Source organism: Pseudomonas sp. H1_G08, assembly GCF_054681355.1.
The window spans coordinates 4,169,382-4,227,052 of sequence record NZ_CP162822.1; the positions used below are offsets into that span (position 1 = coordinate 4,169,382).

The window sequence follows — 57,671 nt, forward strand, 5'->3', positions numbered from 1 at the left end:
GGCGATTCAACTTCGACCAAGTCCCACGACACGCTCTTGGTGTCGACCATGGCTTTGACCTTGGCCATTTCACCGTTGTATTCGCCGGCGACGATCTTGCCGTTACCCGCCGCTTCCCACGGTGCATAGAAGGCTTTGACTTGCGCCGCCTTGTTCGCCCCGCCAAACGACACCACGGTCAAGTCCGGGCCGGCGGCCATTGCGCCGGTCGCACCCATCAGGCCCAGAGTCAGGGCGGTGAACTTCAGGGATCTCAACATTTATTGTTCTCTCCACGTGCAGGGTTGGTGTTGGTATTGCCGGGGCGCTTAGTGCGCCTCTAAAAGCGGATCGAGCGCACGAACGTGCTCGATCTGCCAGCCAAGCGGTACCACGTCGCCGACGCTGAGCGCAGGATCGAGCTCGGCAATCGGTTGTTTCACGAAGAAGTCGGTCTTGCCGCAGACTTCCAGGCGCACCCGGACGTGGTCGCCCAGATAGATGAATTCCGCCACCCTCCCTGAGAAGCGGTTGACGCATTGATCGCTCGAACCGTTGAGGCTGACGCGCTCCGGACGGATCGACAGGGTCACCGGCTCGCCGGTCTGGCCAACGTTGACTGCCAGTGCCTCGACCTTTTCGCCACGCCCCAACTCGACCACGCAGCGCTCGCCACTCTGGCTGAGCAGGCGGCCGTTGAGGCGGTTGTTCTCGCCAATGAAGTTGGCGACGAAGGTGTTTTTCGGTTCTTCGTAAAGCGTGCGCGGTGGCGCGATCTGCTGGATCTCGCCTTGATGGAACACCGCGACGCGGTCGGACATGGTCAGTGCTTCGCCCTGGTCGTGGGTCACGTAGACCACGGTCACGCCGAGGCGCTGGTGCAGGTGCTTGATCTCCATCTGCATGTGTTCACGCAGTTGTTTGTCGAGGGCGCCCAGCGGTTCGTCCATCAACACCAGTTGCGGCTCGAACACCAACGCGCGGGCCAGTGCCACACGCTGCTGCTGACCGCCGGACAACTGCGCCGGATAGCGCGAAGCGAACGCATCGAGCTGAACCATGCTGAGGACTTTCTTCACCCGCTCGCTGACATCGCTTTTGTTCAAGCCGCGCACGGTCAACGGGAAAGCAAGGTTTTCCGCGACAGTCATGTGCGGGAACAACGCGTAGTTCTGGAATACCATGCCGATATCGCGCTTGTGCGGCGGTACGTTGTTGATCGAACGCCCGGACAGAAGGATTTCACCGGCGGTCGGCGTTTCGAAACCGGCGAGCATCATCAGGCTGGTGGTCTTGCCGGAACCGGACGGCCCGAGCAGGGTAAGAAATTCGCCCTTGCGAATGTCCAGGTTGAGGTCTTTGACGATCAGGTTCTCGCCGTCGTAGCTCTTCTGCACACCACGAAAGCTGACCAGCACATCACTGGTCCCTGCGCTTGTATCGACCTGGCTCATACCCACACCTTTGTTGTTGATGACTGCTTGTTCATCAAGCCTAGTGGCTGGCGGCGGCCACGCAAATCGGGGCGCAGGAGAGAATCGCTTAAGCGCAATGGAAGGTTGGGGGTAGGGATTGCCCTACAAGGATGGCGCGTTTGGGCAAACGCAGCGGCAAGGGGCAAGCTGCAAGCCGCTAGTAAAGGCAAAAGCGTCTGTCGCTAATGGATATGCCAACTCCGAACCTGTGGGAGCGAGCCTGCTCGCGAATGCGGTGGGTCATCAAACTGAATGGCTGACTGTTACGCCGCCTTCGCGAGCAGGCTCGCTCCCACATGAGGGCGGTGACGGTCAGAGGAGTTTGTGCTCCATCGCATATTTCACCAGCTCCGCCAGCGAGGTGATGTTGAGCTTCTGCATCAGCCGCGCCTTGTGCGTGCTGATGGTCTTGCTGCTCAGGGCCAGTTGCTGGGCGATGTCGTTGACGTTCGCACCTTGGGCCAGGCGTTCGAACACCGAGAATTCGCGTTCTGACAACAGCGAATGCAGCGGGCGGGTATCGGTCAGGCCGACTTCGAAGACCATGCGGTCGGCCAGTTCCGGGTCAATGTAACGCCCGCCCGCTGCGACTTTGCGGATCGCCGTGAGCAGCAGCGCCGGATCGCTGTCCTTGGTCGCATACCCGGCCGCGCCGACCTTCAACGCGCGCGCGGCCATTTGCGCTTCGTCGTGCATCGACAGCACCAGAATTGCTGGCGGATTGTTCAGCGCCCGAATGCGCGGGATCGCTTCCAGGCCATTGACCCCGGGCATGGAGATGTCCAGCAGCACCACCTCGCAAGGTACGCTGCGCAGGGTTTCGAGCAGTTGCTCGCCATTGCTCGCCTCTCCGACCACTTGCAGATCCTTGGCCAGGCCGATCAATTGCTTGATGCCCTCGCGGACGATGGTGTGGTCTTCGGCTACCAATACACGGATCACGTTTTTCTCCAGATTTCAGGTACACACCAGTCCCTGTGGGAGCGAGCCTGCTCGCGAAGGCGTCAGCACTCACAATACAAAACCTCAGACCTCACTTACCGGCACCCACACTTGAAGACTGGTGCCCTCCCCCGGCTCACTCACAAGCTCCAGCCGCCCGCCCATGATCAGCACCCGCTCACGCATACCGACCAGACCAAACGACGTCGGCCTACCCTCGGCCGCGACAAATCCTACGCCATCATCGCTGACCGTCAGGCACAATTCATCGCCATCCAGCGCCAGCGTCAACTCCACCGTATGTGCCTGAGCATGGCGCATCACGTTGGTCAGCGCTTCCTGCAGAATCCGGAACAGCCCCACCGCTTTGGCATCGCTGAGCGCCGGCAGATTGTCCGGCACCTGCACCAGACACGGAATCTGCGTGCGCGCCTCGAAACGCCGCGCCTGCCACTCGATGGCCGAGGCAATCCCGGCATCCAGAATCGGCGGACGCAACGCGGTCGCCACATCGCGCACCAGCTGAAATAACTGTGCGATCAGGCGCTTCATGCTGTTGAGCCGCTCGTTGAGTCCCGGATCGAGTTGCGCGTAGGCCAATTCGCACATCGATGTCTCCAGTTTCAGCACGGTGAGCATCTGTCCCAACTCATCATGGACTTCCCGGGCGATGCGCGCCTTCTCTTCTTCACGCACGCTTTCCAGGTGCGCCGACAGTTCGCGCAGTTGCTCGCGCGAGGCCGCCAGTTCCAGCTCGATGCGTTTGCTTTCGCTGATGTCCCAGACAATGCCGTCCCACACGTAGGCGCCATCCTCCAGCTGGCGGGTGATCGCCTTGATCTCGGCCCAGCGCTGCTCGCCCCGGCGCGTGACGATGCGGCCCTGCCACGACCAATCGCTGTCAGTGTCCAGCGCCTGATCCTGGGTACGGTGATAACTGGCCCTGTCATCGGGGTGCACCAGGCTGCGCAAGCCCATGTCGCGATGAGCGATGGCTGCCGGCGCATAACCGACCAGACTTTCGCTGCCTTCGCTGATGTAGGCAAAGTCGATCTGCCCGGTGACCGGTGCCCGCTCCAGCCTGAACACCAGACCCGGAACGTTGGCGGCGATGCCTTGCAGGCGCGCCTCGCTTTCCTGCAAAGCGGCGAGCGCGCGGCGGCGGTCGGTGACGTCGGTGAGGTAGACCACCAGATATTCACTGTCGCGAAAACGCAGAAAACTCAAAGACACGTCGGCCGGCAGCACGCTGCCATCGGCGCGCAGGCAGCTGGTTTCGAAGCTCAGCGGCCCTTCTTCACTGGCCCGCGCACGCTTCCACAGATTGAGCCAGCGATCCATGTGCAGGCCGGGCTCGAAATCGATCAGTGGCCGTTCGATCAGCCCGCCCGAGGGATAGCCGAGCATGTTTTCCGCTGCGCGGTTGGCGTAGCGCACATGGCTGTCCCAATTGACCCAGAGGATGCCGACGGTGCTTTGATCGATGGAAAACTGCGTCAGCCGCAGCGCCTCTTCACTGGCCGCGCGCAACGCAATGTCTTCGCGGGCGCTGAGCAGGCGTTGTTCGAGGCTGTGCTGTTGGCGCCGCTGCCAGACCACGATTGCCGCGCAACTGAGCAGCATCACCGCGAACAACAGGCTGAGGTTCTGCCAGAACCCCGGCGACTCGGTCAGCCGTGGGTATTTCGGCTGCAGCCATTGGTTGTGCAGTTGTTCCAGGTCCTTGGCCGGTATTGCGCGCAAGGCGCTCTGGACAATGCCGGCCAGTTCCGGCCAATCGCGGCGCGAGGCCACACGCAGCAGCTGCGGCAGGCCGATATCGCCAACCACCACCAGTTCGGCAAACTCCGGTTCCACCGACAGACGCCCCAACTGCGCTTCGTCGACCACCGCGTAGGAGGCTTGCTGACTCAACAGCAGCTGCAAGGCCTGACGCTCCAACGGCACACCTTGCAAATTCAAGTGCGGATAATTGCTGCGCAGGTAATCGGCGGTGCTGCTCGGCATACGCACGGCGACGCGGGTCTGGCTGTCGAGCTTTTCCAGATCGACCGCGCCGCTGCTTTTCTGATCGCTGACCACCAGTTGCGGCACGCGCATGTACGGGTCGGAAAACTGCCAGAGACGCAGCGCGCTCGGGGTCTGGCTGAGGCCCGGAGCGATGTCGATCTCGCCCTCGCGCAAAGCGCTTTCCAACTGCCCGAGATCCTGAAAGTTGCGCCAACTCAGTTCCACGCCGAGGGTTTTGGCCAGCAGCTTCATCAACTCGACATTGGCCCCGGACAATCGCTGCAGGCGCCGATCGTAGGTCGCGTAAGGCGCCTGCAAGACCAGGCCGACGCGCAATTCGTTGTGCTGCGCCAGCCATTGCTGCTGCTCTGGCGACAATTGCGCGGCATGGCCCGGCGGCGCAGGCGCCGCCCAGCCCATCAAGGGAAACCACAAACAGCCGATAACCCACAGGCAGCAAAATCGCTTCATTGAAGTCTCATACACTGACAAATTCTGACCAACCCATTAGGCTGCCGGGATACTTTTCTGGCCTGGAATAACCGATGCCCTCTGTCTACCGCCTGGCACTGCCAGCATTGTGCCTGTCGCTGATCCTGCCTTGTGCGTTTTCCGTCGAAGCCGCCGACCCGGCGCCCGCCGCCACGGATAAACCCGCCGAGGAAAAACCGGCCGAGCGCCAGCCACTGCTTGAGCGTAGTCAGGAAGAGGCCGCCGCACTGCAACGTAAACTGCCGGCGCAAGAGCAGCAACAACTGCAGGCTGGCAGCGACACTTTCCTCGCCCTGTGGAAACCGGCCAACAGCGCCGAGCCCAAAGGCGCGGTGATCATCGTTCCCGGTGCCGGCGAAACCGCTGACTGGCCGCAGGCAGTTGGCCCGTTGCGAGGCAAATTGCCGGATGCCGAGTGGAGCAGCCTGAGTATCACCCTGCCGGATCTGCAAAGCGACGCCATTGCTCCGCGCGTAATCGAACCGGCCGCCGCGCCGAAAGCCCCGGAAACCACGAGCAAAGACGCCACCACCGCACAACCGATCGAACAGGCCGCTGGCGGTGAAGCGGAAGTTGCCGAACAGGTAGTGGCCGAGACCAGCGAAGAACAAACCAAAGCCGACGCCGAGCGCATTTTCGGACGCATCGACGCAGCGATTGCCTACGCCGAACAGCAGAGCGCGCGCAGCATTGTCGTGCTCGGTCACGGCACCGGCGCCTACTGGGCGGCGCGTTTTCTCAGTGAGAGACAAACGCCTCAGGTGGAGAAACTGGTGATGGTCGATGCGCAAGTCCCGACCAAAGCCCTGCCGCCACTCGCCGAACTGACGCCGACGCTGAAGCTGCCGACGGTGGATATTTTCTATATGGACAGAGCGCTGGATCGCAACGCGGCGCTGGAGCGCATGCAGGCGAGCAAGCGCCTGAAGACCTCGGCGTTCAGCCAGGTGGCGCTGAAGGTGTTGCCGGACAAGAAGGCTGAGCAGGAACAGTTGTTTCGGCGGGTGCGGGGCTGGTTGAATCCACAAAATACGGACTGATAAAAGCAAAAGATCGCAGCCTTCGGCAGCTCCTACCGGAAAAATGCATTCCAAAGGTAGGAGCTGCCGAAGGCTGCGATCTTTTGATCTTCAAGGGTCAGCGAAAATCCCGTCGCTCGCGAATCAGCGTATAGGCGCTATGCAGTTCCCGCGTACGCTCGGTCGCGTCACGCACCTGCGCCGGGGTCGCGCCGCTGCCGGCGATTTTGTCCGGGTGATGGCGACTGAGCAATCGCCGGTAAGCGCGCTTGATCTGTGCCGGCTCACTGCTCGCCGACACCCCAAGCAGCTTCATCGCCTCCTGATAGCTCACTGCCGCACTGACGATCGGCCGCTTGCCCGGCTCGTAATCGCTGGCCAGCGCTTGCACCTGCTGCGACGTCCAGCCGAGCCACTTGCCCCACTGCGCCAGCAACTCGCGTTCGCTGACCCCGGCGCGACCATCAGCCCAAACCATTCGCCAACAGGCGCGCAACACACCTTCGGCCGCGTGCGGTTGAGAACTCAGACGACGCAGATAGCCGCGCAGATTGTCGCTGCCGGACTTGCCGCGATTGAACGCGGCAATCGCCCGTCGAGTCGCCGGTTCGCTCATTTCCAATGCGCGCATTTCATTGCGCGCCTGCTGGATATGCCCGTCAGTGACGCGCCCGTCGCTCTTGGCCAGACGCCCGAGCAACACGAACAGCAATTCATCGTTGCGCAGCATCGGCCGGCCACCGAGCTTTTCGCGTAAGTGCCCCCAGCTCTGCAAGTGCAGGCGCCGATCCAGCGCCTGCCCCAACAACGCCCCAAGCATGGCCCCCGGAATGCTGGCAATCGCGTACCCCACTCCGGCTCCAATCAGAGTCCCTGGCCACAGCATCTCAGCGACTCGCTTCTATCAAGGCTTCGGCTTCGGCCAGACGCTCGTGGGTACCGACATCCACCCAATGCCCCTTCAGCCGCTCGCCCGTCACTTCACCTTTGGCCATGGCGTTGCGTAGCAGCGGCGCGAGCTTGAACGCGCCATCGCTGCAACCATCGAACAACTGCGGATGCAGCACGGCGATACCGCTGTAGGTCAGCGTCTGCGCATCAGGCTCGCCGTCCTGCACTTTGCCGTCGATGAGAGTGAAGTCGCCTTTCGGGTGATGCGCCGGATTGTCCGCCAGCACCAGATGCGCCAGGCCATTGATCGGCTGGTGCAGCACGCTGAAGTCGTAATCGGTCCAGATGTCGCCGTTGACCACCAGAAACGCATCGTCACCAAGTAACGGCAGCGCACGGAAAATCCCGCCACCGGTTTCCAGCGGCTCGCCTTCCGGCGAGTACTGGATACTCAGGCCGAAACGCGAACCGTCACCCAGATGATCCTCTATCTGCTGACCGAGCCAGGCGTGGTTAATGACGATTTCGTTGAAGCCTGCAGCCGCGAGGGCGTGCAGGTGATACTCGATCAGCGGCACGCCAGCGGCCTGCACCAGCGGTTTCGGCGTGGTCAGGGTCAGCGGGCGCATACGCTCGCCTTTGCCCGCCGCCAGAATCATTGCCTTCATGCCGTCGCTCCAGCACGCAAGCTGCTGAACAGCGCTTGCAGCTCCGCCAGTTCAGGACGGCGGGCGATCACTGCTTCTATATAAGAGAAGAAGCGCGGCACATCGGCCAGATAACGCGGCTTGCCATCGCGATGGCAGATACGCGCGAAGATGCCGATGACTTTCAGGTGACGTTGCACGCCCATCAAGTCGCTGGCGCGCAGGAAGTCTTCGAAATCAGCTTGCACCGGAATGTCCAGTGCCGAGGCTTGCTGCCAATAACTTTCCAGCCAGCCGCGTACACGTTCTTCCGGCCAGCTGAGGAAAGCGTCCTTGAACAGGCAAGTCACGTCGTAGGTCACCGGGCCGTACACCGCGTCCTGGAAGTCCAGCACGCCAGGGTTCGGCTCGCTGAGCATCAGGTTGCGCGGCATGTAGTCGCGGTGCACCAGCACTTTCGGCTGCGCCAGCGCGCTGTCGATCAAGAGCTCGCTGATGTGCTGCCACTGTTGCTGCTGGGCCGCATCGAACTCGACGCCCAGCTCATGCTTGACGTACCACTCGGGGAACAACTCAAGCTCACGACGCAACAAGGCGACGTCGTAACTGGGCAACGGCGCAACCATCGGCAACTGTTGAAAAGCCAACAGCGCTTGCAGGGCATCGTGGAATAACGCGTCGGCATTTTCGCCATCGATGACGTCGAGATAGGTCTTGTTGCCCAGGTCATTGAGCAAAAGAAAACCGCGTTCGAGGTCTTCGGCGTAAATTTTCGGCACATTAATTCCGGATTTCGCCAGCAAAAAAGCGATATCCACGAACGGTTTGCAGTTTTCCTGGGGTGGCGGCGCGTCCATCACGACGAAGCTGCGACCATCGCCCTCCCAGCGGAAGTAGCGGCGGAAACTCGCGTCGCTGCTGGCCGCGGTCAACGTGGCCGGGGGCACGGTGCCCCAGCCCTGCTCGGCAAACAACTTTGCCAACTGCTCATCGAGCCAAACTTTCAGGTGTTGCAAGCGTACATCTTGGTCAGGCATTGCAAGGGTCTCCGACGGCGCTAGCCGTCAAGCGGGTCATGCTTTATTATCCAGCATCTTTTTCAGACCATCGAGAGGCGTGCGGCCCACACCGCGGGCAGATGGCACGCAGGAAGCCCGGACTAATAAGATGGCATTGAAATCCCCCGCGTTTCGTAAAAAATTTCCATTGTTGGTAACCGGCAGTCTGCTGGCTATGCAACCTCTGGCCAGTCAATTCGTTGTTGCCGCCGAGCAGTATGACTGCTCCGTCTCGGCTACGGGTGGCTGGGACTGTGCGCCCAAGTCGCCCGCCGCGGCATTGCCGCCGCGTCCGGTGCATGACGGCAGTGCCGTCAGCGCTGCCGGCGAGCCTGCGGCCGACAAGGGTTCCGACGCCGACACTGGCGCGAAAACCGCACTGGTCACCGAGTCCAAGGGCCGCGGCCTGAAATCCCGTAGCGAAGACTACAGTCACCTCGACTGGGTTCCGCGCGAGAAGCTCACCGCTGCGCAATTGGCCGAGACCGGTCCTTACTGCTCTGGTTCCTATATCGAACCGATTCGTCCTGGCATGAATGACAAGACGAATAAAAGTGACGCGCCGACCTTCATCGGTGCCAAAGCGTCGCGTTACGAGCAGGACACACAAGTCGCCAGCCTCGCCGGTGACGTGATCATGCGTCAGGGCAGCATGCAGGTCGAAGCCGACGAGGCCAATCTGTATCAGGCCGAGAGCCGTGGCGAACTGGCCGGCAACGTGCGCATCCGTGACAACGGCGCGCTGATCGTCGGCGACCACGCCGATGTGCAGCTCGACACCGGTGAAGCCAAGGTCGACAACGCCGAATACGTGATGCACAAATCGCGCATCCGCGGTAACGCGCTGTATGCCAAGCGTGCCGAAAACGCGATCATCCGCTTGAAGGACGGCACGTACACCACGTGCGAACCGAACAGCAACGCCTGGCAGCTCAAGGGCAACAACATCACCCTGAACCCGGCCACCGGTTTCGGTACCGCGACCAACGTGACGTTGCGCGTCAAAGACATCCCGATTCTGTACACCCCGTACATCTACTTCCCGATCGACGACCGTCGCCAGTCAGGTTTCCTCCCGCCGACCATCGGCTCGGGCAGCGACACCGGCTTCATGCTGGTCACGCCGTACTACTTCAACTTGGCGCCGAACTATGACGCCACGTTGTACCCGCGTTACATGAGCAAGCGCGGCATGCTGGTGGAGGGTGAGTTCCGCTACCTGACCAAGTCGAGTGAAGGGCAGTTCGGTGCGGCGTATCTCAACGATGAGAACGACGATCGCAAGCTTCAGTCCGACTACAAGGACACTCGCTATATGTACAACTGGCAGCACAAGGGCGGTCTCGATTCCCGTGTGCTCACAGAAGTTGACTACACCAAGATCAGCGATCCGTATTACTTCCAGGATCTGCAGACCGATCAGATTGGTGTGAAGAGCGATGATTTCGTCAATCAGCAGGGTGCGGTCAGCTACCGTGGCGACAACTACACCGCACGCCTGAATGCTCAGCAATATCAGCTGGCTACCGTTTCCAACATCACACCGTATGGTCGTCTGCCGCAGATCACCTTCAATGGTCAGCTGCCGTACCATCCGGAAGGTCTGAATTTCGATTACGAGACCGAGCTGGTTCGTTTCGATCGCGATCTACGTGATGGTGACTTCATCAATGAAGATGGCATTGCCGAGCGTCGTCTCGACACAAACATCAGCGGTCTGGCCCGCGCTAACGGCGATCGCCTGAATCTGAAGCCGGGCGTCAGCCTGCCGATGAATTGGACGTATGGTTTCCTCAAACCATCGTTGAAGTATCAGTACACGCAGTATCAGCTTGATCTCGACCAGCAAGGCAAAAGCACGCTACTGGCTGGTGAAGACTACAGTCGCAACCAGAACCGCGGCGTCCCTATAGCCAGCGTAGATAGTGGACTGTACTTCGACCGCAATACCTCCTATTTCGGCAAGAATTATCGCCAGACCCTAGAACCACGTCTCTTCTATCTCTATGTACCTGAGAAAGATCAGGAAGACATTCCGGTATTCGACACCAGCGAAACGACGTTCAACTACTCGTCGCTTTTCCGTGACAACCGCTTTACCGGCTCCGACCGTGTCGGTGACGAGAACAAGCTGTCTCTGGGCGTGACCAGTCGCTGGATCGAAGACAACGGTTTCGAGCGTCAGCGCATCAGCGTTGGCCAGGCTCTGTACTTCAAGGATCGCAAGGTCCAACTGCCGGGTATCGCTTTCAACGATCGTGACGACGCGAAATCCGACGTTTCGCCATACGCGCTGGAATACGAATACCGCTGGAACCGCGATTGGCGCACCACTGCCGACTACAACTGGGACCCGGACAGCCGCAGCCCGCGCTCTGGCAGCGCGATGTTCCACTACCAGCCGGAAGACAACCCGAACAAGGTGGTCAACGTCGGTTACCGCTATCGTAACGACCAGGTTCGTTACGACCAGAACACCGGTCGCTGGACTGTGGGCGGCGGTGACTACGGCACCCCGGGTCAACCTGGCTACGTGAAGGACTACTACAAGATCCAGCAGCATGACTTCTCGGTCATCTGGCCGATCGTTCCGCAGTGGAACGCCATCAGCCGCTGGCAGTACGACTACAACCGCAATCGCACGCTGGAAGCCTTCGGTGGTTTCGAATACGACAACTGCTGCTGGAAACTGCGCCTGATCAACCGTTACTGGGTCGCCTATGACGAAAACAGTCAGAACGCCCCGGAAAACGAAAAAGGCGACCATGGCATCTTCCTCCAAATTGTTCTGAAGGGACTCGGCGGCCTGACTGGCGCCAAGGTAGAGAGCTTCCTCGACAAAGGCATTCAAGGTTATCGTGAACGTGAAGACCAAGCTTTCTGATTGTCTGCGCCCGGTGCTGCTGGGCGCGCTGTTCCTGGGTACGGCGGCCAACGCCGCCGTACAGTCCATCGATAAAGTGGTGGCGATCGTCGATAACGACGTGGTCATGCAGAGCCAACTGGACCAACGCGTTCACGAAGTTCAGCAGACCATCGCCAAGCGCGGTGGCGGTCTGCCGCCTCCGGGTGTGCTCGATCAGCAAGTGCTCGAGCGTCTGATCGTCGAAAACCTGCAACTGCAGATCGGCGAACGCTCGGGCATCCGCATCACTGACGAAGAGTTGAACCAGGCTGTCGGCACCATTGCTCAGCGCAACAACATGAGTGTCGATCAGTTTCGTGCTGCACTGGCTCGTGACGGCCTGAACTATGACGACGCCCGTGATCAGATCAAGCGCGAAATGATCATCAGCCGTGTGCGTCAGCGTCGTGTGGCGGAGCGTATCCAGGTGTCCGAGCAGGAAGTGAAGAACTTCCTCGCCTCCGACCTCGGTAAGATGCAGCTGTCCGAAGAACTGCACTTGGCCAACATCCTGATTCCGACCCCGGAAAGCGCCAACTCTGAAGCCATTCAGAGCGCTTATCGTCAGGCGATGGATGTATACCAGCAGCTCAAGCAAGGCGCCGACTTCGGTCAGATGGCCGTGGCCAAATCCGGTAGCGACAACGCGCTGGAAGGCGGCGAGATGGGCTGGCGTAAAGCCGCACAACTGCCACCTCCGTTCGATCGTGAGCTGAGCAGCATGGCGGTTGGCGACATCACTCAGCCTGCGCGCACGCCGGGCGGCTTCATCATTCTGAAGCTGCTGGGCAAACGTGGCGGCGAAGCGCAGATGCGCGACGAAGTGCATGTCCGCCACATCCTGGTCAAGCCGAGCCCGATCCGCGACGAAGCCAAGACCAAGGCACTGGTGCAATCGTTGTATGACCGCATCACCGCCGGCGAAGACTTTGCCGAGCTGGCGAAAAACTACTCGGAAGATCCGGGTTCCGCCCTCAACGGCGGCGACCTGAACTGGATCGACCCGAACGTGCTGGTACCGGAATTCCGCGAAGTGATGGCTTCGACCCCACAAGGTCAGCTGTCCAAGCCATTCCAGACCCAATACGGCTGGCACGTGCTGGAAGTCCTTGGCCGTCGCGCCACTGACGGCACCGAACAGGCCCGTGAGCAGCAAGCAATGACTGTACTGCGTAACCGCAAATACGATGAAGAGCTGCAAACCTGGCTGCGTCAGATCCGTGACGAAGCATACGTAGAGATCAAACTCCCTGGTGCAGACCAGGCAGCGCAGTGAAACCCAAGCGTTTCGCGCTGACACCCGGCGAACCGGCCGGCATCGGTCCCGACCTGTGCCTGCTGCTCGCCTCGCAAGCCCAGCCACATCCCCTGATTGCCATCACCAGCCGCGACCTGCTCCTTGAGCGGGCCGCGCAGCTGGGGCTGGCCGTCAGTCTGCTGGATGTCGCGCCGGGGCAGTGGCCAGATGTTCCAGCACCGGCCAACAGCCTGTACGTCTGGGACACGCCGCTCAGCGCACCGGTAATCGCCGGGCAACTGGACAAGGCCAACGCTGCATTCGTCCTCGAAACCCTGACCCGCGCCGGCAACGGCTGCCTGAACGGCGATTTCGCAGGGATGATCACCGCGCCGGTGCACAAAGGTGTGATCAACGAGTCGGGCATCGCGTTCTCTGGACACACTGAATTTCTCGCCGACCTGACGCACACCGCGCAAGTAGTGATGATGCTGGCCACTCGCGGTTTGCGCGTGGCGCTGGTCACCACGCATCTGCCTCTGCGCGAGATTGCCGACGCGATCACCCCGGAACGGCTGGAAAGAGTCACGCGAATCCTGCACGCCGACCTGCAAGACAAATTCGGCATCGCCCGGCCACGCATCCTGGTCTGCGGTCTCAACCCGCATGCCGGTGAAGGCGGCCACCTGGGCCATGAAGAAATCGACATCATCGAACCGACATTAGAGCGCCTGCGCGGCGAGGGCATGGACCTTCGTGGCCCGCTGCCTGCCGACACTCTGTTTACCCCCAAATATCTGGAGCACTGCGACGCAGTGCTGGCGATGTACCACGACCAGGGCTTGCCCGTGCTCAAGTACAAAGGCTTCGGCGCTGCCGTCAACGTGACGCTGGGCCTGCCGATCATCCGCACCTCGGTCGACCATGGCACCGCCCTGGATCTGGCCGGCAGCGGCAGGATCGACACCGGCAGCCTGCAAGTCGCCCTGGAAACCGCCTACCAGATGGCCGAGACCCGTTTATGAACGAGCAATACCAACACAAGGCGCGCAAACGCTTTGGTCAGAACTTCCTCCACGATGCCGGCGTTATCGACCGCATTCTGCGCTCCATCCACGCCAAGGCTGACGATCGCCTGCTGGAAATCGGCCCCGGTCAGGGCGCCCTGACCCAGGGCCTGCTCGGCTCCGGCGCGCAACTCGACGTAGTGGAGCTGGACAAGGATCTGATCCCGATCCTCAACCAGCAGTTTGCCGGCATGAGTAATTTCAACCTGCATCAGGGCGATGCGCTGAAGTTCGACTTCAATACGCTGAACGCCGCGCCGAACAGCCTGCGGGTGGTTGGCAACCTGCCGTACAACATCTCCACGCCGCTGATTTTTCACCTGCTGAACAACGCCGGCATCATTCGCGACATGCACTTCATGTTGCAGAAAGAAGTGGTCGAGCGCCTGGCCGCAGGCCCGGGTGGCGGTGATTGGGGTCGTCTGTCGATCATGGTTCAGTATCACTGCCGTGTAGAACATCTGTTCAACGTCGGCCCGGGCGCATTCAATCCACCGCCGAAAGTCGACTCGGCAATCGTTCGTCTGGTGCCCCACGCGGTTCTGCCGCACCCGGCCAAGGATCACAAGCTGCTGGAGCGCGTGGTGCGCGAAGCCTTCAATCAGCGCCGCAAAACCTTGCGCAATACCCTCAAGCAATTACTCAGCAATGCCGAGATCGAAGCCGCCGGCGTCGATGGCAGCCTGCGTCCCGAGCAACTGGATCTGGCTGCATTCGTGCGCCTGGCCGACCAGCTCGCGATACAGGTCCCGGCCACTCCTGCCGCCGACTGACTCGCGATGAACGCTATCGGGCAGCACACCACTCTGGTTTACTGCCCGATACTTGCCTAGACTGATTCCCCATCAGCTACGCCCCGCGTTCCGCTTCGTTAAGGCCTTCTTGCATGTCCGATTCCCGTTATCAGGTCGATGTCAGCGTCGTCACCCGCTATCTGCCAGACCAATCGCAACCCGAACACGACCGTTTCGCCTTCGCCTACACCATCACCGTACAGAACAACGGCAAGGTTGCGGCCAAGCTTCTGTCCCGGCACTGGGTGATCACCGATGGTGACGGCCATGTCGAACACGTGCGCGGTGAAGGCGTCGTCGGCCAGCAACCGTTGATCGATGCAGGCAAGAGCCACACGTATACCAGCGGCACGGTGATGACCACCAAGGTCGGCACCATGCAGGGCACTTATCAAATGCTCGCCGACGACGGCAAACATTTCGATGCCGTCATCAAACCGTTTCGCCTCGCCGTGCCCGGAGCCCTGCACTGATGACGACGTATGCCGTCGGTGACCTGCAAGGCTGCCTCGAACCGCTCAAGTGCCTGCTCAAACAAGCTGCCTTCGACCCGGCGCTTGACCGGCTGTGGCTGGTCGGCGATCTGGTCAACCGTGGCCCGCAGTCGTTGGAAACCCTGCGTTTTCTCTTTGGCATGCGTGAGTCGCTGGTCTGCGTGCTCGGCAATCACGACCTGCACCTGCTGGCCGCCGCGAAGAAGATCGAGCGCCTGAAGAAAAGCGACACACTGCGCGAAATCATCGAGGCCCCCGATGGGCCGCAACTGATGGAATGGCTGCGCCAGCAAAAGCTGATGCATTACGACGAAACACGCGATGTTGCGATGGTCCATGCAGGCATCCCGCCGCAATGGTCGCTGCGCCGTGCGTTGAAGTGCGCCGCCGAAGTCGAGACCGCCTTGCGTGACGACAACGTGTTCCCCGCCTACCTTGACGGTATGTACGGCAATGAACCGGCAAAATGGGACAACGATCTCAAAGGCATTGATCGTCTGCGGGTAATCACCAATTACTTCACACGCATGCGCTTTTGCACCGCTGAGGGCAAGCTCGACCTCAAAAGCAAGGAAGGCCTCGACAGCGCACCGCCCGGCTACAAGCCGTGGTTTCAGCACAAGGAGCGCAAGACCAAAGGCCTGCGCATCATCTTCGGTCACTGGGCCGCGCTCGAGGGCAATATCCACGAGCCGGGCATTTCCGCGCTGGACACCGGATGCGTATGGGGCGGCAGCCTGACGCTTATGAACGTCGACAGCGGCGAACGCCTGTCATGCAAATGCGACGAGCACGGCGGGCTTGCGCCATCAGTCGCCCCACTCACCCCCAACGATTCGCCCGTCAACGCCTCGCGTTAGACTGCGCCTTCAGTAGAGCAACAGGTACTTTGTCATGACCGAATTCAAACGAATCCCCCCGGAACAGGCGCAGGCCCTGCGTGAACAGGGCGCAGTCGTAGTCGACGTACGCGATCCGGCGACCTTTGCCGCGCTGCACATCAGCGGCTCCAAACATCTCGACAATCATTCCCTGCACGCTTTCATTCAAGGCGCCGACCTCGATGCACCGACCGTCGTGGTCTGCTACCACGGCAATTCCAGCCAAGGCGCAGCTGCCTATCTGGTCGGCCAGGGCTTCTCCGATGTCTACAGCATGGATGGCGGTTTCGAGCTGTGGCGTACGACCTATCCTTCGGAAACCGCGCAAGGCACCGACGAATAATTTTTTTGCGCGGCGCAGGCCCCGGCTGCCGTGGGCCTGCGCGCGGCAGACGAACGGTCTGCCACAACTAATTACGTATCTCGCCTTTACCTCTCGAATTCCCAACTATCCTTAAGCGCAGGCCATCCAAAACAGGGGAGAGCCGGTACACCGGCGCGCGGGTCATCGGGAGTAGCTTTCGCGGTTTGTCGACCGTGGGAGAATTCTGGGGGGTAAACAGCAGCTGCCATAGCGACTGCTGCCAGCATCGACTGAGTGATCCGGCGTCGGCTCCACGTATCGAGCGAGGTGACGTCATGAGTATCTTTAGCCACTTCCAACAACGCTTCGAATCCACACGCCAGGAAGAACTCTCTCTGCAGGAGTACCTGGAGCTGTGCAAAAACGATCGCAGCGCCTACGTTTCCGCCGCCGAACGTCTGTTGATGGCGATCGGCGAACCGGAACTGCTCGACACTTCGACCAATTCGAGGCTGTCGCGCATCTTCTCCAACAAGGTGATCCGCCGCTATCCGGCCTTTGAAGACTTCCACGGGATGGAAGAATGCATCGACCAGATCGTCTCGTATTTCCGCCACGCCGCCCAAGGCCTGGAAGAGAAGAAACAGATTCTTTATCTGCTCGGCCCCGTCGGTGGCGGTAAATCGTCCCTGGCCGAGAAGCTGAAACAGCTGATGGAGAAAGTGCCCTTTTATGCCATCAAGGGCTCGCCGGTCTTCGAGTCGCCTCTGGGTCTGTTCAACGCCACCGAAGATGGCGCGATCCTCGAGGAAGATTTCGGCATTCCACGGCGCTACCTGAACACCATCATGTCGCCCTGGGCGACCAAGCGCCTGGCCGAATTCGGCGGCGACATCAGCCAGTTCCGCGTGGTCAAGCTGTACCCGTCGATCCTCAATCAGATTGCCGTGGCCAAGACCGAACCCGGTGACGAGAACAACCAGGACATCTCGGCGCTGGTCGGCAAGGTCGATATCCGCAAACTCGAAGAATTCCCGCAGAACGACGCCGATGCCTACAGCTACTCCGGTGCGTTGTGCCGGGCCAACCAGGGCTTGATGGAATTCGTCGAAATGTTCAAGGCGCCGATCAAGGTGCTGCACCCATTGCTGACTGCTACCCAGGAGGGCAACTACAACAGTACCGAAGGCCTCGGCGCGATTCCGTTTACCGGCATCCTGCTGGCTCACTCCAACGAATCGGAGTGGCACACCTTCCGCAACAACAAGAACAACGAGGCGTTCATCGACCGGATCTACATCGTCAAAGTGCCGTACTGCCTGCGCGTCAGCGACGAAGTGAAGATCTACGACAAACTGCTTTTCAACAGCTCCCTGTCCAAGGCGCACTGCGCACCGGACACCCTGAAAATGCTCGCGCAGTTCACCGTGTTGTCGCGCCTCAAGGAGCCGGAAAACTCCAACATCTATTCGAAGATGCGCGTCTACGACGGCGAAAACCTCAAGGACACCGATCCGAAGGCCAAGTCGATTCAGGAGTACCGCGATTCGGCCGGTGTCGACGAAGGCATGAACGGCCTGTCGACCCGCTTCGCCTTCAAGATCCTCTCCAAGGTGTTCAACTTCGACCCGCATGAAATCGCCGCCAACCCGGTGCACCTGCTCTATGTGCTTGAACAACAGATCGAACAGGAACAGTTCCAGGCCGAAACCCGCGAACGCTACCTGCGCTATCTGAAGGAATACCTGGCGCCGCGCTACATCGAGTTCATCGGCAAGGAAATCCAGACTGCTTATCTGGAGTCCTACAGCGAATACGGTCAGAACATCTTCGACCGCTACGTGCTGTACGCGGATTTCTGGATCCAGGACCAGGAGTATCGCGACCCGGAAACCGGCGAGATCCTCAACCGCGTGGCCCTGAACGAAGAGCTGGAAAAAATCGAAAAACCGGCCGGAATCAGCAATCCGAAGGATTTCCGCAACGAGATCGTCAACTTTGTCCTGCGCGCCCGGGCCAACAACAACGGCAAGAACCCGACCTGGCTCAGCTACGAAAAACTGCGGGTGGTCATCGAGAAGAAAATGTTCTCCAACACCGAAGACCTGCTGCCCGTCATCAGCTTCAACGCCAAGGCCAGCAAGGAGGATCAGCAAAAACACAACGACTTCGTTACGCGAATGGTTGAACGTGGCTACACCGATAAACAGGTACGCCTGCTGTCCGAATGGTACCTGCGGGTCCGCAAGTCGCAGTGAGGCAGCTGCAAGCTATAAGCCACAAGCTGCAAGGAGAACGCGCGTGAATCCCCATCCGGGTGAATCGGCCTCTACTTGCAGCTTGCAGCTCAAAACTTGAAGCTCCCCGGAGGGGCCTTATGAGCTATGTGATCGACCGACGCCTCAATGGCAAAAACAAGAGCACGGTGAACCGCCAGCGTTTTCTGCGGCGTTACCGTGACCACATCAAAAAGGCTGTCGAAGAGGCAGTCAGTCGCCGTTCCATCACCGATATGGAGCACGGTGAACAGATCAGCATTCCCGGTCGCGACATCGACGAACCGGTGCTCCATCACGGACGCGGCGGCAAACAGACCGTGGTGCATCCCGGTAACAAAGAGTTCACGGCCGGTGAACATATCGCTCGCCCACCAGGAGGCGGCGGTGGACGCGGTCCGGGCAAGGCGGGCAATTCCGGCGAAGGCATGGACGAGTTCGTCTTCCAGATCACTCAGGAAGAGTTCCTCGAATTCATGTTCGAAGACCTTGAATTGCCGAATCTGGTCAAACGCAACCTGACCGGCACCGACACGTTCAAAACCGTCCGCGCCGGGATCAGCAACGAAGGTAACCCTTCACGCATCAATATCATCCGCACGTTGCGCTCGGCTCATGCGCGTCGTATCGCCCTGTCCGGCAGCAGTCGCGCGAAACTGCGCGAAGCCAAGGAAGAGCTGGCGCGGCTCAAGCGCGAAGAACCGGACAACTTCGGCGATATTCAGGAACTCGAAGCTGAAATCGAGAAACTCAGCGCGCGCATTCACCGCGTGCCGTTCCTCGACACCTTCGACTTGAAATACAACCTGTTGGTCAAGCAACCCAATCCCAGTTCCAAAGCAGTGATGTTCTGCCTGATGGACGTGTCCGGTTCTATGACGCAGGCCACCAAGGACATCGCCAAGCGCTTTTTCATCCTGCTGTACCTGTTTCTCAAGCGTAACTACGACAAGATCGACGTGGTGTTCATCCGTCACCACACCAGCGCCCGAGAGGTGGACGAGGAGGAGTTTTTCTATTCTCGTGAGACCGGCGGCACCATTGTTTCCAGCGCCCTGAAGCTGATGCAGGAAATCATGGCCGAGCGCTATCCGAGCAACGAGTGGAACATCTACGCCGCTCAGGCCTCCGACGGCGACAACTGGAACGACGATTCGCCGATCTGCCGCGACATCCTGATCAATCAGATCATGCCGTTTGTGCAGTACTACACTTACGTGGAGATCACCCCGCGCGAACATCAGGCCCTGTGGTACGAGTACGAACGCATCGCCGAAGCCTTCTCTGACACGTTTGCCCAGCAGCAACTGGTCTCGGCCGGAGATATCTATCCGGTCTTCCGTGAACTCTTCCAGCGCAGGTTAGTGACATGACCGCCAAAGAGCAGAAACGCCAACCCATTTCCACCGGTTCCGAATGGACATTCGAGCTGATCCAGACTTACGACCGCGAAATCGCCCGGATCGCGGCCCGTTATGCTCTGGACACCTACCCCAACCAGATCGAAGTGATCACCGCCGAGCAGATGATGGACGCCTATGCCTCAGTGGGCATGCCGCTGGGCTATCACCACTGGTCCTATGGCAAGCACTTCCTCAGTACCGAGAAATCATACAGTCGCGGACAGATGGGCCTGGCCTACGAGATCGTAATCAACTCCGACCCGTGCATCGCCTATCTGATGGAAGAGAACACCATCTGCATGCAGGCGCTGGTGGTGGCCCATGCCTGCTACGGCCACAACAGCTTCTTCAAGGGCAACTACCTGTTCCGTACCTGGACCGATGCCAGTTCGATCATCGATTACCTGGTGTTCGCCAAGCAGTACATCATGCAGTGCGAAGAGCGCCACGGCATCGATGCCGTGGAAGATCTGCTCGACTCCTGCCATGCCCTGATGAATTACGGTGTCGACCGCTACAAGCGCCCGTATCCGATTTCCGCCGAGGAAGAGCGCCGGCGGCAAAAGGATCGCGAAGAGCACATGCAGAAGCAGATCAATGATCTGTGGCGCACCATTCCCAAAGGCGCGGACAAATACAGCGACAAGGACAACGCCCGCTTCCCGGCCGAACCGCAGGAAAACATCCTCTATTTCATCGAGAAACACGCGCCGCTGCTGGAACCCTGGCAGCGCGAAATCGTGCGCATCGTGCGCAAGATCGCCCAGTACTTCTATCCGCAGCGCCAGACCCAAGTCATGAACGAAGGCTGGGCAACGTTCTGGCATTACACGCTGATGAATGACCTGTATGACGAAGGCCTGGTCACCGACGGCTTCATGATGGAATTCCTCACCTCGCACACCAGCGTGGTATTCCAGCCGGGTTTCGACAGTCCGTACTACAGCGGCATCAACCCCTATGCATTGGGTTTCGCCATGTACCGCGACATTCGGCGCATGTGCGAAGAGCCTACCGAAGAGGATCGCCGCTGGTTCCCGGACATCGCCGGTTCCGACTGGCTGTCGACCATCAAGTTCGCCATGAGCAGTTTCAAGGATGAGAGCTTCATCCTGCAGTACCTGTCGCCCAAGGTGATCCGTGATCTGAAGCTGTTCAGCATTCTCGATGACGACCAGAAAGACGACTTGCTGGTGCCGGCCATTCATGATGAGGGCGGCTACCGCATCATCCGTGAAACCCTGGCAGCGCAATACAACCTCGGCAATCGTGAGCCGAACGTGCAGATTTACAGCATCGATCGGCGCGGTGATCGCTCGCTGACCCTGCGCCATCAGCAGCACGACCGCAAACCCTTGGGCGACTCCACCGAAGAAGTCCTCAAGCATCTGCACCGGCTCTGGGGCTTCGACATTCATCTGGAAACCCTGCAAGGCGACCAGATCATGAAAACCCATCACGTGCCGCCACGCAGTGAACACAGCGAAGGCGATTACGGCCGGCTCGATCTGGCCGTGATTCATCTTTGATCCGGTTCCGGCCTCCGAAAGTCTGACGCAAGGGTTATCCTGTCGGACTGACGGAGGTTTTTTATGCAGGTTTACAAGGTTGGCGGCGCAGTACGTGATCGCCTGTTGGGGTTGCCGGTCACTGACATCGACAGGGTCGTGGTGGGCGCCACCACGGAGGAAATGCTCGCCAAGGGATACCGCCCGGTTGGCGCCGATTTTCCGGTGTTTCTGCACCCCAAAACCGGTGAGGAATATGCCCTCGCCCGTACGGAACGCAAGAGTGGCCGGGGTTACGGCGGCTTCACCTTCTACGCAAGTCCCGAAGTGACGCTTGAAGAAGACCTGATTCGCCGCGACCTGACGATCAATGCCATGGCCGAGGACGATCAGCTCAACCTTACCGATCCGTACCATGGCCAGCGCGATCTTGAAGCGCGAATCCTGCGCCATGTATCCCCGGCATTCGCCGAAGATCCGCTCCGTGTCCTGCGTGTTGCCCGTTTTGCTGCGCGCTACGCAGGATTGGGCTTTACGGTCGCCGATGAAACCATGGACTTGATGCGCCAGCTCAGTGAGTCCGGCGAATTGCAGGCGCTGACTGCCGAACGTAGCTGGAAGGAGATTTCCCGGGCACTGATGGAAGATCATCCACAGGTGTTCATCCAGGTCTTGCGCGACTGTGGCGCACTCAAAGAGCTATTGCCGGAAGTCGACGCCTTGTTCGGCGTGCCGCAGCCAGAGACCCATCACCCGGAAATTGACACAGGCCTGCACACCCTGAGCGTGCTGGAGCAATCAGCCCAGCACAAACAACCACTGACAGTGCGCTGGGCCTGCCTGCTGCATGACTTGGGCAAAGGCCTGACGCCGGAAGATGAGTGGCCCAGGCATATCGCCCATGAGCACACCGGGCTGAAGCTGATCAAAGCGGTCAACGAGCGCTTCAAGGTCCCCAAGGACTGTCAGGAACTGGCGCTGCTGGTGGGGCAGTACCACACCCATGGGCACCGGGCGCTCGAGTTGAAAGCCTCGACGCTGTTGGAGTTGCTGCAAAGTTTCGATATCTATCGCCGGCCACAGCGCTTCGAGGAATTTATCGCCGCGTGCGAGATGGACGCCCGTGGCCGCAAGGGCCTGGAGCAGCGCAGTTATCCACAGGCCGATTATTTGCGCGGAGCGGCGAAGGCTGCGCGAGCGGTGGCGGTGCAGCCGTTGCTGGAGCAGGGATTCAAGGGGCCGGAACTGGGCGAAGCGCTGAAGCGGGAACGACTGAAGGCGTTGAAAGCCTACAAAGAGGCGGCGACAGCCTGATAAAAAACTTCGCGAGCAGGCTCGCTCCCACATGAGACCTCGATCCAATGTGGGAGCGAGCCTGCTCGCGAAAGCGCATTTGATATCACCGCAAATCCGAAGGCGTGAGCTGCTCCCCCCGCCATTCGAACGCAACCGGCGCCAACACCTGATCAATCTGCGCTTCAGCCCACAACATCGCAAAGCTCTTGCCCACTCCCGGATGCACCCGATCCGGCGCAATCAACGACAGCGGCCACAGCACAAAGGCATTTTTCAGGATTTCAGCACGCGGCAGCATCAATCCATCGAAATTACCCACCAGATCGCCATACAGCAGCACGTCGATATCCAGCGGCAGACCTTTGCGATCCGGGGCATAACGACCGTTGTCCGCCTCGATGAATTTCAAACGGCGATCAAGCTCTATCAATGGCAGGTCCGTGTAGGCCGAGACCACAAAATTGAAGAACGGCCCGCTCTTGATGCCCACCGGTTGGCTCTCGAACACCGCCGAACAACGGATATCCACCAGGAACGTGGCCAGCGCATCGAGACCGGCGCGCAAATGGGTTTCACGCTCGATATTGCTACCGAGCCCGAGGTAGACCTGAGTCAGCGACATCCGCGCTCGATCTCCACACCCACACCACCCTTGGCCGCTGGAACGGCGCCCGGCTTGGTCAGTTTCAGTCGCACCCAAGTGATCTTGAATTCGGCCATGAGCACTTCAACCAGACGCTCGGCGAAGGTTTCGACCAGCTGGAACTGCGCCTGCTCGGCGAAGGCCTGAATGCGCGTGGAAACACTGGCGTAATCGAGCGCCAGGGTCAGGTCGTCACCGGCGGCGGCCGGGCGATTGTCCCAGGCGAAGCTCAGATCAAGACGCAGGCACTGACGGATGCCGCGCTCCCAGTCGTAGGCACCGATCACGGTGTCGACTTCCAGGCCCTCGATAAACACTCTGTCCAAGCACTTCTCTCCGCTGCACGACAAGGGCGCGATGCGCCGTTAGAATCAGGGCGTCCTCGCCCGGAATAGTTAGCATGTTTTGGTTACTGGCGATTCTCGCCTACCTGCTCGGCTCGCTGTCCTTTGCCATTTTGCTCAGCCGCCTGACCGGAAATCCGGATCCGCGAATGAGTGGCTCGGGTAATGCCGGCGCCACCAACATGCTGCGCCTGGCCGGTCGCAAACTGGCGATCCTGACCCTGCTCGGTGATCTGTGCAAAGGCCTGCTGCCGGTGCTGATCGCCTCGGGCGCGGGCCTTTCAGTGCAGGATCAGGCCTGGATCGGCGTGTGCGCCGTGATCGGTCACCTGTTCCCTTTGTACTTTCGCTTTCGCGGCGGCAAAGGCGTTGCCACTGCCGCAGGCATGCTGCTCGGCCTGTATCCACCCGCCGCGCTGCTGGCAGTATGTGCCTGGCTACTGACGTTTTACCTGACCCGCACCAGCTCGCTGGCGGCGCTGATTGCCACGCCACTGACCCTGCCATTGCTGGCCTGGCAGGAGCCGGAAGCCTTGCTGCCAATGAGCGCGCTGACCTTGCTGATTGTCTGGCGCCATCGCGGCAATCTACGCGACCTGTTTGCCGGGCGCGAACGGCATTTCTGACTGCCGTCCATGAGCGTCGCTCATTACAGCGCCGACAACTGCTCCATTGGCCAGCGTGCCTGCACGGTGATTGCCAGACTTTCCTGCTGGCCGGCCTTCAGGCGCTGGCAACCGGCAAATGCGATCATCGCGCCATTGTCGGTGCAGAACTCCGGGCGCGCATAGAACACATCACCCTTCATATCGCCGAGCATTTTTTCCAGCGAAACCCGCAACGCCTTGTTGGCGCTGACGCCGCCGGCAATCACCAGTCGCTTCATGCCCGCCTGTTTCAGGGCGCGCTTGCACTTGATGGTCAAAGTCTCCACCACGGCCTGCTGGAACGCCAGCGCGATGTCGCAACGGGCTTGCTCGCCGTCGTCCCCGGCGCTGACGCATTGCTGCCAGGTATTGAGGGCGAAGGTTTTCAGGCCGCTGAAACTGAAGTCCAGACCCGGGCGATCACACATCGGACGCGGAAAGGTGAAACGTCCTGCGACGCCCTTCTCGGCCAGCTTGGCGATTTCCGGCCCGCCGGGGTAATTGAGGCCCATCATCTTCGCGGTTTTGTCGAAAGCTTCGCCGGCCGCATCGTCGAGCGTCTCGCCGAGCAGGCTGTATTGGCCAATGCCGTCGACCTGAACCAACTGGGTATGACCACCGGAAACCAACAAAGCGACGAACGGGAATTCCGGCGGTTTCGGTTCCAGCATCGGCGCCAGCAAGTGGCCTTCCATGTGGTGCACGCCAAGCGCCGGAATGCCCCAGGCAAACGCCAGCGCCTGCGCGCAGGATGCACCGACCAGCAGCGCGCCGACCAGGCCAGGACCTGCGGTGTAGGCGATTGCGTCGATCTCGGTCGGCACACAGTCGGCCTCGGCCAACACCTGACGGATCAAGGGCAGCATGCGTTTGACGTGGTCACGCGAGGCCAGCTCCGGCACCACACCGCCATAGACACGGTGCAGGTCGATCTGACTGAACAGCGCGTCGGCCAGCAGACCGCGTTCACTGTCATACAATGCGACGCCGGTTTCGTCGCAGGAGGTTTCTAATCCCAGTACTAGCATGGGTTTGCGCCTTGTTTAGGCTGAATTCGAAGGCGCGCATAATAGTCGCCACGTGATGCCCCGACCAGCGGTTTTCGATCAGAGGCTTTGCATTCCGAGCGATGAGGGGTTAACATCCGCAACCCTTAAAAACCGACGTCTTCAAGTGCTCTTTTGCCGCGAGGATGTTGACCCCGGTAATGAATGAAGGTAGCTCTGGATGCCAGCCGTCAAAGTAAAAGAGAACGAACCCTTCGACGTAGCTCTGCGTCGTTTCAAGCGCTCCTGCGAAAAAGCCGGTGTACTGGCTGAAGTTCGTAGCCGCGAATTTTACGAGAAGCCAACTTCTGAGCGTAAGCGCAAGGCAGCAGCCGCTGTTAAGCGTCACGCCAAGAAAGTTCAGCGCGAACAGCGCCGCGCCGTTCGTCTGTACTAATCCACAGACGTTCGTAGCAAGCTTCTTGCCTAAGCCCGGCCCTCAGCCGGGCTAATGGCATTTGCGTAAAACGCTTGATGCTTCACCGTCGACGCCGCCGATGCGACCGAGACAAATCTGCTTCACCGCGTCAGGCCTGGCTCTTTTGCCAGCGGTGCACGTCTTTTCTGACGAGCCTTTCAAGGCTACTGACGAGCACACCCACTGATTCCTCTTACGACGATCAGCCCAAGGCACCTGCATGCGTGCCCGCTTTATTGAGCTATCCGAGGTCGACAATCGGCCGTCAGCGGATTCAGCGCAACACTTTCACATAGTCGAAGACTGATAGGTACTAACGTCAGTGGATTTTCGGCAGATACACTTCCCGACAGCGATTACGCAGACGACACCGGTCGAGCCGCACTTTTTGTGCGTTTCCAGCAATGGCCCGCGTCCGACGGCCTGTCGCAACGGATTTATTGCAGCGCAGACGACGAGAACGCCATGGCCGGGCTGATTCCCCAGAGCTTCATTGACGACCTGCTGAACCGCACCGACATCGTCGACGTGGTCAGCTCGCGCGTGCAATTGAAGAAGGCCGGCAAGAACTACACCGCCTGCTGCCCGTTCCATAAAGAGAAAACCCCGTCATTCAGCGTCAGCCCCGACAAACAGTTCTATTACTGCTTCGGTTGCGGCGCCGGCGGCAACGCCCTCGGCTTTCTCATGGATCACGACAACCTGGACTTCCCCCAGGCCGTCGAAGATCTGGCCAAAGCCGCCGGCATGGAAATCCCCCGCGAAGAAAGCGGTCGCGAGCGCAAGCCGCGCCAGCCGACCGATTCGCCGCTGTACCCGCTGCTGACCGCCGCCGCTGATTTTTACCGACAGGCACTCAAGAGTCATCCGTCGCGCAAGGCTGCGGTGGATTACCTCAAGGGGCGCGGGCTGACGGGCGAGATCGCTCGGGATTTCGGCCTCGGTTTTGCGCCGCCGGGCTGGGACAACCTGCTCAAGCATCTGAGCAGCGACACGTTGCAACAGAAGGCCATGATCGAAGCTGGCCTGCTGATCGAGAACGCCGAAACCGGCAAACGCTATGACCGCTTCCGCGATCGCGTGATGTTCCCGATTCGCGATACCCGTGGACGGATCATCGCCTTCGGCGGTCGCGTACTGGGCGACGACAAGCCCAAGTACCTGAACTCACCGGAAACCCCGGTATTCCATAAAGGCCAGGAACTCTACGGCCTTTATGAAGCACGCAAAAATAATCGCAACCTCGACGAAATCATCGTCGTCGAGGGTTACATGGACGTCATCGCCCTCGCCCAGCAAGGCTTGCGCAATGCCGTCGCCACGCTGGGTACCGCGACCAGCGAAGAACACCTCAAGCGCTTGTTCCGCGTCGTCCCGAACGTATTGTTCTGCTTCGACGGCGACCAGGCCGGCCGCAACGCAGCCTGGCGTGCACTGGAAGCGACCCTGCCGTGCCTGCAGGACGGTCGTCGCGCGCGGTTCCTGTTTTTGCCCGAAGGCGAAGACCCGGACACCCTGGTTCGCGCCGAAGGCACCGATGCTTTCAAGGCGCGCATCAATCAGCACGCGCAGCCGCTGGCCGATTATTTTTTCCAGCAACTGACCGAAGAAGCCGACCCGCGCTCACTTGAGGGCAAGGCGCACATGGCCACCCTCGCCGCGCCATTGATCGACAAGGTGCCGGGAGCGAACCTGCGCATCCTCATGCGTCAGCGCCTGACCGAGATTACCGGCCTGAGCAGCGAGACCGTCAGCCAATTGGTTCAGAGTGCGCCGCAGGAAGCACCGCCCGCCTACGATCCGGGCTTCGATTATGACGCCATGCCGGACTACAGCGACTACCATCAGCCGCAGGCACAGGACATGTATGTGCCGCAGCAGGAATGGACGCCGAAGAAACCCGGCGCCGGCGGCAAGAAGTGGGACAAGAAACCGTGGGACAAGAACGGCAAACGTGGTGGCGATCGCGAACAGCAGCGCCCGCGTACGCCGATTGGCGTTGAATCGCCAACCCTGACGGCACTGCGAACATTGCTCCATCATCCGCAACTGGCCAAGCGCGTCGAAGACGCCGGGCACATTGCCGATGAAAATCAGACCAACGCCCAGCTGCTTGTGGCCCTGCTCGAAGCCGTACAGAAGAATCCCAAGCTAAACTCATTTCAGCTGATCGCGCGATGGCACGGTACTGAACAGGGTCGCTTACTCAAGGCGCTGGCAGAAAAGGAATGGCTGATTGACGGAGATAACCTTGAACAACAGTTTTTCGACACCATTACTAGCTTGTCCGCCCGCCAACGCGAGCGAAATCTCGAACAGTTACTCAGGAAAGCGCGGCAAAGCGAACTGAGCGTCGAAGAGAAAAATCAACTGCGCGACCTTTTAAGTCGCAATGTTTCCGCATCAAACCCGACCTCAACTGGCGCGTGAGGTCATAGCTCAGGTATAATCCTCGGCTTGTTTTTTGCCCGCCAAGACCTTCAGTGGATAGGGTGTTATGTCCGGAAAAGCGCAACAGCAGTCTCGTATTATTGAGTTGATCAAACTGGGTCGTGAGCAGAAGTATCTGACTTACGCCGAGGTCAACGACCACCTGCCCGAGGATATTTCAGATCCGGAGCAGGTGGAAGACATCATCCGCATGATTAACGACATGGGGATCCCCGTACACGAGAGTGCTCCGGATGCGGACGCCCTTATGTTGGCCGACGCCGATACCGACGAGGCCGCTGCGGAAGAAGCAGCCGCTGCGTTGGCGGCGGTGGAGACCGATATCGGTCGCACCACTGACCCGGTGCGCATGTACATGCGTGAAATGGGTACGGTCGAGCTTCTGACCCGTGAAGGCGAAATCGAAATCGCCAAGCGGATCGAAGAAGGCATTCGTGAAGTGATGAGCGCGATTGCGCACTTCCCAGGCACGGTTGACCACATTCTCTCCGAGTACACCCGCGTCACCACCGAAGGTGGTCGCCTGTCCGACGTCCTGAGCGGTTATATCGACCCGGACGACGGCATCGCGCCGCCTGCGGCAGAAGTGCCGCCGCCGGTTGACCCGAAAGCCGTCAAGGCCGACGACGATACCGACGACGATGATGCCGAATCTTCTGACGATGAAGAAGAAGCCGAAAGCGGTCCGGATCCGGTCATCGCTGCGCAGCGCTTCGGTGCCGTCGCCGACCAGATGGAAATCACCCGCAAGGCCCTGAAAAAGCACGGTCGTCACAACAAGGCAGCCGTTGCCGAGTTGCTGGCCCTGGCCGAGCTGTTCATGCCGATCAAACTGGTGCCGAAGCAATTCGAAGCCCTGGTCGAGCGTGTACGCAGTGCCCTGGATCGCCTGCGTCAGCAAGAGCGCGCGATCATGCAGCTGTGCGTACGTGATGCACGTATGCCGCGCGCCGATTTCCTGCGTCAGTTCCCGGGCAACGAAGTCGACGAAAGCTGGTCCGACGCCCTGGCCAAAGGCAAGAGCAAGTACGCCGAAGCCATCGGTCGCGTGCAGCCGGACATCATCCGTTGCCAGCAGAAGCTGATTGCGCTGGAAACCGAGACCGGCCTGACCATCGCAGAAATCAAGGACATCAACCGTCGCATGTCGATCGGTGAGGCCAAGGCCCGCCGCGCGAAAAAAGAGATGGTTGAAGCCAACCTGCGTCTGGTGATCTCGATCGCCAAGAAGTACACCAACCGCGGCCTGCAATTCCTGGATCTGATCCAGGAAGGCAACATCGGCCTGATGAAGGCGGTGGACAAGTTCGAATACCGTCGCGGTTACAAGTTCTCGACTTATGCCACCTGGTGGATCCGTCAGGCGATCACTCGCTCGATCGCCGACCAGGCGCGCACCATCCGTATCCCGGTGCACATGATCGAGACGATCAACAAGCTCAACCGTATTTCCCGGCAGATGCTGCAGGAAATGGGTCGCGAACCGACCCCGGAAGAGCTGGGCGAACGCATGGAAATGCCTGAGGACAAGATCCGCAAGGTACTGAAGATCGCCAAAGAGCCGATCTCCATGGAAACCCCGATCGGTGATGACGAAGACTCCCATCTGGGCGACTTCATCGAAGACTCGACCATGCAGTCGCCAATCGATGTCGCCACAGTGGAAAGCCTGAAGGAAGCGACTCGCGAAGTGCTGTCCGGCCTCACTGCCCGTGAAGCCAAGGTACTACGCATGCGTTTCGGTATCGACATGAACACCGACCACACGCTCGAAGAGGTGGGCAAACAGTTTGACGTAACGCGTGAGCGGATCCGTCAGATCGAAGCCAAGGCGCTGCGCAAGCTGCGCCACCCGACGCGAAGCGAGCATCTGCGCTCCTTCCTCGACGAGTGATACCAGAACCCCCGGCCCAGGCCGGGGGTTTTGTTTTATGGCAGATTAAATTCCCCGCTCCGCCCTCCCCGTCGCGTACCCCGTCTACACTCGAAACAATCATCCCAAGCCCTGACGAGAGCGTTATGCCCAGACTGGCGCCCGTGCTTTTTCTGCTGTCATTGATGATCTGCACCGCCACGGCTGACGCGCTGACTCTCACCGATGAAGAACGCAGCTGGCTGGCAGCTCACCCTGACTTGCGCCTGGGTGTTGATGCATCGTGGCCGCCCTTCGAGTTCCGTGACGATCAGAACCGCTATCAGGGCCTGGCTGCCGACTATATCGAGGTGATCCGTGAACGTCTGGCAATCAAGCTGACGCCCATCGAACCGGCAAGCTGGACGGTGGTGCTGGAGCAGGTCAAAAAAGGCAAGATCGATTTGCTGCCGGGAATCATGTCCACGCCGGAACGCCAGAATTACCTGTCATTTACCCGGCCGTACCTCGACTTCCCGATCGTCATTCTGGCCCATGTCGGCGGGGCCCAGCCGCGCAAACTCGACGACCTGTACGGTCTGAAAATCGCCGTAGTGGAAAACTACGCTCCCCACGAACTGCTGCGCACTCACCATCCCGATCTGAATCTGGTGGCCATGCCCAATGTTAGTTCGGCGCTGCAAGCCCTGGCGACCGATGAAGTGGACGCGGTGGTCGGCGATCTGGCTTCCAGCGTCTGGAGCCTGCGCCAGCTCAAACTCGACGGCCTCTACGTCAGCGGCGAAACCCCGTATCGCTATCAACTGGCGATGGCCGTGCCCCGCGACAACAAGATGTTGGTGGGCATTCTCGATAAAGTCCTGGCCGACATGACACCGGCGGAAATCAGCAGCATTCAGGAACATTGGGTCGGTAATGTGCTCGACCACCGCACATTCTGGTCAGATCTGCTGATGTATGGCCTGCCCGGTCTGTTGTTGTTGATGACGGTGCTGGCCGTGGTGATTCGCATCAACCGCCGCCTGAGCTCGGAAATCTCCCGGCGCATCGACCTCGAACAGGAATTGCGCAGCAGCGAATATCACTACCGCGGTCTGGTGGAGAGCTTGTCGGCGATCGCTTGGGAAGCGCGGATGAGCGACTTCACCTACAGCTATGTTTCGCCCCATGCTGAAGACCTGCTCGGGTATCCACAGTCTCACTGGCTGATTCCGGGTTTCTGGCACAACATCATTCACCCGGCCGACCTGACCCGCACGCAAAACTATTGCAGGGAAGCGCTGCGCCAGGGCCGCGATCACATCGTCGACTATCGCGTGATCACCGCCGACGGCCGCTGCCTGTGGGTGCGCGACATTGTCAGCCTGATCGAGCATGGCCACGAACCGGTGATGCGCGGGTTGATGATCGATATCAGCGAAATCAAACGCACCGAAGAAGCGCTGCGGCTGTCCGAGCAGAAGTTCGCTTCGGTGTTTGAGCAATGCCCGGACATTCTGGTGATTGCGCGCCTGTCCGACGGCTGCCTGCTGGAGGTCAACGAGGCCTTCGAGGAGCAGATCGGCCTCAGGGCCGAGGATGTGATCGGCCAGACCGCCACCAACCTCAATATCTGGGGCATTCCCGGGGTCGGGCCGGGCCTCTTGCAGCGTTTGCAGGCCGGCAGCATCCGTAATCTGGAAATGCCCTTTCGCCGCAACAACGGCCAATTGTTCACCGGGCTGATTTCCGCCGAGCCTTTCGACCTCGACACCACCCCGGCGCTGGTGGTGGTAGTTCGCGACATCAGCCAGCTCAAGGAAACCCAACAGCAACTGCAAACCTCTGAAGAGAAATTCGCCAAGGCTTTCCATGCGTCGCCCGACGGCCTGTTGCTGTCGCGCCAGAGCGACGGCCTGCTGCTGGAGGTTAACGAAGGTTTCAGCCGCATCACCGGTTTCAACAGCGCCATGTCGGTGGATCGGTCGACACTGGACCTGGGTATCTGGGTCAACCTCAACGAACGCAAGCAGATGCTCGATCTGCTAAAGCGCGACGGGTTTGTCCGCGACTTCACTTGCCACATCCGTCGCAGCGACGGGCAGATTCGCCTGTGCGAAGTGTCCAGTCGACCGCTGCCGATCGGCGACGAGGATTGCATGCTGACCATCGCCCGCGACATCACCGAACGCCATCTCATGCAGGAAAAACTGCAGCAGGCCGCGACCGTTTTCGAGAGCACCGCCGAGGGCGTGTTGATCACCGATACTCAACAACACATCAGCGCCGTCAATCGCGCTTTCACCGAAATCACCGGTTACAGCGAAAGTGAAGCGCTGGGCCACACGCCACGCTTGCTGGCGTCAGGGCTGCATGACAGCGCTTTCTACGCGGCGATGTGGCACCAATTGACTGACGAAGGCCACTGGCAAGGCGAGATTTCCAACCGGCGCAAGAACGGCGAGCTGTACCCGAGCTGGCTGACCATCAGCGCCGTGCGCAATCGCGACAAGTTCATCACTCACTTCGTCGCGGTGTTCGCCGATATTTCCAGCCTCAAGCATGCGCAGGCCAAGCTTGATTACCAGGCTCACCACGACCCGCTCACCGGCTTGCCAAACCGCACCTTGTTCGAGAGCCGCCTGCAAATGGCCCTGACCAGCCAGCAGGAAAATGGCGGCCAGGGTGCCGTGCTGTTTCTCGATCTCGACCGTTTCAAACACATCAACGACAGCCTCGGCCACCCGGTCGGCGACCTGTTGCTCAAGGGCATCGCCGTGCGCTTGAAAGAACAATTGCGCGATATCGACACGGTCGCGCGGCTGGGCGGCGACGAGTTCATCATTCTGCTGCCGGGCCTGCAGCAAGCCAGCGATGCCGACAACATCGCGACGAAACTGCTCAACTGCTTCGGTGCGCCGTTCCAGGCCGGCGAACACGAGTTTTTTATCAGCGCGAGCATCGGCACCAGCCTCTATCCCCGCGACGGCTGCGATGTCGCCACCCTGGTGAAAAACGCGGACGCGGCGATGTACCGCTCCAAAGCCAAGGGGCGTAACCGCGTTGAAAGTTACACCCGCGACCTCACCGCCCAGGCCAGCGAGCGCGTAGCGCTGGAACACGAACTGCGCCGCGCCATCGAGCGCGATGAGCTGTTTCTCTATTACCAACCGAAAATCAGCCTGGTCGACCACAGTCTGGTCGGTGCAGAGGCGCTGATTCGCTGGCGCCACCCAACCTTCGGCGACGTGCCGCCCGAGCATTTCATTCCGCTGGCCGAAGAGAACGGCATGATCCTGCAGATCGGTGACTGGGTGCTGGAGACCGCTTGCCGGCAAATGTTCGAGTGGAGCCGAATCTACCAACCGCTCGGGCCGCTCTCGGTAAACCTCGCTGGCGCGCAGCTGCGTCAGCCGAACCTGTTGGTGCGCATCGAGCAACTGCTCAAGGACAACCGCCTCAGGCCGGATTTACTGCAACTGGAAATTACCGAGAATTTCATCATGAGCCAGGCCGAAGAGGCGCTGGCAGTGCTGCACCAGCTCAAACACCTCGGCGTGCAACTGGCGATCGATGACTTCGGCACCGGCTACTCCTCGCTCAGCTATCTCAAACGCCTGCCGCTGGACATCCTCAAGATCGACCAGTCCTTCGTCCGCGGACTGCCTGACGACCCCCACGACGCGGCCATTGTGCGCGCCATCATCGCGCTCGGCCGCAGCATGCAATTCACCGTGATTGCCGAAGGCGTGGAAACCCAGGCGCAACAACAATTCCTCGCCGCAGAAGGTTGTGAACAGATCCAGGGCTACATCGTCAGCCTGCCGCTGCCCCCGGACGAATTCGCCGCGACGTTTCTGCATATAACCGTATCGGATTTTTCGGATAGCACAGCCGCGAAACCGTCGCTATAATCCGCGGCCTACTGAGGGCCTATAGCTCAGTTGGTTAGAGCAGAGGACTCATAATCCTTTGGTCCACGGTTCGAGTCCGTGTGGGCCCACCAAATTGAAAAGCCGCGCTTGATGCGCGGCTTTTTTGTGGGCGAGTGGTTGGGTTTCGTCTCGGCGGGCGCAATGTTCGGAAGACCTAACCAGAGCTGTAGGAAAGATCCTAAGCTGCGGTTTTGAGCGGTTAGACAAAAATCCGTGTGAGAGAAAGCAAAAAGCCCCGATGCTTGCGCAACGGGGCTTTCTGTAAATCTGAAATATCGGCCTGTCCTTTTACGGTTTCCCGCTTATCCCGCTCACTGGCTAGGAGTGGCTTGCGCCACCGAAATCAACACCCTTTGCTTACAAAGTTCCGGTCTGTGCTGACGTACCGATCATAGCCCTTGAACCTGACAAGAGCAACCGTCACAGCCGTTATCCCTCTCATCGAGCGATGGGTTCCAAATATGCCCCAATGCGCTTGACCCTGTACCATCGGCAATCTCATCGCCCACGCCATCGGAGCCCACCTTGCCAGACACCCGCCAACCCATCCTCGACGAAATCGACCGTCAGCTAATCGCCGCGCTGCAAATCAACGCCCGCGAAAGCGTGGCCATGCTCGCCCGTCAGCTAGGCATTGCTCGCACGACGGTGACGTCGCGCCTGGCCCGGCTGGAAAAGGCCAGAGTGATCACCGGTTATGGCGTGCGTCTTGGTCAGCGTGTGGTCGATGGTGGCTTGCAGGCGTACGTCGGGATCAAGGTGCAGCCGCGTTCCGGCAAGGACGTGTTGCGGCGTTTGAGTGCGATGGCGCAGGTGCAGCAGTTGTGTGCAGTGAGTGGCGAGTTTGATTATGTGGCGTGGTTGCGCACCGACTCGCCGGAGCAGCTCGATCAGTTGCTGGATCAGATTGGCAGCGTCGATGGGGTGGAGAAGACCACGACGTCGATCATTCTGAGCAGCAAGATTGATCGGGGGCAGCCGGTTTAAGATTTTGATCGAGCTTCTCGGGTGAATTTCAGAGCCTCTTCGCGAGCAGGCTCGCTCCCACATTTTGGTCGGTATGCAGCCTGCAATCGTCAGTCTGCACAACAATCAGGCAAAACGACGACACATTGCGTCTTATTAACGCGCTCCACGCTCCCTAGAATGGCTGACATCTTTTCCTATACTCAGACGCGAATCCTGCGTCGGGTCGCCAACAAGGTCAGCCATGAACAAGAACAACCGCCATCCTGCAGACGGAAAAAAACCTGTCACCATTTTCGGTCCGGACTTTCCGTTCGCGTTTGACGACTGGATCGAGCATCCCGCCGGGCTGGGGAGCATTCCTGAGCAGCACCATGGCGCTGAGGTGGCGATTGTCGGGGCGGGCATTGCCGGTCTGGTGGCTGCGTATGAACTGATGAAACTCGGTTTGAAGCCAGTGGTGTACGAGGCGTCGAAACTCGGCGGTCGTCTGCGCTCGCAAGCCTTCAACGGTACCGACGCCATCGTCGCGGAGCTTGGCGGCATGCGCTTTCCAGTGTCCTCCACGGCGTTCTATCACTACGTGGACAAGCTCGGCCTCGAAACCAAGCCTTTCCCCAACCCGCTGACCGGTGCTTCGGGCAGTACCGTGATCGATCTGGAAGGCGAAACCTATTACGCCGAAAGCCTGAAGGATCTTCCTGCTTTGTTCCAGGAAGTCGCTGACGCCTGGGCAGATGCGCTGGAAGCCGGTTCGCAGTTCTCCGATATCCAGCAAGCCATTCGCGATCGAGATGTGCCGCGCCTGAAAGAGCTGTGGAACAAGCTGGTGCCGCTGTGGGACGACCGGACCTTTTATGACTTCGTCGCCACCTCGAAAGCCTTCGCCAAATTGTCGTTCCAGCATCGCGAAGTGTTCGGGCAGGTCGGTTTCGGCACCGGCGGCTGGGATTCGGACTTCCCCAATTCGATGCTGGAAATCTTCCGCGTGGTGATGACCAATTGCGACGATCACCAACACCTGGTGGTCGGTGGCGTCGAACAGGTGCCACAGGGCATCTGGCGCCATGTGCCGGAGCGCTGCGTGCACTGGCCGGCCGGCACCAGCCTGAAATCCCTGCACCGCGGCGCACCGCGTTCCGGTGTGAAGAAAATTGCTCACGCACCGCAAGGCCGTTTCGCCGTTACCGACAACAACGGTGACACCCGCGAATACGCCGCCGTCCTGACAACCTGCCAGAGCTGGCTGCTGACCACTCAGATCGAATGCGATGAAACCCTGTTCTCGCAGAAGATGTGGATGGCCCTCGACCGCACGCGCTACATGCAGTCGTCGAAAACCTTCGTGATGGTCGACCGGCCATTCTGGAAAGACAAGGATCCGGAGACCGGCCGCGACGTGATGAGCATGACCCTCACCGATCGCCTGACCCGTGGCACCTATCTGTTCGACAACGGCGACGACAAGCCGGGGGTGATCTGCCTGTCGTACTCGTGGATGAGCGACGCGTTGAAAATGCTCCCGCATCCGGTGGAGAAACGTGTTGAGCTGGCGTTGAACGCGCTGAAGAAGATCTACCCGAAAGTCGACATCGCCGCGCGGATCATCGGCGATCCGATCACCGTGTCGTGGGAAGCCGATCCGTATTTCCTCGGTGCCTTCAAAGGCGCCCTGCCCGGCCATTACCGCTACAACCAGCGCATGTATGCGCACTTCATGCAGGACGACATGCCGGCCGAACAGCGCGGGATTTTCATCGCCGGCGACGACGTGTCGTGGACACCGGCGTGGGTCGAAGGCGCGGTGCAGACTTCGCTCAACGCGGTGTGGGGCATCATGAAACATTTCGGCGGATCCACACATAAAGAGAACCCCGGCCCGGGTGATGTGTTCAAAGACATCGGCCCTATCGCCCTGCCCGAGTAAGAGGATTCCCCGATGCGCGTAGCCGTTTACCAATGTCCACCGCTGCCACTGGACCCCGCCGCCAACCTGCATCGCCTGCATCAAGTAGCGATGGAGGCCAAAGGCGCCGATCTGCTGGTGCTGCCGGAGATGTTCATGACCGGCTACAACATCGGCGCCGAAGCGGTCGGCACGCTGGCCGAGGTCTATAACGGTGAATGGGCGCAGCAGATCGGCCGGATTGCCAAGGCTGCCGGTCTGGCGATTGTCTACGGCTACCCGGAGCGCACCGCCGACGGGCAGATCTACAACGCCGTGCAACTGATCGACACCCATGGCGAGCGCCTGTGCAATTACCGCAAGTCGCATCTGTTCGGCGACCTCGATCGGTCGATGTTCAGCCCCGGTGACTCCGACTTGCCGGTGGTTGAATTGAACGGCTGGAAGCTCGGCTTCCTGATCTGCTACGACCTGGAGTTTCCGGAAAACGCGCGGCGCCTGGCCTTGGCCGGCGCCGAGCTGATCGTGGTGCCGACGGCCAACATGATTCCGTTCGATTTCGTTGCCGATGTCACCGTGCGTGCCCGCGCCTTCGAAAACCAGTGCTACGTGGCTTACGCCAATTACTGCGGACATGAAGGCGATATCCAGTATTGCGGGCAAAGCAGCATTGCCGCGCCGGACGGCAGCCGCATCGCTCTGGCAGGTCTGGACGAGGCGTTGATCGTCGGCGAACTGGACCGACAACTGATGAACGATTCACGCCAGGCCAATCGCTATCTCAGCGATCGCCGCCCGGAGCTTTACGGCGCGCTCAACCGCCGCTAATCCGCTAGCATGGGCACTTCACTGTTCTGGAAGTGCCCATGCCCGCGCCGACTCATCCCCGCCCCCACTCTGAAACCCTGGCCAACGGCCTGCGCGTGACCCTGCGCCACGTGCCCGGTCTCAAGCGCAGCGCTGCCGCGTTGCGCGTGGCGGCCGGCAGCCATGACGTGCCATTGGCATGGCCGGGGCTGGCGCATTTTCTCGAGCATTTGCTGTTTCTCGGCACCGAGCGTTTTCCCACAGACGAAGGGCTGATGGCCTACGTGCAACGTCACGGCGGCCAAGTGAATGCCAGCACCCGTGAGCGCACCACGGATTTTTTCTTCGAGTTGCCTGTGTCGTCCTTCAGCGGGGGGCTCGAGCGTCTGTCAGACATGCTCGCCCGGCCACGGATGAATCGGGACGATCAACTGCGTGAACGGGAAGTGCTGCAGGCGGAGTTTGTCGCCTGGTCGCAGGATCCGACAGCGCAACAGCAGTTTGCCTTGTATGAAGGTTTACCAGCGGAGCACCCGCTGCGTGGGTTTCATGCGGGTAATCGGGACAGCTTGCAGGTCGAATCGCCTGGGTTTCAGTCGGCGCTGAAAGATCTCCATCAGCGCTTTTATCGAACCGGGCAAATGAGCCTGAGTCTGGTCGGGCCACAAAGTATCGATGAGCTTCGGGAGCTGGCGCAGCAATTCGCAGCGGTGTTGCCGATTGGGGATAAAGTTGCCCAGGCCGCACCGCCACCGTTGGCAGTGAAAAGTTATCAACAGGTCGGCGCTCACTCGAACCTGTTATTCGCTTTCGACGCGTTGCCCGAGTCATCCGCCGAGGCGATGGCTTTTCTCTGTCATTGGTTGAATAGCGCAAAACCTGGTGGATTGCTCGCATACCTGCATCAACAGAATCTGGCTGACAGCCTGAAAGCCACGCCGCTCTACCAGTTCGCCGGCCAAGCGCTGCTGCATCTTCAATTCAATGCTGGCGGCGACCGCCTGGATACCATTCGCGAACGCCTGCTGGACTGGCTGAGCTTCTTCGCCCAGCAGGACTGGACGCCGTGGCGCGAGGAATACGCGGCCCTGCTTCAACGCCAGCAGCAAGTCAGCGGCGCGTTGCAACTGGCGCGCCTAGACATTGAGCAGCAAGCATTCGGCCTGTCCGAATCCGGCGCTGCCGCACTTGAGCACATCCTTCGCGAAATCGGCGTTGTGGATAACTTCAGCGATCATTGGCATCTGCCCGCCGCGAATCCTTTCTTGCGCGCCAGTGAACCGCTGGCCAACGCCGGGCTGATTCGCGGCCAGACCAGCGCCCACCGTGGCCTGCGCACCTTCGCCCAGGATCGCTCGCGCAGTCGTCGCGAGCGATCGCCGATGCAGTTCAGCCAGGCGCTGCCGGACAACAGCGATGAGGGCGCGATTTACCTGCGCTGGCAGGTCGAGACGGCGGCCAGCGCCGATCTGCGCGCAAGATTGCAGCGCAGTCTGCGCCAGACCCGACAGGATGCGTCCGAAGCCGGAGTGGACTTGTCTTTCAGCGCCGCAGGTAACCAATGCCTGCTGAAAATGACCGGACTACAGGAACCGATGCCCAGCATCCTCGAGCATGCGCTGAAATGTCTGACGATGATCGACGCCGATTCGCCGCGCGACGAGGTGCAGATACCGTCGATGCCGATCCGCCAACTACTCGAAGCGTTGCCAGAGAAATGCCTGCCCACGATTGAAACCAGCGATGACGCCGATCAGCTGTGGACAACTTCGCGCTGGGACGGCCTCGCTCTAGGCCTTAACCAACAAACCCAGTCAGCCTTGGGCCTGGCGCTGAGCCGCATTCCCGGCACACCGGACAATCAGCTACCGGTGACACCGATCGCCCAAGGCAAGTACCACTGGAGCCAGATCAACACGGCCTCCAGCGAACACGCCTTGCTGCTGATCTGCCCGACTGCCAGCAGCGACATCGCTGATGAAGCAGCGTGGCGCCTTCTGGCTCAGTTGTACCAGACGCCTTTCTATCAGCGCCTGCGTGTCGAATTGCAATTGGGGTACGCCGTGTTCAGCGCGCTGCGTCAATTGCACGGCATGACCGCGATTGTGTTTGGCGTGCAATCGCCGACGAACCCGGCGGGCAAGTTGCTCGAATACATTCAGGAGTTCTTCAACAGCATTCCCGCGTTGATCGAAACGCTCGATGAAGCAAGCCTCGAGCAACAGCGTCAAAGCCTCGCCGATCAGTTCGACGACACCACACTGTCCACCAAGGATGCCGCCGAACTCCTCTGGCAAGGCAAGCTTGTCGGCCATTCGTCGGATTACCGGGAGCAGTTGGTCACGGCGATCCGGCAACTCGATCGCCAGGCTTTGCTGGCCGCTGCGCAGCGCCTGATCAATGCCGAGGGTGGCTGGCATTGCCTGGCCAATGAATCGATGCCGGGCACACCGTGGCAAGCGGCAAACTGATCATTACCGAGGCTGCAAGGAGCTTTCTCAAAGATTCACGGGTCACGGCGTTGAAATTTTGAGTAACATAGCCGCCTAACTAATTGGAACATCACCGCGCTACCGTGGACTATAACTATGGATAGCGCTATCCCAACCCTCAGAAGGAGACATCTCATGGCCTGGACCAAACCTGCTTACACCGACCTGCGTATCGGCTTCGAAGTCACCATGTACTTCGCCAGCCGCTGAGTTCTGCCTACGCAGAATCGCAGTGCAACGCCTCGGCTCGCCGAGGCGTTTTATTTTCCGCGTTGAAATGATGGAGCGTTCATGTTCGTCCAGATTCTGGGTTCGGCCGCCGGTGGCGGTTTTCCGCAGTGGAACTGCAACTGCGTCAACTGCGCAGGTTTTCGCGACGGCAGCCTGAACGCCAAGGCCCGCACCCAATCGTCCATCGCCATTTCCGATGACGGCGTGAACTGGGTGTTGTGCAATGCCTCGCCGGACATCCGCGCGCAACTGCAAAGCTTCGCCCCGATGCAACCGGGCCGGGCGCTGCGCGACACCGGCATCAGCGCGATCATCCTGATGGACAGCCAGATCGACCACACCACCGGCCTGCTCAGTCTGCGCGAAGGCTGCCCGCATCAGGTGTGGTGCACGGACATGGTTCACGAAGACCTGAGCACCGGTTTTCCCCTGTTCAAGATGCTCACCCACTGGAACGGCGGGCTGGACTGGAACCGTATCGAGCTCGACCAGAGCTTCACCGTAGCCGCCTGCCCGAATCTGCGTTTCACCCCGTTGCCGTTGCGCAGCGCCGCGCCGCCGTATTCACCGCACCGTTTCGATCCGCATCCGGGCGACAACATCGGTTTGATCGTTGAAGACCTCAACACTGGCGGCAAGCTGTTCTACGCGCCGGGACTGGGCAAGGTCGATGCGCCGTTGCTGGAAATCATGGCGGGCAGCGATTGCCTGCTGGTCGACGGCACGCTGTGGGATGACGATGAAATGCAGCGCCGTGGCGTCGGCACCCGCACCGGTCGCGAGATGGGCCATCTGGCGCAGAACGGCCCCGGCGGTATGCTCGAAGTGCTGGAGCAGTTGCCCGAGCAGCGCAAGGTACTTATCCACATCAACAACACCAACCCGATCCTCGACGAGGATTCGCCGGAGCGTGCCGAACTGGCGCGGCGTGACGTTGAAGTAGCGTACGACGGCATGAGTATTGTGTTGTAGCGACCGGCCTCTTCGCGAGCAAGCTCGCTCCCACACTGGATCTGTGCCGTACACAAAACCTGTGGGAGCTGGCTTGCCAGCGATGACGTCCTGACAGACACCAGAGATTTCCAGGGTTGTTTCCGGAGAACAGACATGACCGACACCCCGCTGTCCCCCGCCGAATTCGAAGCGGCCCTGCGCGCCAAGGGCGCCTACTACCACATCTACCACCCTTACCACGTGGCGATGTACGAAGGCCGCGCGACCCGCGAGCAGATTCAGGGCTGGGTCGCCAACCGCTTCTACTATCAGGTGAACATTCCCCTGAAGGACGCAGCGATCCTCGCCAATTGCCCGGATCGGGAAATCCGCCGCGAGTGGATTCAGCGCCTGCTCGACCACGACGGCGCACCCGGTGAAGATGGCGGCATCGAAGCCTGGCTGCGTCTGGGCCAGGCTGTTGGCCTCGACCCGGACCAATTGCGCTCCCAGGAACTGGTGCTGCCCGGCGTGCGTTTCGCCGTCGATGCCTACGTCAACTTCGCCCGTCGCGCCAGTTGGCAGGAGGCCGCCAGCAGCTCGCTGACCGAACTGTTCGCGCCGCAGATCCACCAGTCGCGTCTGGACAGTTGGCCGCAGCATTACCCATGGATCGACCCGGCCGGTTATGAATATTTCCGCACCCGCCTCGGTCAGGCGCGGCGTGACGTCGAACATGGGCTGGCGATCACCCTCGAGCACTACAAGACCCGCGAAGGCCAGGAGCGCATGCTGGAAATTCTCCAGTTCAAACTGGACATTCTTTGGAGCATGCTCGATGCCATGAGCATGGCCTACGAACTGAACCGTCCGCCGTATCACAGCGTGACCGAACAACGGGTCTGGCATAAAGGAATCATCTTATGAGTTTCGACCGCAGCAAAGTGCCGAGCTGGCGCCCGGGCTATCGCTTCCAATACGAGCCGGCGCAAAAGGGTCACGTGCTGCTCTACCCTGAAGGCATGATCAAACTCAACGACAGCGCCGCACTGATCGGCGGCTTGATTGATGGTGAACGCGATGTCGCGGCGATCATTGCCAAACTCGACGAGCAGTTCCCCGGCGTGCCCGAGCTCGGTGACGACATCGAGCAATTCATGGAGGTTGCCCGTGCGCAGCACTGGATCGAACTTGCCTGATTCGTCAGTGCAAGTACCGCCGAAACCTGAAGTCGGCCTGCCCCTTTGGTTGCTCGCCGAGCTGACCTACCGCTGCCCGCTGCAATGCCCGTATTGCTCGAACCCACTGGATTTCGCCGAGCAGGGCAAAGAGCTGACCACCGAGCAATGGATCAAGGTGTTCCGCGAAGCGCGGGAGATGGGCGCGGCGCAATTGGGCTTTTCCGGGGGCGAACCGCTGGTGCGTCAGGACTTGGCCGAACTGATCCATGAAGCGCGGCAGCTGGGTTTCTACACCAACCTGATCACCTCCGGCATTGGCCTGACCGAGCAGAAAATCAGCGACTTCAAAAAGGCCGGGCTCGATCACATCCAGATCAGTTTTCAGGCCAGCGACGAGCAAGTGAACAACCTGCTCGCCGGTTCGAAAAAGGCCTTTGCGCAAAAGCTGGAAATGGCTCGCGCAGTCAAGGCCCACGGTTATCCGATGGTGCTGAACTTCGTCACCCATCGGCACAACATCGACAAGATCGACCGCATTATCGAACTGTGCATTGCGCTGGAGGCCGACTTCGTCGAACTCGCCACTTGCCAGTTCTACGGCTGGGCGCAGCTCAACCGTGTTGGCCTGCTGCCGACCAAGGAGCAACTGGTGCGCGCCGAACGCATCACCAACGAATACCGGGCCAGGCTGGAAGCCGAAGGGCATCCGTGCAAGCTGATTTTCGTCACTCCGGACTATTACGAAGAACGCCCGAAAGCCTGCATGAACGGCTGGGGCAGCATCTTCCTGACCGTCACCCCGGACGGCACCGCCCTGCCCTGCCATGGTGCCCGCCAGATGCCGGTGCAGTTTCCCAACGTACGCGATCACAGCATGCAGCACATCTGGTACGACTCGTTCGGCTTCAACCGTTTTCGCGGTTACGACTGGATGCCCGAGCCGTGCCGCTCTTGCGACGAGAAAGAAAAGGACTTCGGCGGCTGCCGCTGCCAGGCGTTCATGCTCACCGGCGACGCCAGTAATGCCGACCCGGTGTGCAGCAAGTCCGAACATCACGGCGTGATTCTCCAGGCCCGCGAAGAAGCCGAGACCGCCACTCAAACCATCGAACAATTGGCCTTTCGCAATGAACGAAACTCACGCCTCATCGCCAAGGGCTGAGCCTTTCAGCGCCGCCCAAGCCGTCGCCGCCGGAACCGACTTCGCCGAACTGCAGCTCGGCGCCCATGGTGTGTTCTGGAATGAATACCGCCCCGAGGATGCCGCATGCCGGATCTGGCATTGGCGCGATGGCGCAGCGAAAAGTCTGACGCCGGACGGCTTCAGCGTGCGTAGCCGCGTGTACGAATATGGCGGTGGTGCGTTTTGTCTGACGCCTGACGGGGTGGTTTTCGTCAATGAAGCGGATCAGCAGATGTATCGGCAGGCGCTGGATGGCGAGCCGGTCGCGCTGACGTCGACTGACTGCCGCTACGGCGATCTGCAATTCGCCGCTGGCCGGGTATTGGCGGTTGAAGAGCAGCAGGATCGGCATCGCCTGGTGGCAATTGATCTGGCGACCGGTACGCGACAGGTGCTGGCCGAGGGTGCGGATTTTTATGCGTCACCAACGCTCAGCCCCGATGGCCAGCGGCTGGCGTGGATCGAGTGGAGTCGCCCGCATCAGCCGTGGACCTCGACGCGCTTGATGGTCGCGCAAGGCGATTTTTCTGCGCCTCGCTGTGTTGCCGGTACGCAGATGGAGGAGTCGATCCAGCAGCCGCGATTCGACGCTGATGGGCGGCTCTATTGCCTGACGGACCGTGACGGCTACTGGCAGCCGTGGGGCGAAACGACCGATGGCCTGAAAGCGCTGGCCAGCGTCGCGGCCGATCACGCGCCCGCGCCGTGGCAGCTAGGCGGCTGCACGTGGCTGCCTGTCGGTGATCAATTTTTAGCCAGTTGGAGCGAGGATGGTTTCGGTCGCCTGGCCCTTGGAAGTGAAGATTTCAGCGGTGACTACAGCCGCTTCCGCCACTTGGCGATGGATCAACAATTCATCTATTGCATCGCTGCATCGCCGACCAGCCCGTCGGCAGTGATCGCCATTGATCGTGTGTCGCATGCCGTGAAAATCCTCGCTGGCGGCGTGGCTCCATTGCCTGCCGAACGCATCAGCCGTCCGCAGACCTTGCGTTATCCGAGCGGCTCCGGCGAGGCGCACGGTTTCTTTTACCCGGCCATGAGCGGTGAAGCGAAACCTCCGCTGGTGGTGTTTATCCACGGCGGCCCGACGTCGGCGTGCTATCCGATACTCGACCCGCGCATCCAGTACTGGACGCAGCGCGGCTTTGCTGTCGCCGACCTCAACTATCGCGGCAGCAGTGGCTATGGTCGCGAATATCGCCAAGCGCTGCATCTGCGCTGGGGCGAGGTGGATGTCGAGGATGCCTGCGCGGTGGTCAGCTATCTCGCTGGCCAAGGTTTGATCGATGGTGACCGCGCGTTCATTCGCGGCGGCAGTGCGGGTGGCTACACAACGCTGTGTGCGCTGGCGTTCAGACAGGTTTTCCGCGCAGGCGCCAGCCTCTACGGCGTCAGCGACCCGGTCGCGCTGGCCCGGGCCACGCACAAGTTCGAGGGCGATTATCTGGATTGGCTGATCGGCGATCCCGAAGGAGATGCCGAACGCTATGCCTCCCGCACGCCACTGCTGCACGCAGACAACATTCGCGTGCCGGTGAGTTTCTTTCAAGGTGAACTGGACGCGGTGGTCGTGCCGCAACAAACCCGCGACATGGTCGCGGCGCTGGAGCACAACGGCATCCCGGTCGAGGCGCATTACTACCCTGACGAACGCCACGGCTTCCGCCGCGCGGCCAACCAGGCACATGCGCTGGAGCAGGAGTGGACGTTTTATCGGCGGGTGATGGGGCTAACTGACTGAGCCCTCACTTTGAGACTGCGTCGCTCCAATCGCGGGCAAGCCCGCTCCCACAGGTTATTTGGTGTACACAAAAATTGTGATCACTCATAACACTGTGGGAGCGGGCTTGCCCGCGATAGCTATTGATCAGACGCCACTGGACTCAACGCTTGGCGATGATATACACCGCATGCACGATCCCTGGAATGTAGCCGCACAGCGTCAGCAGAATGTTCAGCCAGAACGCCCCGCCAAACCCGACCTGCAGAAACACGCCCAGTGGCGGCAACAGAATAGCGATGATGATACGAATGAAATCCATGGGGCAGCTCCTGAATGGGGGTTGGCTCACTTGAGCCATACAAGCTAATCGACACGCGCCGTTCGTCAGGGTTCATTACGCTTGCTATTTGATCGCCAGCACCACAAAAAAACGCCCCACGCCAAAAGAATCAGGCGTGGGGCGTGCGTTATACCGCGAGACGGTTCGGGTAATCGGTTGGGGCTGCTCAGCTCACACGGCAATGCCCTTGCGACATTGCACTTGGGCGGTGCGCACTCGCGAGAAGGCGCGGCCCAGGCGCAGGAGCATTTCGTCGATGTTGGCTTTGCTGACAGTGAGGGCCGGGGTGAAGCGCAGGCAGTCAGGCTGCGCGGCGTTCAATATCAGGCCTTCGTGAAGTGCGGCATGGACGACGGCGTCGGCGCATTCGTCGGACAGCGTAAACCCGTAAAACAGGCCTTGGCCGCGCAACTCGCCGTGGCCGTAGCGGTGCGCCAGTCGTGACAGACCTTCGCGCAAATGCTGGCCGCTGTCGTTAACGTGCTGGAGGAAGCTGCGGTCATGGATGCTGTCGAGCACTACCAGACCGGCCGCCGTGATCAAGGCGTTGCCGTGATGGGTGCCGCTCAGCTCGCCAGTGGCGAAGCAGCAGGCCTTACCCCGCGCCAGCAAGGCCGCCAGCGGCAAGCCGCCGCCAAGACCTTTGCCGAGCACGACGATATCGGCGCGAATCCCGTAGGACTGTTCGGCAAGCAAGCTGCCGCAGCGGCCGATACCGGTCTGCACTTCGTCGAGAATCAGCAGAATGCCCAGTTCACGGCACAGTCGTTCGACCCCTTTGAGGTAATGCTCGGTCGCGGGAATGACCCCGGCATCGCTCTGGATCGGCTCCAGCATGATCGCCACGGTCTGCGCGTCTACCGCCGCATGCAGCGCCGGCAGGTCGTTGAATGGCACTCGATCAATCGTCGCCAGACTGCGGCCATGACAACCCTGCTCAGCCATGATGATCCGCGAGGCGCCGCCGCGATGCAGCCGCCCCCATTTGCGCGCCAGTTTGATCGCCGCCTCACAGGCCTCGCTGCCACTGTTGAGCAGGTACGCCTGATCGCTGGACGTGCTGGCGCACAAACGTTCGGCGAGGCTGAGCATGCCGCGATTGTGCAGATTGAAGCCTGGATTGATCAGCGCCTGGGCCTGATTGGCGATGGCTTTGACCAGCGCCGTGGGGCTGTGGCCAAGGCTGTTGGCGCCGCCGGCCTGGGAAAAGTCGAGGTAGGCGCGATCGTTGCTGTCCCATAGCCATGAACCCTGGCCGCGAACGAACACTTGTTGCGGCCGATCGACGCTGGGCATCAGGCGTTGGGCATTGAGATGGTCGGTCATAGCGGATGGCCCCGCCTCGAAGCAGAGGTCATCCAGACTCGGCGTCTGACGCCGCAAACTGAACAGATTCATGCGGAAAAACCTCGCTGGAGGTTTTTTGAACTGCCTATGTAATCACGAACGAAGCAAATGGAACTCGTCACGCTTTCTGGCCCTGCAAGCCTTGTGAATGCGGTTAGACTAGGCGCGCAAACGGCTTCAGGCCATTTCGATTTCTCAGCCATTTCGATAAGCGCTACTTATGGATTTCAAACAACTGCGTTATTTCGTCGCGGTCTACGAAGAAGGCCATGTCGGCCGTGCGGCTGAGCGCTTGTCGATCTCGCAACCGGCGCTGTCGCAACAGATCCGTCAGCTGGAGCAGAACCTCGACGTAACCCTGTTCGAACGCAGCAGTAAACGCCTGCTGCCGACCCTCGCTGCGCATACGCTGTACAACCACGCGTTGCCATTGCTCGATGGCTTGCAGCGGGCGCGCGAGGCGTTGGGTAGTTTCAAGGGTCAGGCACTGCGCACACTGGCGATCGGTGTGTTGCAAACGGTGCACACCAGCCTTGTGCCGCAGATGCTCGAGCGTGTGCGCAAGGCGCAGCCGCATCTGGTGGTACAAATCTATGAACTGACCGGGCTGGAAATCGAACGGCGTCTGCTCAATGGTTCCCTGGACATCGGCATCAGCTATCTGCCACCGCGCCAACCCGGTCTGCACGGTGTGTTGCTGTACGAAGATGAACTGACGCTGGTCATCCCGGCGGACCATCCCTTGCGCGAGTTCAAGAAGGTCTCGATGCGCCAGGCTGCTGAGCTGCCCATGTTGCTGCTCGGCGAAGAGTTCCAGATCCGACAGATCTGGCAGGCACAACTGACCAGCCTCGGACGACGCCCGCAGGTGCAGGCCGAGTTGAACACTATGCTGGGGATTCTCGATAGCCTGCCGCACACCAGGCTGGCAACGGTGCTGCCGGGACGTTCGCAAAAGGAATATGACGATGAAGATCTGCTATGGAAACCGCTGAGCGAACCACGGGTGCCGTTGCAAGTTGGCCTGGTGTGCCGTGATGTGCAACGCCAGCAGGCCTCGTTGGCATTGCTGCGGACATTGCTTGAAGAGGTGATCGACCGCGAAACGAAGCCGCCCCTTGATCCGCTCGCCTGAAACTTTTCTTCAAGCAAAAGAAAACCCCGCCGAAGCGGGGCTTTGCAGACTGTTTCCCTGACATCCATTTCACTCCGCCACCCTGGCAGAATCCTACGTGTCCGTGTTGTTTACTTTGCGCTTCCTGCGCGACGTCCATGAAATGTAGATTAGCCGTGGATCCAATATACGGATATGGGAGAACAGCAGCACGTCACGTAAGCAAATGCTTACATGACGTCTACAGGATCAAAACTGTGCCGCATCCAGCAGGAACAGCGACTCGCTACCGGCCTTGACCGACGCGCTCAACGAGTGGATACGCGGCAGCAGGCGGGCGAAATAGAAGCGCGCGGTGCCCAGCTTGCTCGCATAGAAATCCTCCTGCGCTTCCTTGCCCAGCGCGGCTTTGGCCATCAACGCCCACATGTAGGCGTAAGCGGTGTAGCCGAACGCTTGCAAATATTCGACCGAGGCCGCGCCGATTTCGTTCGGATTGTTTTTCGCCCGGTCCAGCAGCCACGCGGTCAACTCGTCGAGGGTGTCGACGGCACCGTTCAGCGGTTTGGTGAACTCGCCCAGATCGGCGCTGGCGGTTGCGGTGAAATGACGGATCTCGTCAGCGAACAACTGGTAGAACGCGCCGCCACTGCCAACGATCTTGCGCCCGACCAGATCCAGCGCCTGAATGCCGTTGGTGCCTTCGTAGATCTGGGTGATGCGCACGTCACGCACCAGTTGTTCCTGGCCCCACTCGCGGATGTAGCCGTGGCCGCCGAAAATCTGCTGGCCGTGGACGGTGGTTTCCAGACCCAGGTCGGTCAGGAAGGCTTTCGCCACCGGCGTCAGCAACGCCACCAGATCTTCCGCGCGCTTGCGGGTGGTCGCATCTTCGCTGAACTTGGCGGTGTCCAGTTGCATCGCCACGTACGTGGAGAACGCACGGCCGCCTTCGTTCGAGGCTTTCATGGTCAGCAGCATGCGTCGCACGTCCGGGTGGACGATGATCGGGTCAGCGACTCTGTCCTTGTTCTGCGCGCCGGTCGGCGAACGGCTCTGCAGACGATCGCGCGCATATTCAACAGCGTTCTGATAAGAGCGCTCGCCCGTGGCCAGGCCTTGAATACCAACACCCAGGCGCTCGTAGTTCATCATGGTGAACATCGCGGCCAGGCCTTTGTTCGGCTCGCCGACCAGATAGCCGACGGCTTCGTCGAAGTTCATCACGCAGGTCGCCGAAGCCTGGATGCCCATCTTGTGCTCGATCGAACCGCAGTTGGCCGGGTTACGCGCACCGAGGCTGCCGTCGGCATTGACCATGAACTTTGGCACCAGGAACAGCGAAATGCCTTTTGGACCGGCCGGCGCGTCCGGCAGCTTGGCCAGTACCAGATGAATGATGTTCTCGGTGAGGTCGTGCTCGCCGCCAGTGATGAAGATCTTGGTGCCGCTGACCTTGTAGGAACCGTCGGCCTGAGGTTCGGCTTTGGTGCGGATGATGCCCAGGTCGGTGCCGGCGTGCGGCTCGGTCAGGCACATGGAACCGGCCCAGATGCCGGCGTACATGTTCGGCAGGTACGCAGCTTTCAGTTCTTCACTGGCGTGGGCATTGATCGACAGGCAGGCGCCGGCGGTCAGCATCGGATACAGACCGAACGCCAGGCTGGCGGAGTTGACCATTTCTTCGACCTGTGCCGACACGGCTTTGGGCATGCCCATGCCGCCGTAGGCCGGATCGCCACCAACACCGACCCAACCGCCTTCAGCATAAGTCTGATAAGCATGTGGGAAACCGGCCGGCGTGGTGACGGCACCGTCCGCCCAATGGCAACCTTCCTCGTCAGCGGCACGGCTCAGTGGCGCGATGCTTTTGCTGGTGACCTTGCCGGCCTCTTCGAGAATCGCTTCAACGGTTTCGGCGTCGACGGTCTCGGCCAGCGCCGGCAGCTCGGCCCAGAGTTTGGCGACTTCGAACACTTCATTGAGGACGAAGCGCATATCGCGCAGCGGCGCTTTGTAGTCAGCCATGGCAAACCTCGCAAGATCTAAACAGGTGGTTCGTGGAATGATATTTTCTGAGCCCGAGTGTACCTCAACAACTTTTGCGACACATAGGGTCAACCGGTGACTGATTTGTTATTTTTAGTCACCGGAAAAAGATCGCCGCGATCTTTCGATCTGCCCTACAAAGCAAACGCCTGCGCCGGCAAATTCATCAAACAATCACTGCCCGCCTCGATCGCTGCCTGATGCGCAGCCGTACGCGGCAACAAACGCTTGAAGTAGAACTCGCACGTCGCCAGTTTGCCCTTGAGGAAATCAGCCTCACCCTCGCCCGCCTCCAACTGTGCCTGCGCAACTAACGCCATGCGCAGCCACAGGTAGCCCAGGATGATGTATCCGCTGTACATCAGGTAATCCACCGATGCGGCGCCGACTTCGTCCGGGTTCTTCATGGCCGCCATGCCGACCTTCATGGTCAGGTCGCCCCACTGTTGGTTGAGCCCGTTGAGTTGCGCGACGAAGCTGCCCAATTGCGCGTGGTCGGCGTTCGCTGCGCAGAACTTGTGGACGATTTTGGTAAAGCCCCGCAGCAGCTTGCCTTGACTGCCCAGCACCTTGCGCCCAAGCAGGTCCAGCGCTTGAATGCCGTTGGTGCCCTCATAGATCGGCGCAATCCGGCAATCGCGCACCATTTGCTCCATGCCCCACTCACGAATGAAGCCGTGGCCGCCGAATACTTGCATGCCGTGATTGGTCACTTCCAGCCCGGTGTCGGTCATGAACGCCTTGCAGATCGGCGTGAGGAACGCCAACAGGTCTTCAGCCTCCTGACGCGCCTCGGCGTCGCTGCTCAGGTGCGCGACGTCGAGCATCTGCGCGGTGAAATAGGTCAGCGCGCGGTTGCCTTCGTTGAAGGCTTTCATGGTCAGCAACATGCGCCGCACATCGGGGTGGACGATGATCGGATCGGCAGGTTTTTCCGGGGCCTTGGCGCCGGTCAGCGCGCGCATCTGCAGGCGGTCGTTGGCGTACTTGATCGCACCCTGAAAACTCGCCTCGCCCAGACACAGACCCTGCATGCCAGTACCAAGCCGCGCGTGGTTCATCATGGTGAACATGCAGTTGAGGCCCTTGTTCGGCTCGCCGATCAAGTAACCCGTGGCGGCATCGAAATTCAGCACGCACGTAGCAGAAGCCTTGATGCCCATCTTGTGCTCGATCGAGCCACAGGAAACGCCGTTGCGCTCACCCGCTTCGCCTGCTGCATCGGGCAGAAACTTGGGCACGATAAACAGGGAAATGCCCTTGGTTCCGGCCGGTGCGTCCGGCAGCTTGGCCAGGACCAGATGGATGATGTTGTCGCTCAGGTCATGCTCACCAGCGGAGATGAAAATCTTGCTGCCGGTGATCGCGTAGCTGCCGTCGGCCCGGGGCACCGCGCGAGTCTTGATGATGCCCAGATCAGTGCCGCAGTGCGCTTCGGTCAGGCACATGGTGCCGGTCCACTGGCCAGCGGTGAGTTTGCTCAGGTAGGTGTCTTTCTGCTCGGCGGTGCCGTGGGCGTGGATCGCCGACATCGCGCCGTGGGTCAGGCCGGGGTACATGCCCCAGGACGTGTTGCTGGAGCCGACCATCTCGCTAATCACCAGCCCCAGCGAACTCGGCAACCCTTGGCCACCGTAAGCCGGATCGGCCGCCAATCCATGCCAGCCGCCCTCGACATATTGTGCGAAGGCCTGCTTGAAGCCTGTAGGCGTTGTCACCACGCCGTTGTCGAAATGGCAGCCCTCTTCGTCGCCGCTGCGATTGAGCGGGGCCAGCACGTTCTCGCAGAACTTCGCGCCTTCTTCGAGGATCGCGCTGATCATGTCCGGGCTGGCGTCATGCGCGCCGAGAGTGGCGTAGTTGGTATGGAAGTCGAAGACGTGATCGATCAGAAAGCGCATGTCGCGCAGGGGAGCTTTGTACTCGGGCATGGTGGCTTCTCCGTCAGCAGATTTGTTCAACCTACTGCTGGCCACCACGCGCGGCAATCACTGTGCAGGCGCTGAATGCGCCGTCATCACTCAACCCGCAGCAGCGTCCATGCGCACCGCGCCACGGCGGTTCTGCCCGAATGCCATGACACAGTTACGCCCCGCGCCCTTGGCGCTGTACAACGCCTGGTCGGCGGACTTGAGCACTTCTTCAGGGGTGCGCTGCTCGACACGTTCGGCGACGCCGATGCTCACCGTCACCGACACCGCCGAAGCCCCGGAACCGCTACGGCGCTGGCGACCTTGCTGATCATCCTGCGGGCGGTTTTCCTGGTTGCGTAGCTGAATGCTGTAAGACGCAATCGATTCACGGATCACTTCCAGGTGCGGCATGCACTCCTCAAGGGTCTTGCCTGCGAACACCAAGGCAAATTCCTCACCGCCGTAGCGATACGCCCTACCGCCACCGCTGATTTTCGACAGTTTGCTGGCGACCAGCCGCAGCACCTGATCACCGACATCGTGGCCGTGGGTGTCGTTGAATTTCTTGAAGTGATCGACGTCGCTCATCGCCAGCACATAGTTGCGCCCCAGGCGCTGCATACGTTCGTTGAGCGCACGTCGTCCCGGCAGGCCGGTGAGCTCGTCGCGGAAGGCCATTTGATAGGCCTCATGCGCAACGGCGGCGGCGATCATCAGCATCACCTGGCTGCACATGATGTTCAGGGTGAACGGCAGAATGAAGGTCTTCGGCAGCATCCAGAACACACCGAGCAAGCCAACCAGTTGCGCCGCGTGCAACGGGCGCGGGTTGCGCCAGTATTGCCAGGCCAGAAGCAGGAAGGCCGAGATGAACACCGGATAGGACAACTGGATGAGACTCATCCATGCCCCATGCAGCGCCGGCCAGCGGATCTCCGACAACCACAGCAGCAGCGCCTGTGGGTAACTTTGCTCCAGTCCCAGCGCCACGCTGCCAAATGCCAGCAGCACGGCAAAGCGCGCGACCATGTCCTGAAACAGATGGGTTCGCTCCTGCCACGCCGCGAACAGCCCGAACAACAACGGCAGCAGCAGGCAGACCAGATGAAACACCACCGCAGCGTCTTCGCGGACCTTGCCGTTATCGCGGTAAAAGTCGGTCTGGGTGTCCAGCAGAAAGTAGGCGATGTACACCGTGAGCATCAGAAACAGTTCGCGCTGACGTCGATACACCGCGCAATACGCGCCACCGAGGAGCAGAACCAATGTCGGCAGGACGTTGAACAGCGACGTGAAGAATACGCTGAGGTCTTTGACGTACGCAGCCGCCAGCCCCGCAAGCAATAACAGCAGTGATGGCAGGAAATGGCTGAAACGTACAGCGGAAGAACGCGGCAAGGGTAAGCTCCGACCCGTCATAGCAAAGAGATGGCATTGTGCCTGCAAAGTGCGGCCAAGCCCATACAATGTGATCCAGATCACACACGGTCTCTGTAACGGCCGGAAGCTCGACTATCTGAGCGATCCGCAAACAAAAAAACCGCTGCCCCCTAACGGGAGCAGCGGTTTTCGTCAGACTGCGTTAAGGCTTAGTAGCCCAGCGCGAAGTCTTCTTCCTTCATGTCCATCAGGTTGCCAGCACCCGACAGCATAGTGGCCACGTGCGTACGGGTACGCGGCAGGATGCGCTGGAAGTAGAAGCGCGCGGTTTGCAGCTTGGCGGTGTAGAACGCCTCGTCGCTGGTGCCGGCAGCCAGTTTTTCCGCAGCCAGACGTGCCATGTCTGCCCAGAAGTAGGCCAGGCAGGCATAACCGGAGTACATCAGGTAATCCACGGAGGCCGCGCCGACTTCTTCGCGATCTTTCATGGCAGCCATACCGACCTTCATGGTCAGCTCGCCCCACTCTTTATTCAGTGCAGCCAGCGGCGCGACGAATTCCTGGACGGCTTCGTTGCCTTCGTTGGTCTGGCAGAACTTGTGGACGATCTTGGTGAAGCCTTTCAGAGCCTCGCCTTGAGTCATCAGCACTTTGCGGCCGAGCAGGTCGAGGGCCTGGATGCCGGTGGTGCCTTCGTACAGCATCGAAATGCGGCTGTCGCGAACGTTCTGCTCCATGCCCCACTCGGCGATGAAGCCGTGGCCGCCGTAGATCTGCACGCCGTGGTTGGCGGCTTCGAAACCGACTTCGGTCATGAACGCTTTGGCGATCGGGGTCATGAACGCCAGCAGTGCGTCGGCCTTCTTCTTCTCTTCTTCATCGACGCCGTATTTGACGATGTCGACCTGCTTCGCAGTGAAGTAGACCATCGCGCGGTTGCCTTCGGCGAACGCCTTCATGGTCAACAGCATGCGGCGCACGTCAGGGTGGACGATGATCGGGTCAGCGGCTTTGTCCGGCGCTTTCGGGCCAGTCAGCGAGCGCATTTGCAGGCGATCACGAGCGTATTTCAGACCGCCCTGGAAGCCGATTTCAGCGTGAGCCAGACCTTGCAGTGCGGTACCGAGGCGAGCGGTGTTCATAAAGGTGAACATGCAGTTCAGACCTTTGTTCGCCGGGCCGATCAGGTAACCGGTGGCGCCGTCGAAGTTCATCACGCAAGTGGCGTTGCCGTGGATGCCCATCTTGTGTTCCAGCGAACCGCAGCTCACTGCGTTGCGCGCGCCAATGGTGCCATCGGCGTTTGGCAGGAACTTTGGAACGATGAACAGCGAGATGCCTTTGGTGCCAGCCGGAGCATCCGGCAGACGCGCCAGTACGATGTGGACGATGTTGTCGGCCATGTCGTGTTCACCGGCCGAGATGAAGATCTTGGTGCCGGAAACTTTGTAGGAACCGTCGGCCTGAGGCTCGGCCTTGGTGCGCAGCATGCCCAGGTCGGTGCCGCAGTGCGGTTCGGTCAGGCACATGGTGCCGGTCCATTCGCCGGAGACCAGTTTGGTCAGATAGGCTTCCTGCTGCTCTGGGGTGCCGTGCTCGGAGATGGTATTCATCGCACCGTGCGACAGACCTGGGTACATGCCCCACGACCAGTTGGCTTCGCCGACCATTTCGCTCACCGCCAGACCCAGCGACTCAGGCAGGCCCTGACCGCCGTGCTCAACGTCGTGCGCCAGGCTTGGCCAGCCGCCTTCGACGAATTGCTTGTACGCCTCTTTGAAGCCAGTCGGGGTTTTCACGCCGGACTCGCTCCAGGTGCAGCCTTCGATGTCGCCCACGCGGTTCAGCGGCGCCAGTACCTGCTCACAAAACTTGGCGCCTTCCTCGAGGATGGCGTCAACCATGTCCGGCGTGGCGTCTGCGCACGCTGGCAGGCTCTGATAGTGCGCTTCGTAGCCGAGCAGTTCGTCACGAACGAAGCGAATATCACGCAAGGGGGCCTTGTAGTCAGGCATAGCGATAAACCTCTGCTGATGTAACCGGGAATGAACGACCGTGTTGAATTGTTGTGACGGTCAAACAGTTGTTTGAAACATACGTTTACGCCGAAATCTTGTCAAGCATCGATCTTTTGCCGTTCGTCATCACGCTCTCCAAATGCCGGAGACGACAAATCGCCGCGACTTGATATAAGCCACGGGCGTTGTAAAAAGATTAGTTGAGCAAGAAGGACTTAAACGAAAAACGCCGCGACAGGGCGCGGCGTTTCGGGGTCTACAACAAACTCAATCAGGCGAAAGTATCGATGATCGTCCCGAGCACTTCGTCGGATGCCTTGGCCACCTTCACACCCAGCTCTGCCTGGATCTTGCCCTGCGACAGCTCGACGATATTGCTCGCCAGATCCGATTCTTGTGCGCGATCCACACCGCGCAGGCGATTGACCTGCACTTCGGACGACTGGCTGGTCACCGAACGTTCGATAGTGTTGTTGGCGATCTGGCTGGCAGCCTGATCGACGCGGTTCTGCCCGGACTGAATCGAGCTCAGTCCCGCATAAAAAGCTGTGTTGCCGGAGATTTCCATAGTCACTCTCATCCCTGCAAAGGATCAATGCTCGCCATTGAAGCAGACGCGCCAGCAAAACACCCGTCAAAAACACTAATGGCACAGTGCCTGTTCATAGGCAAAAGCTTAGTCGAGCAAATCCAGTTGCAAATGCTCGGCGACCGCTTCGGCGCTCAACGCCTTGAGTTTCGGCACCCGGCCCAGGCATGGCGCGGGAATGCGCTCGGCCAGGGTCGCGAGGTTTTCCTCCAGCCGCGAAGTTTTCGGATCGATGATATTCGCCACCCACCCCGCCAATTGCAGACCATCGCGGGCAATGGCCTCGGCGGTCAGCAAAGCATGACTGATGCACCCCAGCCTCACGCCCACCACCAGAATCACTGGCAGCTTCAGTGCAATCGCCAGGTCAGAGAGATTGTCCTGATCGGCCAACGGCACACGCCAGCCGCCCGCGCCTTCGATCAGGGTGAAATCGGCGTTCATCGCCAGAATCCCGCGCATCGGCGCCAGCAGCGATTGCACCGTCAGCGCTACACCTGCTTCGCGCGCCGCCAGATGCGGAGCGATCGCTGGCTCGAACGCCACCGGGTTGACCTGTTGATAAGTCAGCGGCAACGAACATTCGGCCAGCAGCGCCAAGGCATCAGAATTACGCAAGCCTTTGGGCGTGACGTCGCAACCCGATGCCACCGGTTTGCCCGCCGCCGTGCTCAAGCCTGCCGACCGCGCCGCATGGAGCAATCCGGCAGCAACGGTGGTTTTGCCGACATCGGTGTCGGTACCGGTGACGAAATAGGCTGCGCTCATAGAGGTTTCTCCAACACGGCGTATACCACCTGATACGTTGCCGGCAGCCCCGACGCCTGACGGAACCGCTCATACGCGTCGATCAGCCCGAGAATCCGCGCCCGTCCGGTCAAACCGCCCGGCCGCCCGGGATTCAGATTGTGTGCGCCCAACGCTTTCAACTCATGAGTCAGGCTGCGCACATCCGGGTAATGCAACACGTGCGGCTGATTCTCCAGCACCAAAATGCGCATGCCACTGCCGGCACATAACTGTTCATAGCGGGCGAACTCGCGGAAGCGATTGACGTGCACCAGCCCGTCGACCTGCTGCCAACTCTCACGCAACTCGAACAGCGTCCCTGTACAAAGACTAGCAAACGCAAAAATCCCCCCCGGTTTAAGCACGCGAAAGGCTTCGCTGAGCACCGCCTCGAAGTCGGCGCACCATTGCACTGCAAGGCTGGAGAAAATCAGATCGAAGCTCGCGTCCTGCAACGGCAGCCTTTCGGCATCGCCGGCAATGAAATGCTCAGCGCCACCCAACGGCCGTGCGTGATCAAGCATGCCTTCGGCAATGTCCAGCGCGACACCGCTGCCCTGGGTGAAACGCGAGGCCAGCGCACGAGTGAAATAGCCGGTGCCGCAACCGAGATCGAGCCACCGCGACGGCATGAAACTCCCAGGCAAACGCTCAAGCAGCTGCGTGCCGACGTCACGCTGAAACTCCGCGACA

At 60.2% G+C, this 57,671-nt stretch carries 47 protein-coding genes and 1 tRNA gene (2 of these 48 cut by a window edge); 29 read left to right on the top strand and 19 right to left on the bottom strand.

Annotated elements, in window-relative coordinates; translation table 11 throughout:
* The 4 genes from AB4N85_RS19010 to AB4N85_RS19025 all read right to left on the bottom strand — a co-directional run.
* A protein-coding gene (locus AB4N85_RS19010; RefSeq protein WP_460065459.1) for an ABC transporter substrate-binding protein crosses the window boundary here: on the bottom strand, positions 1–260 show its 5' portion. 784 nt of this gene lie to the left of the window's left edge; 260 of the gene's 1,044 nt are visible here — the first part of the coding sequence; the start codon lies at positions 258–260; its stop codon lies beyond the left edge, outside the window.
* A gap of 48 nt (positions 261–308) precedes the next feature.
* The gene (locus AB4N85_RS19015) at positions 309–1,433 is read right to left on the bottom strand and encodes an ABC transporter ATP-binding protein (protein WP_252868383.1); all 1,125 of its coding nucleotides are present in this window, start codon (positions 1,431–1,433) and stop codon (positions 309–311) included.
* A 333-nt stretch (positions 1,434–1,766) separates the two neighbouring features.
* Positions 1,767–2,396, bottom strand: a complete 630-nt coding sequence (locus AB4N85_RS19020) for a response regulator (RefSeq protein WP_003228820.1) — start codon at positions 2,394–2,396, stop codon at positions 1,767–1,769.
* An 84-nt stretch (positions 2,397–2,480) separates the two neighbouring features.
* The gene (locus AB4N85_RS19025) at positions 2,481–4,877 is read right to left on the bottom strand and encodes a PAS domain-containing sensor histidine kinase (RefSeq protein WP_460065463.1); all 2,397 of its coding nucleotides are present in this window, start codon (positions 4,875–4,877) and stop codon (positions 2,481–2,483) included.
* Positions 4,878–4,951: 74 nt separating this feature from the next.
* On the opposite strand from AB4N85_RS19025, the gene AB4N85_RS19030 reads away from it, so the two are divergent.
* Positions 4,952–5,938 (top strand): alpha/beta hydrolase family protein, encoded by a 987-nt coding sequence (locus tag AB4N85_RS19030; RefSeq protein ID WP_041476692.1) that lies wholly within the window; start codon positions 4,952–4,954, stop codon positions 5,936–5,938.
* A 97-nt stretch (positions 5,939–6,035) separates the two neighbouring features.
* Here the strand turns inward: AB4N85_RS19030 and AB4N85_RS19035 are convergent, their stop codons facing one another.
* From AB4N85_RS19035 to AB4N85_RS19045, 3 genes are read right to left on the bottom strand one after another with little or no spacing between them, the layout of a single operon-like run.
* Complete coding sequence (locus tag AB4N85_RS19035; protein ID WP_041476693.1) at positions 6,036–6,803, bottom strand: TerB family tellurite resistance protein; 768 nt, start codon at positions 6,801–6,803, stop codon at positions 6,036–6,038.
* 1 nt (position 6,804) lies between these two features.
* Positions 6,805–7,476 (bottom strand): N-acetylmuramate alpha-1-phosphate uridylyltransferase MurU, encoded by a 672-nt coding sequence (gene murU / locus AB4N85_RS19040; protein WP_056786684.1) that lies wholly within the window; start codon positions 7,474–7,476, stop codon positions 6,805–6,807.
* The gene (locus tag AB4N85_RS19045) at positions 7,473–8,492 is read right to left on the bottom strand and encodes an aminoglycoside phosphotransferase family protein (protein WP_095181413.1); all 1,020 of its coding nucleotides are present in this window, start codon (positions 8,490–8,492) and stop codon (positions 7,473–7,475) included. The genes murU and AB4N85_RS19045 overlap by 4 nt, the downstream gene beginning before the upstream one ends.
* Before the next feature lie 130 nt (positions 8,493–8,622).
* On the opposite strand from AB4N85_RS19045, the gene AB4N85_RS19050 reads away from it, so the two are divergent.
* The 11 genes from AB4N85_RS19050 to AB4N85_RS19100 all read left to right on the top strand — a co-directional run bounded on the left by AB4N85_RS19050 (position 8,623) and on the right by AB4N85_RS19100 (position 22,696).
* Positions 8,623–11,397: an LPS-assembly protein LptD gene (locus AB4N85_RS19050; RefSeq protein WP_150636794.1), complete on the top strand. Its 2,775-nt coding sequence runs from the start codon at positions 8,623–8,625 to the stop codon at positions 11,395–11,397.
* Positions 11,372–12,694, top strand: coding sequence for a peptidylprolyl isomerase SurA (surA, locus tag AB4N85_RS19055; protein WP_177434216.1), 1,323 nt, complete (start codon positions 11,372–11,374; stop codon positions 12,692–12,694). The genes AB4N85_RS19050 and surA overlap by 26 nt, the downstream gene beginning before the upstream one ends.
* Entirely contained in the window at positions 12,691–13,680 is a 990-nt protein-coding gene (pdxA, locus tag AB4N85_RS19060) for a 4-hydroxythreonine-4-phosphate dehydrogenase PdxA (protein ID WP_016772897.1), read from the top strand. Before surA ends, pdxA begins: the two co-directional genes overlap by 4 nt.
* Positions 13,677–14,495 carry a 16S rRNA (adenine(1518)-N(6)/adenine(1519)-N(6))-dimethyltransferase RsmA gene (gene rsmA / locus AB4N85_RS19065; protein WP_130887897.1) on the top strand — a complete coding sequence of 273 codons (819 nt, stop codon included), beginning with the start codon at positions 13,677–13,679 and terminating at the stop codon, positions 14,493–14,495. Before pdxA ends, rsmA begins: the two co-directional genes overlap by 4 nt.
* 113 nt (positions 14,496–14,608) lie before the next feature.
* A complete protein-coding gene (gene apaG / locus AB4N85_RS19070; RefSeq protein WP_252868385.1) occupies positions 14,609–14,989 on the top strand; it encodes a Co2+/Mg2+ efflux protein ApaG in 381 nt (126 codons plus the stop codon).
* Positions 14,989–15,870 carry a symmetrical bis(5'-nucleosyl)-tetraphosphatase gene (locus AB4N85_RS19075; RefSeq protein ID WP_252868386.1) on the top strand — a complete coding sequence of 294 codons (882 nt, stop codon included), beginning with the start codon at positions 14,989–14,991 and terminating at the stop codon, positions 15,868–15,870. Before apaG ends, AB4N85_RS19075 begins: the two co-directional genes overlap by 1 nt.
* Before the next feature lie 34 nt (positions 15,871–15,904).
* Positions 15,905–16,234, top strand: a complete 330-nt coding sequence (gene glpE / locus AB4N85_RS19080; RefSeq protein ID WP_056786663.1) for a thiosulfate sulfurtransferase GlpE — start codon at positions 15,905–15,907, stop codon at positions 16,232–16,234.
* A 296-nt stretch (positions 16,235–16,530) separates the two neighbouring features.
* Positions 16,531–18,453: a PrkA family serine protein kinase gene (locus tag AB4N85_RS19085; RefSeq protein WP_016772892.1), complete on the top strand. Its 1,923-nt coding sequence runs from the start codon at positions 16,531–16,533 to the stop codon at positions 18,451–18,453.
* Positions 18,454–18,572: 119 nt separating this feature from the next.
* Complete coding sequence (locus AB4N85_RS19090) at positions 18,573–19,844, top strand: YeaH/YhbH family protein (RefSeq protein ID WP_039757709.1); 1,272 nt, start codon at positions 18,573–18,575, stop codon at positions 19,842–19,844.
* Positions 19,841–21,403, top strand: a complete 1,563-nt coding sequence (locus AB4N85_RS19095) for a SpoVR family protein (RefSeq protein WP_024014545.1) — start codon at positions 19,841–19,843, stop codon at positions 21,401–21,403. Before AB4N85_RS19090 ends, AB4N85_RS19095 begins: the two co-directional genes overlap by 4 nt.
* Before the next feature lie 63 nt (positions 21,404–21,466).
* Positions 21,467–22,696 (top strand): multifunctional CCA addition/repair protein, encoded by a 1,230-nt coding sequence (locus AB4N85_RS19100; protein WP_236167652.1) that lies wholly within the window; start codon positions 21,467–21,469, stop codon positions 22,694–22,696.
* A gap of 85 nt (positions 22,697–22,781) precedes the next feature.
* Here AB4N85_RS19100 and folK read toward each other — a convergent pair whose 3' ends face one another.
* On the bottom strand, positions 22,782–23,300 hold the full coding sequence (folK, locus tag AB4N85_RS19105) for a 2-amino-4-hydroxy-6-hydroxymethyldihydropteridine diphosphokinase (protein ID WP_236167653.1): 519 nt from the start codon (positions 23,298–23,300) through the stop codon (positions 22,782–22,784).
* Positions 23,291–23,647, bottom strand: coding sequence for a dihydroneopterin aldolase (folB, locus tag AB4N85_RS19110; RefSeq protein ID WP_016772885.1), 357 nt, complete (start codon positions 23,645–23,647; stop codon positions 23,291–23,293). The genes folK and folB overlap by 10 nt, the downstream gene beginning before the upstream one ends.
* A gap of 74 nt (positions 23,648–23,721) precedes the next feature.
* On the opposite strand from folB, the gene plsY reads away from it, so the two are divergent.
* Positions 23,722–24,291, top strand: coding sequence for a glycerol-3-phosphate 1-O-acyltransferase PlsY (gene plsY, locus AB4N85_RS19115; RefSeq protein WP_041476705.1), 570 nt, complete (start codon positions 23,722–23,724; stop codon positions 24,289–24,291).
* Between the two features lie 23 nt (positions 24,292–24,314).
* On the opposite strand, the gene tsaD is transcribed toward plsY, so the two are convergent.
* Positions 24,315–25,340 carry a tRNA (adenosine(37)-N6)-threonylcarbamoyltransferase complex transferase subunit TsaD gene (tsaD, locus tag AB4N85_RS19120; protein WP_039757706.1) on the bottom strand — a complete coding sequence of 342 codons (1,026 nt, stop codon included), beginning with the start codon at positions 25,338–25,340 and terminating at the stop codon, positions 24,315–24,317.
* Between the two features lie 199 nt (positions 25,341–25,539).
* Between tsaD and rpsU the strand changes: the two genes are divergently transcribed.
* From rpsU to AB4N85_RS19195, 15 genes are all read left to right on the top strand, one after another.
* Complete coding sequence (rpsU, locus tag AB4N85_RS19125) at positions 25,540–25,755, top strand: 30S ribosomal protein S21 (RefSeq protein ID WP_002551877.1); 216 nt, start codon at positions 25,540–25,542, stop codon at positions 25,753–25,755.
* Between the two features lie 486 nt (positions 25,756–26,241).
* Positions 26,242–28,206 (top strand): DNA primase, encoded by a 1,965-nt coding sequence (gene dnaG / locus AB4N85_RS19130; protein ID WP_150743558.1) that lies wholly within the window; start codon positions 26,242–26,244, stop codon positions 28,204–28,206.
* A 67-nt stretch (positions 28,207–28,273) separates the two neighbouring features.
* The gene (rpoD, locus tag AB4N85_RS19135) at positions 28,274–30,121 is read left to right on the top strand and encodes an RNA polymerase sigma factor RpoD (RefSeq protein WP_024014550.1); all 1,848 of its coding nucleotides are present in this window, start codon (positions 28,274–28,276) and stop codon (positions 30,119–30,121) included.
* 125 nt (positions 30,122–30,246) lie between these two features.
* Entirely contained in the window at positions 30,247–33,993 is a 3,747-nt protein-coding gene (locus AB4N85_RS19140; protein ID WP_150743538.1) for a bifunctional diguanylate cyclase/phosphodiesterase, read from the top strand.
* 15 nt (positions 33,994–34,008) lie between these two features.
* Positions 34,009–34,085, top strand: a tRNA-Ile gene (locus AB4N85_RS19145).
* Between the two features lie 454 nt (positions 34,086–34,539).
* Complete coding sequence (locus AB4N85_RS19150; protein WP_041476707.1) at positions 34,540–35,001, top strand: Lrp/AsnC family transcriptional regulator; 462 nt, start codon at positions 34,540–34,542, stop codon at positions 34,999–35,001.
* Positions 35,002–35,224: 223 nt separating this feature from the next.
* Entirely contained in the window at positions 35,225–36,907 is a 1,683-nt protein-coding gene (locus AB4N85_RS19155) for a flavin monoamine oxidase family protein (RefSeq protein ID WP_016772878.1), read from the top strand.
* Between the two features lie 12 nt (positions 36,908–36,919).
* Positions 36,920–37,714 (top strand): carbon-nitrogen hydrolase family protein, encoded by a 795-nt coding sequence (locus tag AB4N85_RS19160; protein ID WP_041476708.1) that lies wholly within the window; start codon positions 36,920–36,922, stop codon positions 37,712–37,714.
* Positions 37,715–37,752: 38 nt separating this feature from the next.
* On the top strand, positions 37,753–40,164 hold the full coding sequence (pqqF, locus tag AB4N85_RS19165) for a pyrroloquinoline quinone biosynthesis protein PqqF (protein WP_252868387.1): 2,412 nt from the start codon (positions 37,753–37,755) through the stop codon (positions 40,162–40,164).
* 156 nt (positions 40,165–40,320) lie between these two features.
* On the top strand, positions 40,321–40,395 hold the full coding sequence (pqqA, locus tag AB4N85_RS19170) for a pyrroloquinoline quinone precursor peptide PqqA (protein WP_003444522.1): 75 nt from the start codon (positions 40,321–40,323) through the stop codon (positions 40,393–40,395).
* An 81-nt stretch (positions 40,396–40,476) separates the two neighbouring features.
* Positions 40,477–41,388, top strand: a complete 912-nt coding sequence (gene pqqB, locus AB4N85_RS19175) for a pyrroloquinoline quinone biosynthesis protein PqqB (protein WP_041476710.1) — start codon at positions 40,477–40,479, stop codon at positions 41,386–41,388.
* Positions 41,389–41,523: 135 nt separating this feature from the next.
* A complete protein-coding gene (gene pqqC, locus AB4N85_RS19180) occupies positions 41,524–42,276 on the top strand; it encodes a pyrroloquinoline-quinone synthase PqqC (RefSeq protein ID WP_039757691.1) in 753 nt (250 codons plus the stop codon).
* Positions 42,273–42,548, top strand: a complete 276-nt coding sequence (gene pqqD, locus AB4N85_RS19185; protein ID WP_056786642.1) for a pyrroloquinoline quinone biosynthesis peptide chaperone PqqD — start codon at positions 42,273–42,275, stop codon at positions 42,546–42,548. The genes pqqC and pqqD overlap by 4 nt, the downstream gene beginning before the upstream one ends.
* Positions 42,520–43,692 (top strand): pyrroloquinoline quinone biosynthesis protein PqqE, encoded by a 1,173-nt coding sequence (gene pqqE / locus AB4N85_RS19190; protein ID WP_252868388.1) that lies wholly within the window; start codon positions 42,520–42,522, stop codon positions 43,690–43,692. The genes pqqD and pqqE overlap by 29 nt, the downstream gene beginning before the upstream one ends.
* Positions 43,658–45,457 (top strand): alpha/beta hydrolase family protein, encoded by a 1,800-nt coding sequence (locus tag AB4N85_RS19195; protein WP_252868389.1) that lies wholly within the window; start codon positions 43,658–43,660, stop codon positions 45,455–45,457. The genes pqqE and AB4N85_RS19195 overlap by 35 nt, the downstream gene beginning before the upstream one ends.
* A 142-nt stretch (positions 45,458–45,599) precedes the next feature.
* On the opposite strand, the gene AB4N85_RS19200 is transcribed toward AB4N85_RS19195, so the two are convergent.
* The gene (locus tag AB4N85_RS19200) at positions 45,600–45,758 is read right to left on the bottom strand and encodes a YqaE/Pmp3 family membrane protein (protein ID WP_003228885.1); all 159 of its coding nucleotides are present in this window, start codon (positions 45,756–45,758) and stop codon (positions 45,600–45,602) included.
* A gap of 192 nt (positions 45,759–45,950) precedes the next feature.
* Positions 45,951–47,177 (bottom strand): aspartate aminotransferase family protein, encoded by a 1,227-nt coding sequence (locus AB4N85_RS19205; RefSeq protein ID WP_252868390.1) that lies wholly within the window; start codon positions 47,175–47,177, stop codon positions 45,951–45,953.
* 169 nt (positions 47,178–47,346) lie between these two features.
* On the opposite strand from AB4N85_RS19205, the gene AB4N85_RS19210 reads away from it, so the two are divergent.
* Positions 47,347–48,261 (top strand): LysR family transcriptional regulator, encoded by a 915-nt coding sequence (locus AB4N85_RS19210; RefSeq protein WP_150743545.1) that lies wholly within the window; start codon positions 47,347–47,349, stop codon positions 48,259–48,261.
* A gap of 228 nt (positions 48,262–48,489) precedes the next feature.
* Here AB4N85_RS19210 and AB4N85_RS19215 read toward each other — a convergent pair whose 3' ends face one another.
* The 7 genes from AB4N85_RS19215 to bioC all read right to left on the bottom strand — a co-directional run.
* Positions 48,490–50,268, bottom strand: coding sequence for an acyl-CoA dehydrogenase C-terminal domain-containing protein (locus tag AB4N85_RS19215; protein WP_252868391.1), 1,779 nt, complete (start codon positions 50,266–50,268; stop codon positions 48,490–48,492).
* A 155-nt stretch (positions 50,269–50,423) separates the two neighbouring features.
* Complete coding sequence (locus AB4N85_RS19220) at positions 50,424–52,220, bottom strand: acyl-CoA dehydrogenase C-terminal domain-containing protein (protein ID WP_150636813.1); 1,797 nt, start codon at positions 52,218–52,220, stop codon at positions 50,424–50,426.
* Positions 52,221–52,310: 90 nt separating this feature from the next.
* A complete protein-coding gene (locus tag AB4N85_RS19225) occupies positions 52,311–53,600 on the bottom strand; it encodes a GGDEF domain-containing protein (protein WP_039757672.1) in 1,290 nt (429 codons plus the stop codon).
* 191 nt (positions 53,601–53,791) lie between these two features.
* Entirely contained in the window at positions 53,792–55,597 is a 1,806-nt protein-coding gene (locus tag AB4N85_RS19230; RefSeq protein ID WP_024014564.1) for a phenylacyl-CoA dehydrogenase, read from the bottom strand.
* A 274-nt stretch (positions 55,598–55,871) separates the two neighbouring features.
* Positions 55,872–56,168, bottom strand: coding sequence for a hypothetical protein (locus tag AB4N85_RS19235; protein WP_016772865.1), 297 nt, complete (start codon positions 56,166–56,168; stop codon positions 55,872–55,874).
* A 108-nt stretch (positions 56,169–56,276) separates the two neighbouring features.
* On the bottom strand, positions 56,277–56,957 hold the full coding sequence (bioD, locus tag AB4N85_RS19240; protein ID WP_041476721.1) for a dethiobiotin synthase: 681 nt from the start codon (positions 56,955–56,957) through the stop codon (positions 56,277–56,279).
* Positions 56,954–57,671: the 3' portion of a malonyl-ACP O-methyltransferase BioC gene (gene bioC, locus AB4N85_RS19245; protein ID WP_150743548.1), read on the bottom strand. It continues 92 nt past the right edge of the window; the window shows 718 of its 810 coding nt (coding positions 93–810); its start codon lies beyond the right edge, outside the window; it ends in the stop codon at positions 56,954–56,956. Before bioC ends, bioD begins: the two co-directional genes overlap by 4 nt.

Bases quoted from the DNA above. Each gene is read 5' to 3' on its own strand.
- AB4N85_RS19015 (WP_252868383.1), bottom strand. From the start codon at position 1,433: ATGAGCCAGGTCGATACAAGCGCAGGGACCAGTGATGTGCTGGTCAGC.
- AB4N85_RS19025 (WP_460065463.1), bottom strand. From the start codon at position 4,877: ATGAAGCGATTTTGCTGCCTGTGGGTTATCGGCTGTTTGTGGTTTCCC.
- AB4N85_RS19030 (WP_041476692.1), top strand. From the start codon at position 4,952: ATGCCCTCTGTCTACCGCCTGGCACTGCCAGCATTGTGCCTGTCGCTG.
- AB4N85_RS19035 (WP_041476693.1), bottom strand. From the start codon at position 6,803: ATGCTGTGGCCAGGGACTCTGATTGGAGCCGGAGTGGGGTACGCGATT.
- murU (WP_056786684.1), bottom strand. From the start codon at position 7,476: ATGAAGGCAATGATTCTGGCGGCGGGCAAAGGCGAGCGTATGCGCCCG.
- AB4N85_RS19045 (WP_095181413.1), bottom strand. From the start codon at position 8,492: ATGCCTGACCAAGATGTACGCTTGCAACACCTGAAAGTTTGGCTCGAT.
- AB4N85_RS19050 (WP_150636794.1), top strand. From the start codon at position 8,623: ATGGCATTGAAATCCCCCGCGTTTCGTAAAAAATTTCCATTGTTGGTA.
- rsmA (WP_130887897.1), top strand. From the start codon at position 13,677: ATGAACGAGCAATACCAACACAAGGCGCGCAAACGCTTTGGTCAGAAC.
- apaG (WP_252868385.1), top strand. From the start codon at position 14,609: ATGTCCGATTCCCGTTATCAGGTCGATGTCAGCGTCGTCACCCGCTAT.
- AB4N85_RS19075 (WP_252868386.1), top strand. From the start codon at position 14,989: ATGACGACGTATGCCGTCGGTGACCTGCAAGGCTGCCTCGAACCGCTC.
- glpE (WP_056786663.1), top strand. From the start codon at position 15,905: ATGACCGAATTCAAACGAATCCCCCCGGAACAGGCGCAGGCCCTGCGT.
- AB4N85_RS19085 (WP_016772892.1), top strand. From the start codon at position 16,531: ATGAGTATCTTTAGCCACTTCCAACAACGCTTCGAATCCACACGCCAG.
- AB4N85_RS19090 (WP_039757709.1), top strand. From the start codon at position 18,573: ATGAGCTATGTGATCGACCGACGCCTCAATGGCAAAAACAAGAGCACG.
- AB4N85_RS19095 (WP_024014545.1), top strand. From the start codon at position 19,841: ATGACCGCCAAAGAGCAGAAACGCCAACCCATTTCCACCGGTTCCGAA.
- AB4N85_RS19100 (WP_236167652.1), top strand. From the start codon at position 21,467: ATGCAGGTTTACAAGGTTGGCGGCGCAGTACGTGATCGCCTGTTGGGG.
- folK (WP_236167653.1), bottom strand. From the start codon at position 23,300: ATGTCGCTGACTCAGGTCTACCTCGGGCTCGGTAGCAATATCGAGCGT.
- plsY (WP_041476705.1), top strand. From the start codon at position 23,722: ATGTTTTGGTTACTGGCGATTCTCGCCTACCTGCTCGGCTCGCTGTCC.
- tsaD (WP_039757706.1), bottom strand. From the start codon at position 25,340: ATGCTAGTACTGGGATTAGAAACCTCCTGCGACGAAACCGGCGTCGCA.
- rpsU (WP_002551877.1), top strand. From the start codon at position 25,540: ATGCCAGCCGTCAAAGTAAAAGAGAACGAACCCTTCGACGTAGCTCTG.
- dnaG (WP_150743558.1), top strand. From the start codon at position 26,242: ATGGCCGGGCTGATTCCCCAGAGCTTCATTGACGACCTGCTGAACCGC.
- rpoD (WP_024014550.1), top strand. From the start codon at position 28,274: ATGTCCGGAAAAGCGCAACAGCAGTCTCGTATTATTGAGTTGATCAAA.
- AB4N85_RS19140 (WP_150743538.1), top strand. From the start codon at position 30,247: ATGCCCAGACTGGCGCCCGTGCTTTTTCTGCTGTCATTGATGATCTGC.
- AB4N85_RS19155 (WP_016772878.1), top strand. From the start codon at position 35,225: ATGAACAAGAACAACCGCCATCCTGCAGACGGAAAAAAACCTGTCACC.
- AB4N85_RS19160 (WP_041476708.1), top strand. From the start codon at position 36,920: ATGCGCGTAGCCGTTTACCAATGTCCACCGCTGCCACTGGACCCCGCC.
- pqqF (WP_252868387.1), top strand. From the start codon at position 37,753: ATGCCCGCGCCGACTCATCCCCGCCCCCACTCTGAAACCCTGGCCAAC.
- pqqB (WP_041476710.1), top strand. From the start codon at position 40,477: ATGTTCGTCCAGATTCTGGGTTCGGCCGCCGGTGGCGGTTTTCCGCAG.
- pqqC (WP_039757691.1), top strand. From the start codon at position 41,524: ATGACCGACACCCCGCTGTCCCCCGCCGAATTCGAAGCGGCCCTGCGC.
- pqqD (WP_056786642.1), top strand. From the start codon at position 42,273: ATGAGTTTCGACCGCAGCAAAGTGCCGAGCTGGCGCCCGGGCTATCGC.
- AB4N85_RS19195 (WP_252868389.1), top strand. From the start codon at position 43,658: ATGAACGAAACTCACGCCTCATCGCCAAGGGCTGAGCCTTTCAGCGCC.
- AB4N85_RS19200 (WP_003228885.1), bottom strand. From the start codon at position 45,758: ATGGATTTCATTCGTATCATCATCGCTATTCTGTTGCCGCCACTGGGC.
- AB4N85_RS19205 (WP_252868390.1), bottom strand. From the start codon at position 47,177: ATGAATCTGTTCAGTTTGCGGCGTCAGACGCCGAGTCTGGATGACCTC.
- AB4N85_RS19210 (WP_150743545.1), top strand. From the start codon at position 47,347: ATGGATTTCAAACAACTGCGTTATTTCGTCGCGGTCTACGAAGAAGGC.
- AB4N85_RS19215 (WP_252868391.1), bottom strand. From the start codon at position 50,268: ATGGCTGACTACAAAGCGCCGCTGCGCGATATGCGCTTCGTCCTCAAT.
- AB4N85_RS19220 (WP_150636813.1), bottom strand. From the start codon at position 52,220: ATGCCCGAGTACAAAGCTCCCCTGCGCGACATGCGCTTTCTGATCGAT.
- AB4N85_RS19230 (WP_024014564.1), bottom strand. From the start codon at position 55,597: ATGCCTGACTACAAGGCCCCCTTGCGTGATATTCGCTTCGTTCGTGAC.
- AB4N85_RS19235 (WP_016772865.1), bottom strand. From the start codon at position 56,168: ATGGAAATCTCCGGCAACACAGCTTTTTATGCGGGACTGAGCTCGATT.
- bioD (WP_041476721.1), bottom strand. From the start codon at position 56,957: ATGAGCGCAGCCTATTTCGTCACCGGTACCGACACCGATGTCGGCAAA.